The sequence below is a fragment of the Actinomadura keratinilytica genome (assembly GCF_039539665.1).
Lineage (GTDB): Bacteria > Actinomycetota > Actinomycetes > Streptosporangiales > Streptosporangiaceae > Spirillospora > Spirillospora keratinilytica.
In genome coordinates, this window is the sequence record NZ_BAABDO010000001.1 from 114,562 (window position 1) to 172,232 (window position 57,671).

36 protein-coding genes, 1 pseudogene and 1 riboswitch (2 of these 38 only partly in view) are annotated in these 57,671 nt (G+C 71.7%); of the genes and pseudogenes, 19 read left to right on the forward strand and 18 right to left on the reverse strand.

Annotated elements, in window-relative coordinates; translation table 11 throughout:
• The 5 genes in view from ABD879_RS00495 to ABD879_RS00515 are tightly spaced (each overlapping or abutting the next) and all read left to right on the forward strand, a layout consistent with a single transcriptional unit that may run on beyond the window.
• A protein-coding gene (locus ABD879_RS00495) for a FecCD family ABC transporter permease (RefSeq protein WP_345016239.1) crosses the window boundary here: on the forward strand, positions 1–231 show its end. 774 nt of this gene lie to the left of the window's left edge; the window shows 231 of its 1,005 coding nt (coding positions 775–1,005); the start codon falls outside the window, past its left edge; it ends in the stop codon at positions 229–231.
• On the forward strand, positions 228–1,247 hold the full coding sequence (locus tag ABD879_RS00500; protein WP_345016241.1) for a FecCD family ABC transporter permease: 1,020 nt from the start codon (positions 228–230) through the stop codon (positions 1,245–1,247). Before ABD879_RS00495 ends, ABD879_RS00500 begins: the two co-directional genes overlap by 4 nt.
• Positions 1,244–2,077: an ABC transporter ATP-binding protein gene (locus tag ABD879_RS00505; protein ID WP_345016242.1), complete on the forward strand. Its 834-nt coding sequence runs from the start codon at positions 1,244–1,246 to the stop codon at positions 2,075–2,077. Before ABD879_RS00500 ends, ABD879_RS00505 begins: the two co-directional genes overlap by 4 nt.
• On the forward strand, positions 2,074–12,618 hold the full coding sequence (locus tag ABD879_RS00510) for an amino acid adenylation domain-containing protein (protein ID WP_345016243.1): 10,545 nt from the start codon (positions 2,074–2,076) through the stop codon (positions 12,616–12,618). Before ABD879_RS00505 ends, ABD879_RS00510 begins: the two co-directional genes overlap by 4 nt.
• Positions 12,615–14,030 (forward strand): DHA2 family efflux MFS transporter permease subunit, encoded by a 1,416-nt coding sequence (locus tag ABD879_RS00515; protein ID WP_345016245.1) that lies wholly within the window; start codon positions 12,615–12,617, stop codon positions 14,028–14,030. Before ABD879_RS00510 ends, ABD879_RS00515 begins: the two co-directional genes overlap by 4 nt.
• Positions 14,031–14,468: 438 nt before the next feature.
• Here ABD879_RS00515 and ABD879_RS00520 read toward each other — a convergent pair whose 3' ends face one another.
• The 5 genes from ABD879_RS00520 to ABD879_RS00540 form a co-directional block, all read right to left on the reverse strand.
• Positions 14,469–16,436 carry an AAA family ATPase gene (locus ABD879_RS00520; RefSeq protein ID WP_345016247.1) on the reverse strand — a complete coding sequence of 656 codons (1,968 nt, stop codon included), beginning with the start codon at positions 16,434–16,436 and terminating at the stop codon, positions 14,469–14,471.
• On the reverse strand, positions 16,433–17,011 hold the full coding sequence (locus tag ABD879_RS00525; protein WP_345016249.1) for a hypothetical protein: 579 nt from the start codon (positions 17,009–17,011) through the stop codon (positions 16,433–16,435). The genes ABD879_RS00520 and ABD879_RS00525 overlap by 4 nt, the downstream gene beginning before the upstream one ends.
• On the reverse strand, positions 17,008–18,399 hold the full coding sequence (locus tag ABD879_RS00530) for a hypothetical protein (RefSeq protein WP_345016251.1): 1,392 nt from the start codon (positions 18,397–18,399) through the stop codon (positions 17,008–17,010). The genes ABD879_RS00525 and ABD879_RS00530 overlap by 4 nt, the downstream gene beginning before the upstream one ends.
• An 887-nt stretch (positions 18,400–19,286) precedes the next feature.
• Positions 19,287–19,529, reverse strand: a complete 243-nt coding sequence (locus ABD879_RS00535) for a hypothetical protein (RefSeq protein ID WP_345016252.1) — start codon at positions 19,527–19,529, stop codon at positions 19,287–19,289.
• A gap of 3 nt (positions 19,530–19,532) precedes the next feature.
• The gene (locus ABD879_RS00540) at positions 19,533–19,889 is read right to left on the reverse strand and encodes a hypothetical protein (RefSeq protein ID WP_345016253.1); all 357 of its coding nucleotides are present in this window, start codon (positions 19,887–19,889) and stop codon (positions 19,533–19,535) included.
• 197 nt (positions 19,890–20,086) lie between these two features.
• Here ABD879_RS00540 and ABD879_RS00545 point away from each other — a divergent pair, with 197 nt between their 5' ends.
• A complete protein-coding gene (locus ABD879_RS00545) occupies positions 20,087–20,896 on the forward strand; it encodes a GntR family transcriptional regulator (protein WP_345016255.1) in 810 nt (269 codons plus the stop codon).
• Positions 20,893–21,066: a hypothetical protein gene (locus ABD879_RS00550; protein WP_345016257.1), complete on the forward strand. Its 174-nt coding sequence runs from the start codon at positions 20,893–20,895 to the stop codon at positions 21,064–21,066. The genes ABD879_RS00545 and ABD879_RS00550 overlap by 4 nt, the downstream gene beginning before the upstream one ends.
• Here the strand turns inward: ABD879_RS00550 and ABD879_RS00555 are convergent, their stop codons facing one another.
• The 3 genes from ABD879_RS00555 to ABD879_RS00565 all read right to left on the reverse strand — a co-directional run bounded on the left by ABD879_RS00555 (position 21,067) and on the right by ABD879_RS00565 (position 23,227).
• Positions 21,067–21,867, reverse strand: coding sequence for a GntR family transcriptional regulator (locus ABD879_RS00555; RefSeq protein WP_345016259.1), 801 nt, complete (start codon positions 21,865–21,867; stop codon positions 21,067–21,069).
• Positions 21,868–22,146: 279 nt separating this feature from the next.
• Positions 22,147–22,380 carry a DUF397 domain-containing protein gene (locus ABD879_RS00560; protein WP_345016260.1) on the reverse strand — a complete coding sequence of 78 codons (234 nt, stop codon included), beginning with the start codon at positions 22,378–22,380 and terminating at the stop codon, positions 22,147–22,149.
• The gene (locus tag ABD879_RS00565; RefSeq protein WP_345016262.1) at positions 22,337–23,227 is read right to left on the reverse strand and encodes a helix-turn-helix domain-containing protein; all 891 of its coding nucleotides are present in this window, start codon (positions 23,225–23,227) and stop codon (positions 22,337–22,339) included. Before ABD879_RS00565 ends, ABD879_RS00560 begins: the two co-directional genes overlap by 44 nt.
• 302 nt (positions 23,228–23,529) lie before the next feature.
• Here ABD879_RS00565 and ABD879_RS00570 point away from each other — a divergent pair, with 302 nt between their 5' ends.
• The 3 genes from ABD879_RS00570 (at position 23,530) to ABD879_RS00580 (ending at position 24,303) form a co-directional block, all read left to right on the forward strand.
• Positions 23,530–23,781, forward strand: a complete 252-nt coding sequence (locus tag ABD879_RS00570) for a hypothetical protein (RefSeq protein WP_345016264.1) — start codon at positions 23,530–23,532, stop codon at positions 23,779–23,781.
• Positions 23,782–23,848: 67 nt separating this feature from the next.
• Positions 23,849–24,073, forward strand: coding sequence for a hypothetical protein (locus ABD879_RS00575; protein ID WP_345016266.1), 225 nt, complete (start codon positions 23,849–23,851; stop codon positions 24,071–24,073).
• Between the two features lie 77 nt (positions 24,074–24,150).
• A complete protein-coding gene (locus tag ABD879_RS00580; protein WP_345016268.1) occupies positions 24,151–24,303 on the forward strand; it encodes a hypothetical protein in 153 nt (50 codons plus the stop codon).
• A 75-nt stretch (positions 24,304–24,378) separates the two neighbouring features.
• Here ABD879_RS00580 and ABD879_RS00585 read toward each other — a convergent pair.
• From ABD879_RS00585 to ABD879_RS00595, 3 genes and pseudogenes are all read right to left on the reverse strand, one after another.
• Positions 24,379–25,338, reverse strand: a pseudogene (locus ABD879_RS00585) (ATP-binding protein).
• Between the two features lie 341 nt (positions 25,339–25,679).
• Positions 25,680–27,926, reverse strand: coding sequence for a 5-methyltetrahydropteroyltriglutamate--homocysteine S-methyltransferase (metE, locus tag ABD879_RS00590; RefSeq protein WP_345016269.1), 2,247 nt, complete (start codon positions 27,924–27,926; stop codon positions 25,680–25,682).
• Between the two features lie 110 nt (positions 27,927–28,036).
• A riboswitch (cobalamin riboswitch) is annotated at positions 28,037–28,260 on the reverse strand.
• A 364-nt stretch (positions 28,261–28,624) separates the two neighbouring features.
• Positions 28,625–29,566, reverse strand: a complete 942-nt coding sequence (locus ABD879_RS00595; protein ID WP_345016271.1) for an MBL fold metallo-hydrolase — start codon at positions 29,564–29,566, stop codon at positions 28,625–28,627.
• A gap of 101 nt (positions 29,567–29,667) precedes the next feature.
• Here ABD879_RS00595 and ABD879_RS00600 point away from each other — a divergent pair, with 101 nt between their 5' ends.
• A complete protein-coding gene (locus ABD879_RS00600) occupies positions 29,668–30,636 on the forward strand; it encodes an AraC family transcriptional regulator (RefSeq protein WP_345016273.1) in 969 nt (322 codons plus the stop codon).
• Between the two features lie 1,130 nt (positions 30,637–31,766).
• Here ABD879_RS00600 and ABD879_RS00605 read toward each other — a convergent pair.
• Positions 31,767–34,772 carry a glycosyl hydrolase gene (locus ABD879_RS00605; RefSeq protein WP_345016275.1) on the reverse strand — a complete coding sequence of 1,002 codons (3,006 nt, stop codon included), beginning with the start codon at positions 34,770–34,772 and terminating at the stop codon, positions 31,767–31,769.
• A 272-nt stretch (positions 34,773–35,044) separates the two neighbouring features.
• Here ABD879_RS00605 and ABD879_RS00610 point away from each other — a divergent pair, with 272 nt between their 5' ends.
• Complete coding sequence (locus ABD879_RS00610) at positions 35,045–35,647, forward strand: TetR/AcrR family transcriptional regulator (RefSeq protein ID WP_345016277.1); 603 nt, start codon at positions 35,045–35,047, stop codon at positions 35,645–35,647.
• 40 nt (positions 35,648–35,687) lie between these two features.
• Here the strand turns inward: ABD879_RS00610 and ABD879_RS00615 are convergent, their stop codons facing one another.
• Positions 35,688–36,473, reverse strand: coding sequence for a TSUP family transporter (locus tag ABD879_RS00615; protein WP_345016279.1), 786 nt, complete (start codon positions 36,471–36,473; stop codon positions 35,688–35,690).
• Between the two features lie 167 nt (positions 36,474–36,640).
• Complete coding sequence (locus ABD879_RS00620; RefSeq protein ID WP_345016281.1) at positions 36,641–38,692, reverse strand: ABC transporter substrate-binding protein; 2,052 nt, start codon at positions 38,690–38,692, stop codon at positions 36,641–36,643.
• 494 nt (positions 38,693–39,186) lie between these two features.
• Between ABD879_RS00620 and ABD879_RS00625 the strand changes: the two genes are divergently transcribed.
• The 3 genes from ABD879_RS00625 to ABD879_RS00635 all read left to right on the forward strand — a co-directional run bounded on the left by ABD879_RS00625 (position 39,187) and on the right by ABD879_RS00635 (position 41,335).
• Entirely contained in the window at positions 39,187–40,314 is a 1,128-nt protein-coding gene (locus ABD879_RS00625; protein ID WP_345016283.1) for an FAD-dependent oxidoreductase, read from the forward strand.
• A gap of 761 nt (positions 40,315–41,075) precedes the next feature.
• Complete coding sequence (locus ABD879_RS00630; RefSeq protein WP_345016285.1) at positions 41,076–41,201, forward strand: hypothetical protein; 126 nt, start codon at positions 41,076–41,078, stop codon at positions 41,199–41,201.
• Positions 41,177–41,335 (forward strand): hypothetical protein, encoded by a 159-nt coding sequence (locus ABD879_RS00635; RefSeq protein ID WP_345016287.1) that lies wholly within the window; start codon positions 41,177–41,179, stop codon positions 41,333–41,335. The genes ABD879_RS00630 and ABD879_RS00635 overlap by 25 nt, the downstream gene beginning before the upstream one ends.
• A gap of 403 nt (positions 41,336–41,738) precedes the next feature.
• Here the strand turns inward: ABD879_RS00635 and ABD879_RS00640 are convergent, their stop codons facing one another.
• From ABD879_RS00640 to ABD879_RS00655, 4 genes are all read right to left on the reverse strand, one after another.
• Positions 41,739–42,911: an alpha/beta hydrolase family protein gene (locus ABD879_RS00640; RefSeq protein WP_345016289.1), complete on the reverse strand. Its 1,173-nt coding sequence runs from the start codon at positions 42,909–42,911 to the stop codon at positions 41,739–41,741.
• A 121-nt stretch (positions 42,912–43,032) separates the two neighbouring features.
• Positions 43,033–44,001 (reverse strand): fumarylacetoacetate hydrolase family protein, encoded by a 969-nt coding sequence (locus ABD879_RS00645; protein WP_345016291.1) that lies wholly within the window; start codon positions 43,999–44,001, stop codon positions 43,033–43,035.
• Positions 44,002–44,005: 4 nt separating this feature from the next.
• Positions 44,006–44,944 carry a VOC family protein gene (locus ABD879_RS00650; protein ID WP_345016293.1) on the reverse strand — a complete coding sequence of 313 codons (939 nt, stop codon included), beginning with the start codon at positions 44,942–44,944 and terminating at the stop codon, positions 44,006–44,008.
• A 100-nt stretch (positions 44,945–45,044) separates the two neighbouring features.
• Positions 45,045–46,022, reverse strand: a complete 978-nt coding sequence (locus tag ABD879_RS00655; protein WP_345016295.1) for a cyclase family protein — start codon at positions 46,020–46,022, stop codon at positions 45,045–45,047.
• Positions 46,023–46,137: 115 nt separating this feature from the next.
• Between ABD879_RS00655 and ABD879_RS00660 the strand changes: the two genes are divergently transcribed.
• From ABD879_RS00660 to ABD879_RS00675, 4 genes are all read left to right on the forward strand, one after another.
• On the forward strand, positions 46,138–47,076 hold the full coding sequence (locus tag ABD879_RS00660; protein WP_345016297.1) for a LysR family transcriptional regulator: 939 nt from the start codon (positions 46,138–46,140) through the stop codon (positions 47,074–47,076).
• 568 nt (positions 47,077–47,644) lie between these two features.
• Positions 47,645–47,848, forward strand: coding sequence for a hypothetical protein (locus tag ABD879_RS00665; protein WP_345016299.1), 204 nt, complete (start codon positions 47,645–47,647; stop codon positions 47,846–47,848).
• Positions 47,849–48,153: 305 nt separating this feature from the next.
• On the forward strand, positions 48,154–52,080 hold the full coding sequence (locus ABD879_RS00670) for an RICIN domain-containing protein (RefSeq protein WP_345016302.1): 3,927 nt from the start codon (positions 48,154–48,156) through the stop codon (positions 52,078–52,080).
• Positions 52,081–52,173: 93 nt separating this feature from the next.
• On the forward strand, positions 52,174–57,671 hold the 5' portion of the coding sequence (locus tag ABD879_RS00675) for a polymorphic toxin-type HINT domain-containing protein (protein WP_345016304.1). Its footprint extends 1,624 nt past the window's final position; only the first 5,498 of its 7,122 coding nucleotides appear in the window; it begins with the start codon at positions 52,174–52,176; its stop codon lies beyond the right edge, outside the window.

Here is a 57,671-nt window from a genome sequence, read left to right on the forward strand (position 1 = left end):
ATGTTCGTCGGGCTGATCGTGCCGCACGCGGTGCGCCCGCTGGCGCGCGGCTCGGTGCCGTGGCTGACCGTGCACGCCGCGGTCTTCGGCGCGGTCCTGCTGCTGCTCGCCGACATGGGCTCCCGGGTGCTGCTGCCGACGGGCGAGGTGCCCGTCGCCATCGTGACCGCGTTCATCGGCGGGCCCGTGCTGATCTGGGCGGTCCGCCGGTACGGGGCGGGGGCGCCGTGAGCGTACTCGTGCTGCGCGCGGGCGGCCGCGCCGTCCACCTCGAACGCCGGACGCTGGTGCTGTCGGCGGCGCTGGTGGCCGCGATGCTCGGCCTGGGCCTGCTCGGCCTGTGCTACGGCGCGGAGTGGGCCGCTCCGGGCGAGGTCGTCACCGCGCTGGCCGGGACGGGCGACGCCGAGGTGGTGATCCGGGACTGGCGGCTGCCGCGGGTGCTGGCCGCGCTGGTGTTCGGCGCCGCCCTCGGGACGTCCGGGGCGATCTTCCAGAACCTCACCCGCAACCCCATGGGCAGCCCCGACGTCATCGGCCTGGACGCCGGCGCCTACACCGGCGCGCTGGTGGCGCTGACCGTGCTGTCGGGGACGTCGACGCAGCTGGCGGTGTGCTCGGTGGCGGGCGGGCTGCTCGCCGCCGCGGTCATCTACCTGCTGTCGATGGACGGCGGGCTGTCCGGGCTGCGCCTGGTCGTCGTCGGCATCGCCGTCAACGCGGTGGTGACGGCGCTGAATTCCTGGATCGTGCTGCGCGCCGAACTGGAGGTCGCCATCGCCGCGGTGGGGTGGAGCGCCGGATCGCTCAACGGCGTCGACTGGGCCGACCTGGCGATCCCGCTGTGGACCATCGCGGTGCTCCTGGCGCTGATGGCGGCCGGGTCCCACGCCATGCACCAGGCCGCGCTGGGCGACGCCGTCGCCGCCGCCACCGGGGTCGGGCTGCGGCGGCTGCGGCTGCTGATGGCGGCGGCCGGGGTCGGCCTGACCGCGACCGTCACCGCCGTGGCCGGGCCGATCGCGTTCATCGCGCTGGCCGCGCCGCAGATCGGCCGCCGGCTGGCCCGGGCCCCCGGGGTGCCGCTGCTGCCCGCCGCGCTGACCGGCGCGGTGCTGCTGCAGGCCGCCGACCTGGCCGCCCAGGCGCTGCTGGCGCCCGTGTCGCTGCCGGTCGGCGTGGTCACCACCGCGATCGGCGGCTGCTATCTCCTCTGGCTGCTCACCCGGGAAGTGAGGCGACCATGACCGAGCCGAGCGGACGCGCCGCCCGGCTGCGCGCCCAGGATCTCACGCTGCGCTACGGGGACCGCGTGGTCTCCACGCGGCTGAGCATGGACGTCCCCGACGGCGCCTTCACCGCCGTCGTCGGCCCCAACGCCTGCGGGAAGTCGACGCTGCTGCGCGCGTTCGTGCGGCTGCTGCGCCCGGCCGAGGGCAGCGTGCGGTTCGACGGTCGGGACGTCGCCTCCTACCGGAGCAAGGCCCTGGCCCGCACGCTCGGGTTCCTGCCGCAGGACCCGCTGGCCCCCGACGACGTCAAGGTCCGCCAGCTCGTCGCCCGCGGACGCTTCCCGCACCAGGGCCCGCTGGCGATGTGGTCGCAGCGGGACGAGGACGCGGTCGCCGAGGCGATGCGCACCGCGGGCGTCGCCGACCTCGCCGACCGGCCCGTGGCCGAACTGTCCGGCGGGCAGCGGCAGCGGGCCTGGGTCGCGATGGCGCTCGCCCAGGACACCGAGTACCTGCTGCTGGACGAGCCGACCTCGTTCCTCGACATCACCCACCAGTACCGCCTGCTCGCGCTGCTCGCGCGGCTGCGGGACGAGGGCCGCACCGTCATCGCGGTGCTGCACGACATCAACCAGGCCTGCCGGTACGCCGACCACCTGGTCGCCATGCGCGACGGCCGGATCGTCGCCGAGGGCGCCCCGGCCGACATCGTCGACGCCGCGCTGCTGCGCGAGGTCTTCGACCTGCCGTGCGTCGTCGTGCCGGACCCGGTCAGCGGCACCCCGATGGCCGTCCCGGACCTCACCCACGAGCACCTTCCCACAGTCTCCAGGAGTGTGAGTTGAGCACCGTCCGCCACCAGACCCGCCCGCCCGCCGACCCGTCGGCGACCGGCCCGACCCTGGAGCTGACCAGCGCCCAGCTCGGCATCTGGAACGCCCAGCGGCTGGAGCCGGACTCGCCCTACTACCTGGTCGGCGACGTGGTGGAGATCGCCGGCGACCGGCCCGTCGACGCCCGGCTGCTGGCCGCGGCGATCCGGGCCACCGCGGCCGAGGCCGAGAGCCCGCGGCTGCGGGTGTTCGACACTCCCGACGGGCCGCGCCAGGTGATCGGCGACCCGCCCGGGCCGCCGGAGATCGTCGACGTGTCCGCCGAACCGGACCCCGCCGCGGCCGCGGCCGCGCTGGTCGCCGCCGAGCGCCGCCGCGCCGCAGGCGCCGCCCGCGAGATGGTGGACCGCAGGCTGTTCTTCCAGACGGTCATCCGCCTGTCCGAGCGCGAGGTCTGGTACACCCAGCTCGGCCACCACCTGGTCTTCGACGGCTACACCGCGGCGATGCTGGCCCGCCGGACGGCCGCGCACTACACCGCGCTGGCCACCGGCGCCCCCGCACCGCCGTCGCCGTTCGGCCCGTTCGCGAACCTGGTCGAGACCGACCGCGCCTACCTGGCGGGCGAGCAGTTCGAGCGGGACCGCGCGTACTGGCTCGACCGGCTCACCCCGCTGCCCGACCTCGGGTCCGGCGCCGAACCGGCGCCCGGCCCCGCCGACCGCACGCTGAGCGCCCGCGCGGTCGTGTCGGCGGAGGAGTTCGCCCGGCTCCGCGCGTTCGCCGACGCGGAAGGCGTCACCTGGGGCGAGGCGCTCATCGCCTGCTACGCCGCGTTCCTGCACCGCCGGCTGGGGCAGACCGACGTGGTGTTCGCGCTGCCGCTGATGTGCCGGACGGGCTCGGAGCTGCGCACGCCCGGCATGGCGGTGAACGTGCTGCCGCTGCGGGTCGCCGTCCGCGGCGGCGACCGGCTGGGGGAACTGGCCAGGCGGGTCGCGGCGGCGATGCGGGAGATGCGCGCGCACCAGCGGTACCGGGGCGAGAACCTGCCCCAGGACCTGGGCGTGCCCGGCGCCGGCGCGCTGCTGCACGGACGCGGCGTCAACCTCAAGGTGTTCGACCTCGCGCTGGACTTCGCCGGCGCCCGCGGGGTGATGCGCAACGTCGCGGGCGGGCCGCCGGAGGACATGGGCCTGAGCGTCCTGCCGACCCCGGACGGCGGCCTGCTGCTGGGGTTCGAGGTGGACGCCCGCACCCACGACCAGGCGGGCGTCGACCGCAAGCCGGCCGAGCTGCACCGCCTGGTGACCGCGCTGACCGCGCCGGACGCTCCCCCCGTCGGCCGGGTCGAGCTGATCGGACCCGGCGAGCGCAAGCGGCTGCTCGACGAATGGGCCCGCCCCGCCCCGCCCGGCGCACCCCGCGACGTGCCCGCCGTGCTGGACGAGCTGGCCGCGGCGCACCCCGACCGGACCGCTCTGGTGCACGGCGCGGACCGGCTGTCCGCCCGCGACCTGGCCGAGCGCGTGCACCGCCTGGCCCGGGCGCTGCGGGCCCGGGGCATCGGCCCGGACGACGTCGTCGCGCTCGCCCTGCCCCGCTCCGCCGACCTGGTGGTCGCGCTGCTGGCGGTGCTGGACGCCGGCGCCGCGTTCCTCCCGCTGGACCTGGCGCATCCGCCCGAACGCACACGCGAGCTGCTCGCCGACGCCCGGCCCGCCCTCGTCCTCACCACCGAGGCCGCCGCGCACCTGGCCGGAGGGCTCCGCCTGGACGCGCCCGACACCCGCGCGGAACTGGCCGAGCTGCCGGGCGGCCCGCTGGCGGCAGACGAGCTCGCCGCCCCCCGGCACCCCGACCACCTCGCCTACGTGATCTACACGTCGGGGTCCACCGGCCGGCCCAAGGGCGTGCTCGGCCGGACCGGCGCGCTGGCGCGGCTGCTGCACCACCACCGCGCGACGGTGGTCGCCGAGGCGGAGCGGGCCGCGGGACGGCGGCTGCGCGCCGCGCACACCTACTCGTTCGCGTTCGACTCCGCCCTGGACCAGCTGCTGTGGCTGCTGTGCGGGCACGAGCTGCACCTGTACGACGCGGCCCTGGCCCGCGACGCCGAAGCGCTGCTCGCCGCCTACACCAGGGATCGGATCGACGTGGTCGACACCACCCCGTCGATGGCCGCCCCGCTGATCGACGCGGGCCTGCTCGACGGCGGCCTGCTCGACCGTGGCCACCGGCCGTCGCTGCTGGTGCTCGGCGGGGAGGCCACGTCGCCGGCGCTGTGGCGCAGGGTCGCCGCGTCCGGGATCGCGGCGCGCAACATGTACGGCCCCACCGAGGCCACGGTGGACAGCACCACCGCCCGCATCGGCGGCGACGACCCCACGATCGGCCTGCCGCTGGGAGGCACCCGCGTCTACCTGCTCGACAACGGCCTGCGGCCGGTGCCGCCCGGCGAGCGCGGCGAACTGTACCTGGCCGGGCCGCACCTGGCCCGCGGATACCTCGACCGGCCCGGCGCGACCGCCGAGCGGTTCGTGGCCGACCCGTTCGCGGGCCCGGGGCGGCGGATGTACCGCACCGGCGACCTCGCCCGCTGGGTGCCCGGCCGCGGGCTGGAGTACCTCGGCCGGGACGACGGCCAGGTCAAGATCCGCGGCCACCGGGTGGAGGTCGGCGAGGTCGAGGCCGCGCTCGGCGCGCTGCCCGGGGTGAGCGCGGCCGCCGCGGCCGTCCGGACCGACGGCGGCCCGGCCCGGCTGGTCGGCTACGTCGTCCCGGCGGCCGTGGTCGTGCTGGACGAGCTGCCCCTGACCCCCAACGGCAAGGTGGACCGTGCGGCGCTGCCCGCCGCCCGGGGTGCGGGCGGCGGCCGCGGCGCGCGCACCGGACGCGAGCGCGCACTGTGCACGGCCGTCGCCGACGTGCTCGGCCTGGCACGCGCCGGCGCCGACGACGACTTCTTCTCCCTCGGCGGCGACAGCATCACCGCGATCGGCGTCAGCAGCCGCCTGCGGGCGCACGGCCTGGACGTCCGGCCGCGCGACCTGCTCTCCCGGCGCCCCCTGGCCGCCATCGCGGCGGACGCCGAGGAGCGCACCGCCTCGGCCGCGGCCCCCGACGACCCGGTCGGCCCGGTCCCCGCGCCGCCGATCGTGCGCGCGCTGCTCGACCCGCACCCCGACGTCCGCGACATCGCCGGGTACGCGCAGTGGACCGCGCTCGCCGTCGACGAGCCGCTCGCCCTGGCCGACCTCGTCGCCGGCGTGCAGGCCGTGCTGGACCGGCACGACGCGCTGCGGCTGCGCGTGGACGCCGCCGCGGACCGCCCCTACCGGCTGGAGGTCCGCCCGCGCGGCGCGGTGCAGGCCGCGCGGATCGTCACCGAGGCGGGGGAGGGGGAGACCGCCGCGCTGGCCGCGCGGCTGGCGTCCGCCCTCGACCCGCAGACCGGCGACATGCTGCGGGTGGCGCTGCTGCGCACCGGCGAGCAGGCGCCGGACCGGCTCGTGATCGCGGCCCACCACCTCGTCATCGACGGGGTGTCCTGGCGCGTCCTGCTGCCCGACCTGCACGCCGCCTGCACCGCCGCCCGCGACGGACGCCCCGCCGACCCGCCGCCCGCCGGCACGTCGTGGCGGCGGCATGCCACGCTGCTCGCCGACCAGGGCGAGACGGGCGCCCGCCGGGCCGAGCTGGACCACTGGCGCCGCCCCGTCGACCCCGCCTGCCGCCCGCTGGGCCGCCGCCCCCTGGACCCGGCGCGGGACACCGCCGCCACGGCCGCGCGGTCCACCACGACAGCCGCCCCCGAGGTCACCGCCGCGCTGCTCACCACGCTGCCCGCCGCCTACCGCGCCGGGGTCGACGAGGTGCTGCTGGCCGCGCTGGTGCTGGCGCTGCGGTACTGGCGCAGGCGCCGCGGCCTGCCCGTGCAGGATGAGTTCACCGTCATGATGGAAGGCCACGGCCGCGAACAGCTCGCCGCCGGCACCGACCTGTCCCGCACGGTCGGCTGGTTCACCAGCGAATACCCGGTGCGCGTGCCCGCCGACACGGTGCGCGCCGAACACGACCTCGTCGACGCCCTGGCCGGAGGCGTGGCCGCCGGGCGGCTGCTGCGCGCCGTCAAGGAGGCCAAGCGCGCCGTCCCCGGCGGCGGCGTGGGCTACGGGGTGCTGCGCCACCTCGACCCGGTGACGCGGACGGAACTCGCGGCCGCGCCGCCACCGGAGGTGCTGCTCAACTACCTCGGCCGGTTCGCCCCGCTGCCCGGCACCGGGTGGCGGCTCCCCGAACGCGACGCGTTCGCGGTGATCGAACCGCCCGGCAAGGCGCTGGAACAGGTGCTCGCGCTCAACTGCTTCGTGCACGAGCCCGGCGACGGCGGGGACGCCCCGCGGCTGGCGGTCGAGTGGACCGCCGCCGCACGGGTGCTGGACGCGGACGCGGTGGCCGGCCTGCAGAGCGCCTGGGAGGCCGCACTGGCGGGCCTCGCCGCGCACGCGGCCGGGATCGGGCCGGACGGCGGCGGCCTCACCCCCTCGGACCTGCCCCTGGTCGCCCTGGACCAGGCCGACATCGACGCCCTCGAACGCCGCCGCCGCATCGCCGACGTGCTGCCCGCCACGCCGCTGCAGGTGGGGCTGTCCTTCCACACGATGGCGCGCGGCGACGACGACACCGACGTCTACGTCGTCCAAGCGGTCATGTCCCTGGTCGGCGAACTGGACCCCGAACGCATGGCCGCGGCGGCGCGGGAGCTCCTGCACCGCAACCCGGCACTGCGCATCCACCTGGCCGCCACGGCGGCGGGCGACGTCGTCCAGGTGGTGCCCGCGGACGTCGACCCGGCCTGGCGGCACGTCGACCTGTCCTCCTGCGACCCCGGCGAACGCGCCGACCGGCTCGACGCGCACCTGCGGGTGGAGCTGGACCGCCCGTTCGACCCGGCCGAGCCGCCGCTGATCCGCTTCCTGCTGTGCACGCTCGGCCCCGGCGAGCACCGGCTGGTCATCACCAACCACCACGCCCTGCTCGACGGCTGGTCCATGCCGCTGGTCGGCCGCTCCCTGCTGGCGATCTACGCCGAGCTCGGCGGCGGCCCCGCGGCCCCGCAGGGGCGCCCGCCCGCCGACTACTTCCGGTGGCTGGCGGGCCGGGACCGGCAGGCCGCGCTGCAGGCGTGGCAGGACGCGCTGGCAGGCGTCGAAGAAGGCACCCGGCTGGCCCGCGCGACCGCGGACACCCGGATCGAGCGGCCCGGGCGGGTGACCGTCCCCCTGGGCGCCGAGCTCAGCGAACGGCTGCGCGCACTGGCCCGCGCCCGCGGCGTGACCCTGACCACGGTGCTGCAGACGGCCTGGGGCCTGCTGCTCGGCCGGCTCACCGGACGCCGCGACGTCCTCTTCGGCTGCCCGGTCTCCGGCCGTCCCCCCGAGATCGACGGCGTCGAGACGATGATCGGCCAGTTCGGCGGCACCATCCCGGTCCGCGTCCGGCACGCCCCGGGCGACACCGTGGCGGACGTCCTGGCCGAGGTGCACGCGCAGAACGTCGCGCTCGCCGAGCACCACCACGTCGGGCTCCCCGACATCCAGCGCGCCGCCGGCGTCGGCGACCTGTTCGACACGATGCTGGTGATGGAGAACTTCCCGCTGTCGAGCAGGCGGCGGACCACCCTGGCGCCGGGGCTGGACCTGGCGGCCGTGGACATCACCGACGCCACGCACTACCCGCTCACCGTCATCGTCATCCCCGAGGACGAGATCACCGTCGGCCTCGGCTACCAGCCGCACGCCTTCGACGAGGACACCGTGCGGCGCTACGGGCGCTGGCTGCGCAACCTGCTGCGGGAGATGGCCGCCGACCCGGCGCGCCCGGTGGCGCGGGTGCCGATGCTCGACCCCGGCGAACGCGACCGCCTGCTGCGCCTCGGCGACGGGGGCGCGCCCGCCCGGCCCCGGCGCGGCTGCCTGGAGGAGTTCGCCGCGTGGGTGCGCCGCAAGCCCGACGCCGAGGCGGTGGTGTGCCGCGACCGCGGCCTGACCTACGCGGAGCTGGACCGCCGGGCCAACCGGCTCGCGCACGCGCTCATCGCCCGCGGCGTCCGGCCCCAGGACCCGGTCGCGGTGCTGCTCGGCCGCGACGTGGAGATGGTGGTGGCGCTGTTCGGCGTGCTCAAGGCGGGCGCGGTGTACGTGCCGATGGACCCCGGCTACCCGCCCGGCCGCCTGGCGTACATGATCGACGACATCGCGCCCGCCGCCGCGGTGACCACCGGCGACGCGCTGGACCGGCTCGGCGGCCGGCTGCCCGCCGAACGCCGCGTCCCCCTGCTGCGGCTGGACGACCCGGCCGCCCTCGACGGCCCCGAGACCTGGGACGCCGACCCCGCCGGGGCGCGCCGCGGCCTCACCGAGGACGCGCTGGCCTACGTCATCTACACCTCCGGCACGACCGGCCGCCCCAAGGGCGTCGCGGTCTCGCACCGCGGCGTGCCCTACCTGGTCGCGCTGCAGGAGGAGGTCGTCGGCGTCACCGAGCACGACCGGTACCTGCACTTCGCCTCGACGAGCTTCGACGTGGCCTTCTGGCAGACCATGGTGCCGCTGCTGTCGGGCGGCACGTCCGTCATCGCGCCGGAGGAGGTGCGGGTGCCCGGCGACGAGCTGCTCGACTACATCACCGAGCACCGCGTCACGGGCGTGAACCTGCTGCCGTCGTTCCTGGCCGCGATGCCCGACGACCTGACCGTCGACCCCGAGGTGCTCTTCGTCGTCGGCGCGGAGCGGCTCGACCCCGCACTGGCCCGGCGGTGGGGCGACCGGCGGGCGCTGTTCAACGCCTACGGGCCCACCGAGGTCACGGTCAACTCGGTGACCTGGCGGTACGAGCCCGACGACGCGGGGCCGCTGCCGATCGGGCGGCCCGACCCGGGCGTGCGCGCCTACGTCCTGGACGGCGGACTGCAGCCGGTCGGCGCCGGCGTGACCGGCGAGCTGTACCTGGCCGGCCCCAAGCTCGCCCGCGGCTACGTCGGCCAGCCCGGCCTGACCGCCCAGGCGTTCGTCGCCGACCCGTTCGGCGGCCCCGGGGAGCGCATGTACCGCACCGGCGACCTGGTGCGGTGGCGGCCCGACGGGCAGCTGGTGTTCCTCGGCCGCGCCGACCACCAGGTCAAGATCCGCGGGTTCCGCATCGAGCTCGCGGAGATCGAGACCGTGCTCGGCCGGCACCCGCACGTCCGGGCCTGCGCGGTGATCGTCAGGGAGGACCGGCCGGGGGACCGCCGCCTGGTCGGCTACGTCATCCCGGTCGACGGCGCCGACCTCGACCCCGACCGGGTCCGCGACGACCTGGCCCGCGAACTGCCCGACCACATGGTGCCGGCCGCGCTGGTGGTCATCGACCGGCTGCCGCTGGGCCCCTCCGGCAAGCTGGACCGGGACGCGCTGCCCGCCCCCGAGCAGCGCGCCGCCACCCCGGCGCGCGAACCGGCCACCCCCGCCGAGACCGTCCTGCTCGGCGTCGTCCGCGACGTGCTGGGCACCGCCGAGGTCAACCTGGACGACGACTTCCTCGACGTCGGCGGGGACAGCATCGCGTCGCTGCGCCTGGTCTCCCGGGCCAGGCGCCACGGGCTGCGGCTGAGCCCCCGCGACGTCTTCGAGGGACGCACCGTCGCCGGCATCGCGGCGCGCGCACAAGGCCCGGACGGCGGCGCCGCCCCGGACGCCTCGGCCGGTCCGGCCGTCGGCGACGCGCCGCTCACCCCCGTCATGCGCGACCTGCTGCGCCGCTGCGCCGCGGCCGGCGCGGCCGCCGACGGCTTCTGCCAGTGGACCGAGATCTGCGTCCCGGCGGGCGGCGACCCGGCCGTGTGGCGGGCGGTGCTCGACGCGGTACTGGAGCGGCACGACGTGCTGCGGGCCCGCCTCGCCCACCCGGGCGGGGCGGCCGAGCCGGTGCTGCGCATCCCGCCGGCGGGCGCGGTCACCGCCGCGCAGGTGCTGACGCACGTACGCGCCGAGGACGGCGACGACCTGCGTGCACTGGTCGACTCCCGCATCGCCGCCGCGCGCGCCCGGATGGACCTGCGCACGGGACCGCTGCTGCAGGCCGTGTGGGTCGATGCGGGCCCGACCCGGCCCGGCCGGCTGGCCCTCGTCGCGCACCATCTGATCGTCGACGGCGTGTCCTGGCGCATCCTGCTCGACGACATCGCGCACGCCTACGACGCCGCCACCGCCGACGGGCGGGGGAGCGCCGCCGTTCCCGCGCTGCCGCGGCACGGGGAGTCCTTCCTTTCCTGGGCGCGGTCGCTGCGCGCCGCCGTGGAGCAGCGGCGCGCGGAGCTCCCGCACTGGCGGCGGATCGCCGAAGCGGCGGCCGAACCGCTCACCGACAAGCCGCGCGACCCCGCCCGGGACACCGCCGCCACCGCGGTCCACCACGAGATGCGGCTGGAACCCGACGTGACGCGGACGCTGCTGACCGCCCTGCCCGCCGCCTACCGCACGACCCCCGACACCGTGCTGCTCACCGCGCTGGCCACCGCGGTCGGCGACTGGCGCGGCGGCCGGCCGCGGCTGCTGGTCACCCTCGAAAGCCACGGCCGCCCGCCGCACACCCCCGACCGGGCGCGCCCGGTGGACCTGTCCCAGACCGTCGGCTGGTTCACCGCGGCCTACCCGGCCCTGGTGGAACCGCCCGGCGACGCCGGACTCCCGGAGGCGCTCAAGGCGGTCAAGGAGCAGCTCGGCGCCCACGGCGACGGCCTCGGCCACGGCGTCCTCGCCGCGGCGGGCGAGCTCGGCGACGCACCGGAACCGGAGATCAGCTGGAACTACCTCGGCCGGTTCCCCGCGGCCCCCGGTGCGGAGACCGCCTGGCAGCCGCCGCCGGACGCCCAGCCGCTCGGCTCGGTCGCGGGCGACGACCTGCCGCTGCCGCACAGCCTGATGATCAACGCGCTGGCCCGCGACGACGGCTCCGGCGGCGACGGCGGCGTCCTGGGGATCCGGTTCACCTGGCCCGCGGCGCTGTTCACCGAGGCGCAGATCGCGGCGCTCGCCGACCGGCTCCGGCGCGCCCTGGCCCGGCTGGCGGACCCCGCCGTGCTCGCCGCGGCCGGGCTCACCCCCTCCGACCTGCCGCTGGTCAGCCTGGACCAGGCCGCGATCGACGCCCTCGAACGCGGCCACCGGATCGCCGACGTGCTGCCGCTGTCCCCGCTGCAGCAGCTGATGCTGCGGCACTCCCGGGCGGCGCGGGCCCTGCACGCACCCGACCCCTACACCGTGCAGTCGACGTTCTCCCTCGCCGGGGCCCTGGACGTCGAGGCGCTGCACGCGGCCGGCGCCGACCTGCTCGAACGCCACCCGAACCTGGCGGCGGTGTTCCCCGTCGCCCCCGGGCTGGACAACGTGCAGGTGCTGCCCGCCGAGCCCCGCCCGGACCGCCGGGCGATCGACGTGTCCCACCTGTCCGATCCCGGCGAACAACAGCGGCGGGTCGACCGGATCCTCGCCGACGACCTCGCCGAACCGTTCGACCTGGCCGCCGGGCCGCCGCTGCGGCTGACGGTGATCCGGCGCGGCCCCGACCGGGCCGAACTCGTCCTCACCAGCCACCACGTGCTGTCCGACGGCTGGTCGGCGCCGCGCATGCTCGCCGAACTCTTCGCGTGCTACACCGCCCGGGTGCGCGGCCGCGCACCCGGCGACGCCCTGCCCGCCCCGGTCCCGTTCGCCGACTACCTGCGCTGGCGCGCCGCCCGCGACCAGCAGGCCGACCTGGCCGCCTGGCGCGCCGAGCTCGACGGCCTGCCCGAGGGCGACCACCTGACCGGCGACGAGCGGGCCGTGCCGGTGGCGCGGCGGCACCCGGAACCGGTGCTGCTGGAGTTCGACGCGGACCTGGTCGCCGCGGTCACCCGGACGGCGGCCCGGCACGGGCTGACCCCCAACACGATGCTGCAGGGCGCGTGGGCGGCGGTGCTCGCGGCGCGCTCCCGCCGCCGCGACGTGTGCTTCGGCGCCATGGTCTCCGGCCGCACCCCCGAGGTGGACGGCGTCGAAGAGATCATCGGACTGCTGGCCAACACCGTGCCGGTGCGCGCCCGCTTCACCGGAACGCTCGCCGAGACCCTGGCCGACCTGCAGGCCCGGCAGCAGGCCATGATCGAGCACCAGCACGTCGCGCTGGCCGACCTGGAGCGGATGACCGGGCGGCGCCGGCTCTTCGACAGCCTCGTGGTGTTCGAGAACTACCCGGTGGATCCCGACGCCCTCCGCGAACCCGCCCCCGGGCTGACCGTCACCGGGACCCGGTTCCGGGAGACGACGCACCACCCCCTGACCGTGACCGTCATGCCGGAAGGCGGCGGCTGGACGGGCGTCCTCGGCTACCAGGCGGAACTGTTCACCGCCGCCGAGGTGCGCGGGCTCGCCGACGACCTGCTGCGCGCCGTCCGGGAGCTGGCCCGCGCCGGAACCCTCGGCGAGGACGCCGCCGCCGTCCTCGCCCGCCTGCAGGGCACGCGGTGAGCGGCGGGTACGACGGCGCGACGAAGATCGACGCGTCCCTGCTGCGCACCGCGTTCATCCTGGTGCTCGGCACGTTCATGGCGACCCTGGACGGCACGATCGTCACCGTCGGCGTCGACACGCTCGCCGAGGAGTTCGACGCACCGGTCACCGAGATCCACTGGGTCACCACGGCCTACCTGCTCGCCGTGGTCGCCGCGGTGCCCGCGTCCGGCTGGCTGCCGGACCGGTTCGGCGGCCGCCGGACCTGGCTGGCCGCGGTGGCGGTGTTCCTGGCCGGATCGGCGCTGTGCGCGCTGGCCTGGTCGGTGCCGAGCCTGGTGGCGGCCCGGGTGCTGCAGGGCCTCGGCGGCGGGCTGCTCCCGCCGACCGGACAGGCCCTGCTCGCCCGGGTCGCCGGCCCCCACCGGACGGGCCGGCTCATCAGCGTCGTGGGCGTGGTGCCGCTGCTGTCCCCGGTGCTGGGCCCCCTCGCCGGCGGATCGGTCCTCGCCGTGGCCGACTGGCGGTGGCTGTTCCTGGTCAACCTGCCGGTCGGCCTGGCCGCGCTGCTGCTGGCGCGCCGCCATGTGCCCGCACCGCCGCCGTCCGCGCGGGGCGTCCCGTTCGACGTGCGCGGCGCGGTGCTGATGTCGCCCGGCCTGGCCCTGCTGATGTTCGGCCTCACCATGTACGGCGACCGGGCGTCCGCGTCGGCCCCGGCCGCCGTGCTCGCCGGCCTCGCGATGCTGGCCGGGTTCGCGGTGCACGGCCTGCGCACGTCCGGCGTGCCGCTGATCGACCCGCGGATGTTCGCCCGCCCGCCGCTCGGCGCGGCGGCGCTGGCGCTGCTCATGCTCGGCGCCGCGGTGTTCGGGACGATGTTCCTGCTGCCGCTGTACCTGCAGAGCGGCGACGGCCTGTCGGCGTTCCAGACGGGCCTGCTGCTCACGCCGCAGGGCATCGGCGCCGTCGCAGGGTCATTGCTGGTGCAGCGCATCATCGACGCCACGCCCCCGCGCAGGCTGGTGCTGACGGGGCTGGCGCTGGTCGTGCTGGGCACCGCGCCCTTCACCCAGCTCGCGGACGACCCGCCGTACGCCGTCATCGCGGGCGCACTGCTGGTGCGGGGGCTGGGCGCCGCCATGATCGGCGCGCCGGTGATGAACCTCGTCTACAGCCGGATCGACTCGGCGCACCTGGCACGCGCGTCCGGAGCGCTCAACCTGCTCAACACCGTGGGCGGAACGGTGGGCACAGCGGTGGTCGCGGTGATCCTGAACAGCCGCCTGGACGCCCGGGGAACAGACGTCCCCTCGGCCTACGCCGACACCTTCTGGTGGGTCCTGGCCTTCGGCCTCCTGGCAACCACCGCCGCCGCCCGCCTCCCCGGCACCCCACCCGCCGCCCACCCTCCGCAAGGCAAACGCTGAAGTGAACAGCACCCAAAACCACCAAGGCCCGATACAAGGTCGCCGCCCCCTGCTCCCGCCCGCCGCCAGCGACCACGACACCCCTGCCAAGCCGTGTCCGGCGAATCATGGTGAATCCGCAGCCGAGGCGCTCGGGCCCGGGGTGACGCGCGAGGGCGGCGATGCTGCGCCTCACTTCGGGCCGCTCGGTGCAGTTCTCGACCGCGTTGCGGTGCCGGCGAGTCGGCCGCATCGGAGGCGCGCACGCAGCCGAGATCCACCGGACACAACCAGTAGGACGTATTCCGAAGTGAGGTGAGCGTCGCCGCGGCATCACCACCACAATCCCGGCACCGGCGGCGTGCCAGCCGCATGGCTCACCCCCGCCATCGCCAGGCAGACCACCGAAGCCGCCCTGCCGCTGGTGGCCCCCTCTTCACCGTGCTCACGGCGTAAAGCTCAGTCCTCGTCCGTGGGTGTGATGATCCGCACGGCATCGGGCCCCGGGTGCGCGATGGTGGAGACGGTGGGGTGGTCGTAGCTGAAGTCGAGTTGGGCGTAGTGGCCGCGGTAGGTGTCGGGGAGTTTCTTGTCAGCGATGATCAGCTGGACCGGGGCTTGTGTCGCGGCGCGTTCCCGGCTGGCATCCGCCTGCCTGACCAGGCGGCGGTAAACGGCGGCGGCGAGTCTTTCGTCGCTGATCGCCAGAAGCGGGTTGTCGATCATAAGCAATGTGGGGTAGCGGGTCTGGCGGTCTCGCAGTGCTACCGTCAGCAGAGACAGCCAGTAGGCGACCTGGGTGGCGGTGGTGATGCCTCCTCCAGGGCCGCTGAATTCGGTGTATCGCCGTCCATCGAGGATCGGCAGGTAATTGTCCGGGTCGATCCTCGCAGTTCGCACTGAGGGAATGCCCAGGGCGGCGACGGTCTCCTGGAACTCCGCATCGATCGCTTCGAGAATCTCGGTGCGCCTGGATCGCGCCGCTTGCTTCGCCTGCTCGATTTCGTCGAGCAGCCTTTTTCTTTCCTTGTGGAGTTCTTCGACGCTGCTGCGAAGGTCTTCGACGCGATCCCACTGCCGCAGTGCTTGCTCCAGGTGCTGCTGCCGGGTCTGGGCGGCGGCCATCCGGACGGCTGCGTCGCTGAATACCTGCAGTCGTGGGGGGATGCGCTCGGCTGTGCGTGCGTCGATCTTGGCGGTCAGTTCCCGGACCAGTTGTTCGCGTTCGGTCGCGGCTCGCATGATGGCGCTGAGTTGCTGGGCGATGGCGTTGAGATGGTCGTCCATTTCGACCAGTTGCTCGGTGAGCTGCTTGAACTCGTACTGGTCGGTGAGATGGGCGACTTCGGATGTCGTCACAGGGTCGGGCTGCAGGCAGACCCGGCAGTGGCCCGCGGGAACGTCCCTGCCGGTCAGAGGCTGCATGCAGCGGGGGCAGGTGGTGAATTCGATTTGAGTCAGCCGTTGGCCTGCGTCCTGCATGCGCTGCAGGCGGTCGATGTCGGTCTGGACCCTACGTCGTTCGGCGCGGTATTCGTCCTGCTGCCGGACGAGTTCGGTGATCGTGCTGCGGGCTTCTGCCAGGTCCGCCTCGGCCCGGTCCAGCAGATCGCGCAGGGCGCGGGTTTCATGGTCGGCGATCGGTTCGAGGTTTTGGCGGAGCGCGGCCTGTTCGGTCCGCGCTGCCTCCTGCTCGGCAACAGCCTGTGCGTAGGCCTGCTCTGTCTCCTCGCGGCCGGCGGTGCCGGTGGTGCGTAGGAAGTCGAGCACGGTCTGGTGTTCTTTCTCGGCTTCTACGATTTTCGCATTCAGTTCGTTGACTTTTGACTGCAGTGCCAGGGTGTCCGGATCGGTAATGTCGAACAGCAATTCGAAAACGGTCTTGCGCTTGGGTTCGCGGTAGGATTCTTCGCTGTGGGCGATCTGCTGGTTGATGGCCGATTGGGGTACGTACAAGAACAGGAAGACATCGGCGAACGTGATGCGATTGCCGGCCCGGGTGTTGCCCTTGGTGCGTGCGGCCGCACGCATGTCGTCGGGCAGGCCGAGCGAGGCCATCAGCAAGCTGTTGAGGCTGGGGGCGCCAGAGGCGGACGAGGCGCGGCCGATGCGGTGGTCGGGCAGACGCTCCTGGTTGATCAGGTCGGTGACACGGGCGATACGGCGTTCGGTCTTGGCCAGGCTCCGGGACAGCTTCAGGTGGGCATCGCCGATCAGCACATCCAAAGTCACGCTGTTGACGTGGTTCACGGCCACATCCGCCAGGACGGCGTCGCCGCCGAAGCCGAACTTGATCAGTTCGAGCAGTGTGGTCTTACCGACACCGGTGTCGCCCGCCAGCACCGTGAGTTCGGAGGGAAACTCGTATCGAACTTCTCCTTCCGTGGTGTCCAGGGCGACCGAGTTGATCCTGAATCGTGTGGTCACGAGATCACCTGCCGGTGGGGGCGGTCCATGAGAGTGGCCAGTCGTCGGTAGATCAGTTCCTTCAAGGCGTTTCCGCTCAGCCCGGACGATGCCTCGGCGATCGCGGTGCAGCGTTCGCTGAGGTGCTCCCATTGCGGGCTGGAGGCCATGGCGGTGGCCAAACGCTTGCCTGTGGGGGTGGGAGCAAGGGCGATACTGCCGCGGCGGCCCGTCGCATAGCGCAGCAGTCCGCGGCCGACGAGCGCGCCGATGACGGGATAGTACCGGTCGTCCCAAGGACCGTATTTGTAGCGGGTCATGGGCGCTTCCACCTCGGTGGGCGCATCAATGTCATCCGCGGACAGATGCAGGCGCGGGTCAGAGGGATCGAGGCGATCGAGGACCGTTGGAGCGAGCGCCGGATAACGCAGCAAGAAATCCAGCTTGGCCAGCTTGGTGAGTCCGTCGAGCTTGCCGGCATGCCCTTTGGTCTGAGCGATCACGGCGACCAGAATCAGCACTCGGGCCTGGTGGTAGGCGAGATCCTCGCGCAGTAGCGCGAGGAGACGGGGATCGGTGCTTTCCAGGGGCCTCATGAGGTGGCTTCCTGCCGCGCGCGTAGGGCGTCGATCGCCGCTTGTACGTCGAAGGCCGCGCTGAACCATATCTTGCACTGGTCGGCCAGGTCGCAGAGACCTCCGAGGAGGAGGTCGGCGTCCAGCCCCGGCTGCGGTGCCACCTCGGACAGCTCATCGACCAAGCGCTGGAGCTCCACCCACAGTTGATCACCCCAAGGCTGGTCGGGAGCGGTGACCGCCCTTGTCGCCTCATCGGCGATCCGAAGCAACCGGCGGACCAGGCGTTCCCTGTCTGCGCGTGCGGTGGGATCTCCGCCGACCCGCCTGCTCCAGATTCTGCGATAGTCCCGTTTGAGATGCTCGGCACGTTCGATGGCATTGTCGGAGCAGCCGCCCTCTTGCATTTTGACGGCCAGCCGAGTGGTACGGCGTAATGTGGGTAGCCGCCGGTAGGCACCAGGATGCGTCAGGGCTGTACGCACGGCCAGATCGATTTCGGCCAGGGTGACGGTCCGGGGAGCGAGACGGCGCTCTGCCTCGACCCTATCCGTTGTCGTCACCCCGAGCGGATACGCCAACACCTGGGGAAGGTCACCGCGCGGCCGTGGACCGGCGGCTCTCATCCTGATGCGGAACAACGTGAGGACCGCCTCCCACACCGCTTCAGCAGAGGTAACCGGTGCGTCGAGCCGCTGCTCCAGGAGCGGCTTGACGAACATGCCCGGTGCTGCATGGCTGATGAACGCCCGGGAAGGGCGACTGTGCTCGATGGTCAACATGGACAGGAATCGGGTCACCTGATCGCGCTGTTCGGCCGTGGGGATGTACCCGCGCCCCTGTTGGCCGTTGCGCCACAGTGGGAGGTCAGCGGCGTAGGCTGCCAAAGCCGCGGCGAAGTCGGTGACCACCTTCTCCGGGCCACCCGTGATCGTCGGGGCCGCGCCTGCCTGACCTCGATCCCGCAGGTACCGCGCCGCTTTCTCCAGATCCTGGGGTGCTCCGGGTCTCAGCCCCGGAGAGGTGACCAGGCGGCATTTCGGCCGCTCACCGAGCATGGCCCACCGCTGGAACAGATGCGCCAAGCCGCCGTCCTCCAGGAGACTGCGAACAGTCGTGTAGGCGCCGAACGATGTCTCCTTGTGCTTGGCCGATACCAGCTCGGCCGCATCGCCGCGCACCGCGACCCAGTCTTCGTGATATTCGCACACGATGCGGCAGTTCTCGGGTTCGGTGAACCTTCCTTGATCGTCAAGGGTGTCCCAGTACATGCCCAACCCGTCGGCCGCTGCCATGGCGGCCTGCCATTCGAACAGATCGGCGGTTCTGGCGCCTGCATCATCGGTGGGCTCGACGGACAGCAGATACTGGGTCGCCGTCGCGGCGTCTTCCTCCCGGCTCACCACCACTCTGTCAACATAGCGTCTGTAAGGCGCATTGTCTGAGAAAGTGCAGTCTTCGCACTCCGCCCTCTGCGAGCGTGACATCAAGATCATCTTTAATGATCTCAGTTCGAGTAGAAAAGCGCAGCAGGCCGACTGCTGGACCGGGCTCGGCAGGTGTTGCTTGTGAGCCGTCCGCTTTGGACGATGCGGCCACGAGTGCCGACGCGGATGGCACTCGGCTCGGTATGGTCGTCACTCGCGTCCGGTTCTGGTGACCGAGGTGACTGGCATGCCGGACCACGGCACCGCTTCTGCACGACCGTCGAACCGGGCTACACCGTCGTCCTGTGCCACACGGCCTGGGGGAACGGGCGCCCGCCGCACGAACCGCAGCGCACCCCGTCCAGCCTGCTGATCAGCACGCTCGGAAGTGCTCGCGGCGATCCCTCGTGCCTGCAGCGACCGGCGGATCGCCGCTGAACTACAGGCCTTGTCGGCGATCACCCGATCAGGTCGAGGACGATCCGAACCGCCCCGGGGCGCGGGGACCGCCGCAGCGGCCAAGCGAGCCGCACGGGTCGGCCGGCCCCGCGGCGGCCAGCCCGTACAGCCCCGAGAAACCCGCCACAGCGGCGGACGCGGCCGCGATCGTCATACCGGAGATGACCCACCGGTCCCGAGAGGGCGGCTCGGTCGCCGTGTTCGGTACCGCGTCAGGTATCGGCTCCGTACGGCGGAGAGGGCGGCGTCAGTCGTGGGCATCGGTCGGTCCCTTCAGATTCCGTCGTTGATGGACTTGCGGCGGCGCCAGCGGGACCGGTACCGGCACTTGCGGCAGCGCCGCATGCCGGCCTCGGTACGGGCACCGCAGGGGCAGGCACGTCCTCGGATGTCGGTCGGGATGCGCAAGGTCACCTCGTCAGGCTGTGCGGAGTGGTCGTCTCGTCGTGCGTGGTCGTCCCGTGGCGGGAGCGGGTCCGGACCGTCACGCCGAGGAGGCGGCGCGTGGACGCGGTGGTCCGGGACTGCGGGGATCCGGTCAGGCTCATGCGCCGTTCCTCGGCGTGAATGCCGGCCAGAAGCGTCACGAAGACACCGAGCACACCGCCGGAGATGAACACGGTTAGGAGGAGCACGAGGAATCCGGAGAGCATCGGTCACATTCCCTTCGAGGTGTCCGAGCCGGGGGTCACGGAGCCGGCGTAGGAGCGCCACGCGTCGTGCTGGGCGCGCGCGCCGGAAAGGATCGCGGCCACCTCGTACCGGACGGGCCCGAAGTCGCGGCCCGCGCAGTAGTGGCCGTGGTCGAGCGACCTCGTCTCGATCTTCATTCCGAGGAGGGCCGCGATGCGGTCGACCTCGGCGCGCATGGCGTCGTCCGTGCCGCGCGGCGGGAACACGGTCAGCGTCGTGAAGGCCGGCGTCGGCACCTCGGGCCGCGTCTCCAGCAGCGTCACCAGGGAGCGGAGGCCGGCGATCAGACGTCGGCGCTGGTCGTGGTCGGCGTAGGCCATGAAGATCACCCCTTCCGGTTGTCGGCGCTCCGGCGGGAGCGCGAGTGGAACCATGGTGTGCGCGCACAGCTGTACGCGTCAAGTATTGAGCGCGAAGCTGTGTACTAAAATCTTGGTGCGCACAGCATGACGCGCTGACTCGTGCGCGTTAGGGTGGGCGGAGCACGCCGGCGAGACCGAGGAAGGGCAGATGCGCCATGACGGGCCCCGCGAAGGAAGCCCCAGGAAGCGGCAAGCTCTATGAGATCGTTCGAGATGAACTGATCGACGAGATCAAGTCGGGCGCCTACCCGCCCGGGGCCCTCCTGCCCTCCATGCGAGAGATCACGGTCCGATGGACTGTGAGCACCACGACCGCACGAAAGGTGCTGTCGGAACTGGCCGCCGCAGGCTGGGCGCGCTCACAGGGCACGAAGGGCTACGTTGCCGCAATCCCCTCGGCGGACAGCCAAACGCCCGTTACCAAGGACAGTGGCGCCGCGTCGTCAGGGCCGAGCGTGGGGCTGGCAGCCGTCCGCAGCCCCCAACTCGTCCCCGTGAACGGCTCCCTAGATGCGGTGACGACCGCACTGGACGTACGGCAGGAGCCTGCGCCTGCCGAGGTCGCGCTTGCTCTGCGTCTGGCCGAACCGCGCGCGTCTGTGGTCGTCCGGCGCAGGCTGGCCGTAGACGCCAATGGCAGCCCCGTGCAACTGCGCGTGAGCTACACGCTTCGGGAAGTTGCGGAGGGCACACCGCTTGCGTCTTCAGACACCATCGACGAGCCGTGGCTTGATGCGCTGGCCGGGCACACGCATAAGCGGTTGGTGCTGGCCGAGAGCGTCATATCAGCCCGTCACCCGAACGACACTGAAGCCGCCATGCTGGCACTCGCGCCGACCGCATGCGTGCTGGTACGAGTCGACGTCGTGCACGACGAGGCCGGCCGGCCGGTCGATTGCACGATGACGATCTGGCCGGGCGATACCACCCGGATCAACGCTCTCCCCCCGGCGGGCGCCGAATGAGCCGAGATGAAGACACGTCACCCGAGCGTCACCAGTCCTCGGCTTGCCCGTTCTGCGGTTCGGAGCGCGTCGAAGAGGCCACCACGGTCGACCTGGCGTTCGGTGAAGAGATCCCCTGCAAGGTCTGCAAGGACTGCGGCCGGACGCTCTTCGCGCGGGAACGCGACTGACTAACCGCCCGCGGTATCCGACGCGCTTGCGCTCGCTGCGTCGATGGGCAGCCGGTAATGGAACTCGTACCGATCGGCCCGGTAGATGATCTTGGCGACCTCGACGGCGACGTCTCCGGCCCAGAAGGTCTGCCAAATCTCGATCACCGGAACGCCCGGAGGGATCCGCAGCAGCTCGATCTCGTGCGGCTTGGGGAGACGGGCGATCAGGTGCTCTTCCTCCGTGTCGACGTGATACCCGATCGCGTCGAACCTGGGGACGATTCCCTTGCCGCCGTGCGGTCCCTCGTGCGGATTCTCGATCTCGGTGCCGCCGGTGATGGCGAGCGGCTCCCAAGCGACGCTGACCGAGACCGGCTGGCCGCCCATGCTGATCTTGTACGAGGTCTCGGTGACCGGCGCACCCTCGTCGATCCCCAAGCGCTCGGCCACCTCGGCGGGCGCCTCGACGTGCTCCGTCGAGTGCTCTATGTCCAGCTCCATGCCGCCGCGTTCGGCTTCCTGCTGGTAGGTCGGGCGGTTGTGCGGACGCTGGAACCGATCCGGGGCCACGCGCACCACCCGCGGCGGAGGAGCCGGCGCGACGAACGCACCCTTGCCCTTGTGCGTGTAGATCAGGCCGGCGTTCCGCAGCTCTGTGATCGCGTGCCGAGCCGTGATCGTCGAGCACCCGTACTGCTCGCAGATCTCCCGTTCGCTGGGCAGGCGCGCGTCAGGGCCCAGCTCACCGCTGTCGATCTTGCTTCGGAGGTCGTCGGCGATGACCAGGTACAGAGGCTTGTAGGGATCGCGCTCAGCCATGGGCGGATCCTCTCACACATTGCATGTGAACATAATAGGTTCAACCTCGTATGTTAATATACGAGGTTGTTTTCGCTGTCTTTCGCCAGGTGAGCGCCCTTTCTTGCAAGCGGAACGGAAGGAGAGAACGAAAGGGGCGTGCTCATCCGTTGCCGTTCGGAAGAAAGTCCAGTCAAGCGGAGAGAAGGCGGAACAACAAGTAGGGCCCCGACCGTCGCCGGGACCCTCATGAGCGGCAGGAATGTGCGAATTGTCTAGAGCGGGGCGGAGCGGCCAGGTTCAGCCGAGGTCGAAGTCACCGCGCTTGATCTGCTCGAGCGCGGCTTTCCAAGAATCGGCCTTGAACGCCAGCACGGGGCCCTCGGGATCCTTGGAGTCCCTCACCAGGGACAAGCCGCCGCACTGGCCCACCTGGACGCACTGGCCGCCACCGTTGCCGCTGTAGCTGCTCGTGCGCCACGTGACTCGGCTATGCGGGAAACCCGTCGTCCCCTGGGCGCCCTTCTGGTTCATCCGGCATCTCCTCGATCACTTGGCGGATCAGCGCGATACTGTCGGAGGGGTTGAGCGCTGACCGGCGGAGGCGTTCCAGTACCACGCTACCGTGTGCCGTTTCCTCTGGCTTCTCGTAGTACTGGCATCCCATGAAGTGCTCTACATACAGCACATCCGGGTAATCCGCAAAGTGTAGGAGTGTGAACGGACCGTCGAAGGCGACATGGTTCGTCGACCGGTAGGACGCAATCTGCACTTCGACGTTCGGCAGTTGCGCAAGCTCGATCAGGTGACGCAGTTGCTCGCGCATGGTGCGGTAGGTGCCGATAACGCGCCGCAGGGCGCCCTCTTCGATGATCTGGGACACGCGTAGGGGGCGCTCTGAGGAAGTCAGCCGCTTCTGTCGGGCGAGACGCGCCTCGACCGCCCGATCGATCTCCTCTGGGGTGGTGAGAGCGGTCGACGTTCGGAACACGGCCCGCGCGTACGCCTCCGTCTGAAACAGCCCGGGGATCAGGTGGACGTCGTGCGACCGGTACTGATCGGCTTCCGACTCGAACTCCAGATAGTCACCGAAGCCGCTCTTCAGTACCGATAGGTACGAATGCCACCACCCTTGCTTCTTGGCCTCCCGTGCAAGGGTGATCAGTTCTTCGCGTCGGGACCCGGCGATCTTGTATGCCTCGCAGAGCTCCATCACCTCCCCGACCGTCGCGCGCATCTTGGCGGTCTCGATCCGACTGATCTTGGCCTGGTTCCACCCCAGCCGTTGCGCGGCCAGTTCCCCCGTCAGCCCGAGTCCCTCGCGTGCTTGCCGTAGTTCCCTGGCCAGCCTCCGGCCACGGATCGTCGGCACGTATGCCATCGGTCCGTCCCTCTGAAAAATGTTGCTCAACATGTTGAGCGAACCTCGTATACGAGGTTAGCGTACCTCGTATACGAGGTTGCGCGGGTGTCCGGTCACGACACCCCACGTGCCCGTCACGTCCGCTCCGACCTCGGTCGGGGGTGCGCTCGCGCAGCGCACCCCGTGGGGGAGGTCTGGTGCTCCGTGCCCGCAGCCCCCCAGGGCACGGAGCACCAGACCGCACAGCCAACAAAGAGCCGGTAACGACCCCAGGAGCACCCGATGTTCCTCAACAGAACGCACGAGACGAACACGCCCGGATGGCACCCATCGGAAGCGTCGCGCTGATGTCGCCGGACAAGCGGTTCGTCGAGGAGCTCTACAACCGCGCCATCGTGAACGTGTACGAGCCGTGGACCCGTCGCGGCGTCTCGTGGGTCTCGCGCGCCGAGGCCCGACGCGCCGCGCACGTGGTCAGCATCGCGCGGCAGAACCTCGCGATGCTGACCGAAGCGGAGGAACGCGCAGAACCGCCGCACGCCATCCGCGACGACTGGCAGCAGGCGGCATGACCACCGTCCGACTGCCGGTACCGCTCGCCATCGCGCGGGTCTCCCACCTGGCGACGGAGCGGCAGCCATGACGAATCCGCAAGTCGATGTGCGCGTGGTCAACGCCTGCCCGGACGGCCACACATGCGGCGCGGTGTCATGCATCCTCGACGGCGCCGTCGAGATCATGATGCCGAACGAGAGCCTGCTGCACCGCTGCCGCAGTCACTGGCCGCCACTCCGGGACCTGCTGATCGCACGCGGCCACGTGATGCGCTACACCGACGCCGCGCGACTCCGCCTGCGGCAATGACCGCTCGCGACCGAGTACACGTCGCCACCAGCACCACAGGCAGGCGTTGCGAACGCCGAACGTGCCCGTTCACGGCGATGATCTCGGTTCACATCAACGACAGATCGATCAACCGCACCTACGGCATGTGCTGGCTGCACTGGCGCATCCTCGTCACCCTGTACACACAGGCAGGCGCGTGCGTGCACTACGACGACAACGCCATCGACCTGATCGCCCAGGCGAACTAGCCGCACCGAACAACCGCACACAGACAGTGGCGGGTAGGCCGTCAACGGCCTACCCGCCACTCGTTCTTCGCCCGCTCAGAGCGCCGCGAGCGCGCTCGGCCCCATCACGAAGTCAGGGTCGATCTGCTGCGACAGATCCACACCGACGCTGCGGTTCCCCCAACTCTCAGCCGTCTTGAGGTGGAACTCGACCGCCTGCCGGGTGAACTTCGCCCAGTCCTTCGGACGCGCGTCGGCCTCCCTTTGCAGCCGCCGCAGCACCTCACGCGCGGACACGTCGAGCGCCGCCAGCTCGAACGGGCGCTTTGCTCCATGGCGCGCACGGCCGGCAGGTGCCCGATGCACGCGAGGAGGTCATCGCCCACGTGCGCGCGCAGGAACGCCACATCCTCGGTCGACTGGATCTTGTTGCCCACGACCGCGATGTCGATCCCGTAGTCACCGGCGTAGTCGGTGTACTGCCGGTAGACGGACACGCCTTTCCTTGTCGGCTCGACCACCAGGAACATAACGTCGAACCGCGTGAACAGACCGCAGGCGAACGTGTCCGCCCCTGCGGTCATGTCCACGACGACGTACTCCCCGGGCCCGTCGACGAGGTGGTTGAGGTACAGCTCGACCGCTCCGGTCTTGCCGTGATAGCAGGACACCCCGAGGTCATCCTCGTCGAACTGCCCCGTGGCCATGAACGTCACGCCCCCGACGCTCCGTGACAGCGCACGGATGGGGGCGTCGCCTCCAATGCGCAGGAGCCGGGAGCCACGTCCTGGGGGCGTCGTTTTGATCATCTCGGCCGTGGAGGCGATCCGCGGATTGTCTCCGCGAAGGGTAGTCCTTGATCTACGTGAGGTGCGCCCCCAGCGCCGGCACGCCGGCCGCTTCCTCCTCGCTCATGCCGAGCGCGACGCCGAGATGCTGGTTGATGTCGGCGTCGATCGCGACGACCGGTACCCCCTCGGCGGCCAGGTGCCGGATGAACAGCGAAGACAGCGTGGTCTTGCCGCTCCCGCCCTTGCCCACGAACGCAACCTTCACGAACCCTCCCAAATTGAACATGAAAACCGTTGTCATTCTATGGTTGCGAGAGGTAGAAGATCGAAGCAAGCGAAACGCGCAACCTGGCGAAGATAGGGAAAGGGGCTGATCACTCGTCTGCTGGGCGGGAGTGGTCGTCCAGGGCGGTGTACGGGTAGAGGTGGCCGCTGCCGATGCGGTCAACGCGGCCCGCGCACGCCCCCGTCCCGGGGTGCGGCCGAGTTTGACGTCGATGTGGACCAGGTCGCCGGGACGGGGGAGCCGGTCGGCTGCGGCGTGCCGCGGTGTCGGTGCATGGCCCGCGGACAGGCCCCGGGCCATGCACCGTCCGATCTTCAAGGTCAGCCCGAGAGGCTCTCCCGGACGCGTCGCGCGGCGGCGACCAGGTTGCGCAAGGACGCCTCGACCTCGGGGTAGTCGCGGGTCTTCAACCCGCAGTCGGGGTTGGCCCACAACCTGCCGGGCTCGACGGCCTGCAGCGCACGCCGCAGGTTGTCCTCCATCTCCTGCACCGAGGGGATCCGGGGGGAGTGGATGTCGTAGACGCCGGGGCCGATGCCGTTCCGGTATCCGGCGGCGCGCAGGTCGGCGACCAGCTCCATGCGCGAGCGGGCCGCCTCGACGCTGGTGACGTCGGCGTCGAGGGCGCCGATCGCGTCGATGATCTCGCCGAACTCCGAGTAGCACATGTGGGTGTGGATCTGGGTGGTGTCGGCCACTCCCGAGGTGGCCAGCCGGAACGCGCCGACGGCCCACTGCAGGTAGGCCGCGTGCTCGGCGCGGCGCAGCGGCAGCAGTTCGCGCAGCGCGGGCTCGTCGACCTGGATGATGCGGATCCCCGCCGACTCCAGGTCGCCGATCTCGTCGCGCAGGGCGAGGGCGACCTGGCGGGCGGTGTCGGCCAGGGGCTGGTCGTCGCGGACGAACGACCAGGCCAGCATGGTGACCGGGCCGGTGAGCATGCCCTTGACGGGCTTGTTCGTCAGGCCCTGGGCGTAGGTGGTCCACTCGACGGTCATCGGCCGGGGGCGTGCGACGTCGCTGTGCAGGATCGGCGGCCGCACGCAGCGGGAACCGTAGGACTGCACCCACCCGTGCTCGGTCGTGGCGAATCCGTCCAGTTGCTCGGCGAAGTACTGGACCATGTCGTTGCGTTCGGGCTCACCGTGCACGAGCACGTCGAGCCCGATCTCCTCCTGCAGCCTGATGACGCGGGCGATCTCGTCCTTCATCGCCTGGATGTAGGCGTCCGCGGAGATGCGACCGGCCCGGTGGTCGGCGCGGACCTTGCGGATCTGCGGAGTCTGGGGGAACGAGCCGATCGTCGTCGTGGCCAGGTCGGGCAGGCGCAACGCGGCCCGCTGGGCGGCGAACCGGGCGGCGCGGTCGCCGCGGCGCGCGTCGCCGAGCATGTCCAGGCGGGCGCGGACGCGGTGGTCGATCCCGGCGGGAGGCGCCGGGATCTCGGCGGTGGCCGGGGCGTCCTCGCGCAGCGCTTTGCCGAGCGCGACGACCTCGGCGACCTTCTGGCGGGCGAACGCCAGCCGTTCCCGCACGGCCGGGTCGAGCGAGGTCTCGGCGTCCAGGTCGATCGGCACGTGCAGCAGCGAGCACGAGGTGCTCACCGCCACCTGGCCGGCCAGCCCCAGCAGCGCGGCGCACGTGGCCTTCGCGCGGCGGGAGTCGACCCGCCAGACGTTGCGGCCGTCGACCACGCCCGCCACGACGGTCCTGCGCGGCAGGCCGCCGATCGAGGCGAGCACCTCGAGGTTGTCCGGTCCGGTGACGAAGTCCAGCCCGACGGCCTCGACCCGGCTGTCGGCCAGCACGCGCAGCGCCTCCGCGCCGACCCTGCCGAAGTAGGTGGCGACCAGCAGGCGCGGCCTGCTGGGCAGCGCGCCGAGCCGCGCGTAGGCGCGGGCGAGCGCGGCGATCTCCGCTTCGGTCCGGTCGGCCGCCAGCGCGGGTTCGTCCAGCTGCACCCATGCGGTGCCCGCCCCGGCCAGCCGTTCCAGCAGCTCGGCGTACACCTCGACCAGCCCGTCGAGCAGCTCGAGCGGGCGGAACCCCGCGGGCGCGTCCGCCGCGGGCTTGGCCAGCAGCAGATAGGTGAGCGGCCCGACCAGCACCGGACGCGTCTCGATGCCGAGGGCCTTGGCCTCCCGGTACTCGAGCAGCGGTTTGGCCGCCGCTCCGTCCGCCAGCCGGAACCTGGTTCCCGGGGAGAGTTCGGGGACGATGTAGTGGTAATTGGTGTCGAACCACTTGGTCATCTCCAGCGGCGGGACGTCCTGGACGCCCCGCGCCATGGCGAAGTACCGGTCGAGGCCGGTCAGGTGGCGGTAGCGGTTCGGAACGGCGTCGACCAGGACGCTGGTGTCCAGCAGCTGGTCGTAGAAGGAGAAGGTGTTCGACGGGATCGCGTCCAGGCCCGCGTCGCGCAGCTCGGTCCAGACGGCGGCGCGCAGGTCGGCGCCCGCCTTCTCCAACGCGGCGGCGTCGATGCGCCCGGCCCAGTAGTCCTCGGTGGCGAACTTCAGCTCGCGGCGCGCCCCGATGCGGGGGTATCCGAGGATGGTGGTGTTCATGGCGGCTTCCCTCGCTAGCCACAGGCGGCCGCGCGAAAGGGAGCAGCGCAGGGTACGACGCGCGTACCGGCCGCAGGCCCTCCCGCGAGGCCGCAGACCACCGCACGCCGGTCGGCGCACGGGCGGAGGCAGGTCTTCGGACTCGCGGGCGTCGCTCCTACCGGTGTAGGAGCGTCCTACTGGCCGTCGCTTCCCAGGCCGTACGGCCCAGTGCGTGATGACGGCGGTCGTTCCCGCTCACCGCTGCGGGGCAGTCCCGGACTCTCACCGGGTTCCCTCTTACGACATCCGGCCCCGCCCGGGGCCGGATGAACCATCCGCGCAAGCGAGTGTAGCGACACACGGCCACCGCGCGGCCGCCCGTCTTCCGACCGCAACCACGTCGGTGCGGCTGCGCCACGAGTGCCGGAGGCGGCCGCACCGGCGTCGCTCCTGGGTTGTGTGCGGTGCAACTTGGCGGCCGCGTGCCCGCCTCCGGTGCAGACACCGCGTTACAGTGGTCGAAGGCTGCACCGACCGGCAGCGAGGCGCGACGCCGCCACCCCTGGCGCCAGGCTCGGCCCGTCACCACCGGGCAGGAGCAGCCCGGCGACCGCGCTGCTGCGAAATCCACCGGACGCGCTCCACCGGCAACGGCTCACCGTCATCGGCGCAGTCCTGCCCTGGCGGAACCGCAGCGACGACGCCAGGGTGAAGGGTCACTCGGAGAGTGGCGCCGTCTCCTTCGGTGCGGCCGCCGCCCAGGGGCCGAGGGCGAAAGCGGCGCTGTTCCGGCGGACTTCCAGGGCGCCCGCACCGCCGAAGTGCGCGGGGACGAGCAGCTCCCGTTCATCCGCCGCCCTCCCCAGGATCAGCCGACGGCTGTTCACAGCCTGTTCCGGATCCATGCAGGCGTTGCTGTTGCAGCAGGGGTGGAGGATCTGCACCGGGCTGTGCAGCAGATCTCCGACGAAGACCGCCCGGTCGCTCCCGGATACGAGCCGCAGCACCGACGAGCCGGGAGTGTGGCCGGGCGCGGACTCCAAGGTGAGGTGCTCGTCGATGCGGTGGAAGCCGTCCCACAGCACGGCCTGCCCGGCCTGGTGGATGGGCGCGATGCTGTCCTCGTAGATCAGGCGATCGACCTCCCGCGCACCGTTGCCGTACGCGTTGTCCGGACCGAAATGGAAGTCGTCGGCGGCCGGGATGAGGTACCGGGCGTTGGGGAACGTCGGTACCCACCGCCCGTCGGCGTCGACGGTGTTCCAGCCGACGTGGTCGACGTGGAGGTGGGTGTTGACGACGACGTCCACATCCTGCGGGCGGACACCGGCCTTCGCCAGCAGACCGGGAAGATCGCTCTGGGCCCGGTGGAACGGCCCCATGCCGGGGCGCTCGCGCCCGGCACCCGCTCCGGTGTCCACCAGCACGGTCCGCCCACTGCTGCGCAGCACCCAACTCTGCAGGGCGGCCACCACCCTGTCGGTGTCCGGCTCCCAGTGGTCCGGTGCCAGCCAGTCCTCGTTGTCCTTCCACACCTCGGCGGCGACGGCGGGGAACATGGCGGAGGTGGGCATGAACGGTACGTGCCACTCGACGACCCGGATGACCTCGACGTCCCCCAGCGACATGCTCTGCACGCTCACATTCACGTTCGTCATGCGCCCGACCCTAAAAACCCCGAACGATCCGCTCAATGCGCACTTGGCTCGAGTGAATAAGAAGGCGTCTCATACATGATGCGTGGGCATAATCTTGGTGCATGGACGTGGTGAGTGACGCCATCTCCGCCGTGCGTCTTGGGCACCCCCGGTTTCGCCGAGTGCGTACGAGCGGAAGCTGGTGCGTGCGGCTGGCCCCCTACGACGGCGCGGGCTTCCACGTCGTGGTGAAAGGCGGCTGCTGGCTGCTGACCGATGGCGGCGCCCGGATGTCCCTCGGCGTGGGCGACGCGGTGCTGCTGCCTCACGGCGCCGGCCATGTGATCGCCGATTCCCCCGTCGACGCGTCGGTCGCGGGGGGGAAGGCGGAGCCGTTCGAGCAGTGGCTTACGGAGACGGGGGCGCGAGGCCGACCTGGTCGCGAGGAAGTGGAGATGCTCTGCGGCAAGTACCGGCTCGACTGCAGCCGCATGCACCCGCTGATGACGGAGTTGCCCGAGGTCGTCCACATTCCGAACCGGGTCGGCAGCCACCCCGAACTCCGTGCCGCGATCGACCTGCTCGCCGGTGAGCTGGACGAGGTGCGCCCCGGCTCCTGCGTGGCCCTCCCGAACCTGCTCGACCTCCTCCTCATCTACATGATCCGGGCCTGGATGGCCGAGGCCACCGGCGGAGCATGGCCCACCGCGCTGGACGACCCGGTGACCGCCGCGGCCCTGCGGGCGATGCACACGAAACCGGCCGCGCCGTGGAGCGTCGAAAGCCTGGCCGCGGAGGCGGGCGTCTCCCGCGCCACCCTGGCACGCCGGTTCACCGCACTGGTCGGCCGCCCTCCGATGGCCTACCTGACCTGGTGGCGTTTGGTCCTCGCCGCCACCATGCTCCGCGACACCAAGGAAACCCTGGCCACCATCGCCGGCCGGGTCGGCTACGGCAGCCCGTACGCGCTCTCCCACGCCTTCGAGAGGGAGTTCGGCATTACACCGGGGCGCTATCGAGCGCAGGCCGCAGAGCGCTCCGGCCCCACCGCGAACCCTCGACCGACGTCACAGGATCTGGTCAGGCAGTGACTCCGCAGCCATTGTGAAACAGCACCACCGCAGGCGGTGGACGGCGCGGTCGGTCTGGTGGCATTCCCCTGAACCAGGGTCGAACGCACCGCCTGCGAGCGTGGGACGCAGTTGAGCTTCAGCCGCGCGCTGTCCGCGCTCGGCGCGGTCATCATGCCGGTCCTGCGCGCCGCGATGGCGGATCACGGCCTCGCGTCACGGCACGCCGAGCCTCCGCGTGCCGCCGCCGATTTCTCCAGCGTGTCATCGCCGCCTACGTCGTGTTCCGGAGTAGGTGGAGCCATTCGTCGGCTGCGGTGATCTCGGGAGATTGGCCTGGTCGTGGACGAAGAGCGTGTCGTGGCGGGGGCCGCGGGACGGTGGTGCTTGAGGCGGTTGACGCCGCACTCTGCGGCATGGCGGGCCTTGCAGCCGACCGAGTCGCAGGCGGGTGGACGACCGCTGCGGCCGCCCCGCCGCTGCCGGTGCCGGATTTAGTCGCCCAGGATCGAGATCGCGGCGGCGACGCCACGACGCGCTCACCTCCCGTCGAAACCTGCTCTAGGTGTCCTGTTCGGCGGATCTTGGCGGTTGGGGCGTTCGCCGCCTGTGCGGTTCCTTGACGCTGCCGCCATGTGCGATCGGGGCGGGGCGGCCGCGCCCGTCTTCGATGCGACCACCCCGCTGACACCGCAGAGGCGTCAACCGGCTCGAGTGACGACGCGGTAGCGCCACCCGCCATGCCGAGCGCGCACTACCGGGCCGTGATCACCGCACTGCTGCGGATCCACCACCGGACACCCCTATGGGAGTTCGTCTCATCGCGCCGTCCGCCGGATGTGCGACGGCCTGCGGGCACGGCACTCGGCGACCGGGACGACGATGGCCGGCACTGCACCGACTCCGGCGGTGTCGAAACATCTGCCTCGAACTCGTCAGATGCGAACCCTGAGTACGTCGAAGGCCACAGCGGCGTCACTGCGCGCTCGGATGCAAACGTTTCGAGCGGCGCCTGCATCTCAAAGCCTGCGGTCTTCCCTCAAGGAAAGCGAGATGTCGTACGGATGCAGATGAGCGCCTTCCGTTCGCGGCCGTTCCGGTCACAGGACGGGTGAGAGCCCGGCGGGAGGCGCTCATCTGCATCATGCGGGTCAGCGGGAGACGGTGGCCTCGACGTAGGGCTTGAAGACCACCGGGCCCAGGAGCCCGTAGCCGAGTTCGGGCCTGGCGGACCATGCCTTGTAGTCGGGGTCCCCGGTGAGGGCCTGGGTGCGCAGGGCGTTGTTCAGTGTGGTCGACAGTTCGATCTTCACTTGGTTGGCGCCCGGACGCAGGGCCGCGGTGACGTCGACGGGTTCGGCGTTCGGCACCTGGGAGACGGGGATCTCCGTGCCGTTGATCCAGGCCCGGACGGCGCCCGCGAAATCGCCCAGAGACAGGCGCACACCGCTTCTCCCGGTCAGGTAGGAGGCGGGAATCTGGACGGAGGTGGCGTACACGGCCGTACCCGAAGTGCCTTTGAGCTGGGGGATGTCCGTCCAGGGCTTCAGGGTGGAGGTCAGGGCGACCGAGCGTTCGCCGGCCGGTGAGGTCGTGGTCGCGCTGATCTTCCATGTCACCGCCGCCGTCACAGGTGCGGGTGCGGCGGGCAGGGCCACGGTGCGGCGGGTGCCGTCGGGCAGTGCCACCCACTTGGGGCCGCCCTTCTGGTCGCGCACGATGAGCCGTCCGTCCGACCGGACGACCTCGTCGGCGTTCGTGTCGGTCGCCGCGGCGGCCGTGTTCCCGGCCGGGCCGAACAGCAGTGCCGCGGTGTCGTCTGCCGGGATGCGGACCCGCACGGTGACCTGCTGGCCGGTGCGGCGGTAGAGGCCGAGGCGGGTGGCCTGGCCGGTCCACAGGTCCAGCAGGGTCGGTGCACCGGTGGTCCGGAAGGTCAGCTCGCCGGTGAAGGGGCGGGTGGAGTTGTTGAACAGGAACCAGGCGTCGCCGGTGGCGGTGCGCCGGTGGACCGGCACGATGTCGGCCACGCCCTGCCCGGACAGGTCGGCGCGCACGCCCAGCCGGGCGAGGGCGGCGGGGATGGACGCGGCGTCTTTCACGAAGCGCACGTTCGCGAGCTTGCGCAGTGTGCCGATCGCCCGGTCGACGCGTCGGTCTGCGTCTGCGCCGCCGGTGTATCCGGACGCACGGCTGGGGACCGCACCCTGCACCACGACGGGAAGGCCGGCCCGGGCCAGGTGCACCAGTCTCTCGGCGGTGTCAGGGGGCAGCGCCTCCTGGTCCTGCACGATGACGGCCTTGTAGGCGGGACCGTCCGGCAGAAGCCGGCCCTTGGTCACCTTCGCCTGCGACGGCAGGCTCGCCGGTGTCACGGAGTCCCAGGTGTAGCCCGCGCCCGACAGCGCCTTGCGGAAGGCGTCCTGCGGGGTTCCGGCCGGGTCGGGCGCCTGGGCGCCGTTGACATCGGAGGTGGAGTTGAGAACGGTGAGGTCCACCCGGGGACGTCCGGTGCTGACCACCGCGTCCGCGCGGGCCAGGTAGTCCGTCAGGCGGGGCAGCGCCTTGAACTGCGGCCAGTCCTGGTTCCAGGAGTCGGCGAAGGAGAAGGCCGCCCCGCACCACGGGCACCAGCCCATCCAGGTGGTCTGCCCGCTCTCCTGGTAGTCCTTGTAGGCGAAGCCGTGCAGGACCATCCGGTCCACGCCGACGGCCAGGGAGTGGTCGGCCAGGGCCTTGAGGTCCCGCGGGTCCTGCCGGTGGTCGCCGAAGACCGCGGCACCCAGTTCGTTGGACACCTCGGTGCCGCCGCTGAGGTGGGCGCCGGAGACGACCTGCCGGTACCGGTCCAGCACGGCGCGGCTCTTGGCCGATCCGGGCTCGTTCGGTCCGGCCTCCGTGCCCGGCATGTAGGCGTCGTCGTCGGGGTCGCCGAAGGACAGCGATTCCACATCGGCCTTGGGCAGGGCGCTCGCGAGGCGCACCGCGTCGGTGGGCAGGTCGCCGCCGATACCGCCCTGGTACGCCTGGGCGCGGAAGGTCATGCCCTTCCTGCGCGCCCACTCGGAGATCGGGTTCAGGTGGTCGGTGACCAGACGCCTGTTGACGACCTGGGTGTAGTCGTTCCGGATGCGCTGCTCGGCGCCGTCGCGGAAGCCGATCTCCTCGAACAGGCCGGGCAGCAGCGCGGCCGCGTCGCGGCGCCGCCCTCCGGCCAGGTCCTTCAGCAGGTCGCGGGTCCAGAACACCGCGGACTGTCCGGCGGCGGTCGGCCCGTGCTCCAGTTCGTAGGAGTCCTCGAAGACGTCCCCGCCGTTCTGGCGCAGCAGCGGTGCGGCGGCGTCGAACACCTGCCGGTCGTAACCCTTGAGCGCGGCCTTGATCGCTTCACTGTTCAGGTGGTCGACGACCAGCGCCTCGTCCGCTCCGCTCACCCGGTTCTTCTGCATGGTGGGCCGCATCCAGAACCCGAAGATCTTCCATTTGCCCGTGGCGGGCGCCGTCCACCGCACCGTGCCGCGGGCGTCGACCTTGGAGGTGAGGTCGACCGCGCTGTCCGGATCCAGGACCAGGGGCTTGCCCTCGGCGCTGGTGACCCGCGCCGCGGTGACGGCGATGAGCCGCTTGTGCGCGTCGGCCCCCGGTGGCGGGTTGTCCGGCACCGGCCCCCGGTAGGTCGAGCCTCCCGCCACGTCCGCGGTGCCGTAGTGCAGGTTCTGGGACGACAGCTCCTTGCTCGTGTCGGCGACCTGCGGGGAGGACACCGGCCAGCCGGGACCCAGCGTCACGTCGAAGGTCAGCCCGAGGGAGGTCGCCTTGCGCAGCGCGTGGATCAGGTCGGCGCGGAACTCGGCGGAGCCCCACTTGTCGCCGTTGCGCAGCATGCCCAGCTCGACGCCGCCGAACCCGGCGTTCTTGATCGCCGTCAGTTCGCGGTCGATCTCCGCGCGGTCGAGGGTGTCGGTGGGCCACCACCAGCGGAACTTGGGCCGGGACTGCGCGGGGACCTGCCGGAGCGCGCTCGGATCCGCGGCCAGGTCGGCCAGGCCGGTGGCCGCGCCCGCGGGGGGAAGGGCCGCGGCCGCGGGCGGCAGCGAGGACAGCAGCGCCGCGGCCGCGGCCAGTGCCGTCGCGCCCGCGACGGCCTTGCGGTGCACTGACCGTGAGCGGCGAGGGGGTGGAGAGTACCTCATGTCCCGTCCTGATTAAAACGTTTTAATGATGGGTCGTACTGCGCGCCTGGTGCGCAGGGGGTCGATGTGGCGTGGGCGTCCGCCCGGGGAGAGGGCGGGCAGGGCGGGCGAGACGCCGGGGACAAGTGAGAGAAGAAGCTATGAGACTGATCACAGTCTGTCAATAGTGAACGGTCCGTTCAGTTAGCGCGGGGCGGTCGTACCGCCCACCGCGCCGGGGCTGCCATAGTGGAGGCGTGACCCTGCAGGACAGGCCCGTCACCGGCCGACGGCGCGGCAAGGCCCTCGAAGCGCAGATCCTCCAGGCGGCTTGGACCGAGCTGCGGGAGAAGGACTGGATGAGGTTCGGCATCGAAGGCGTCGCGCGACGGGCACGCGCGAGCAAGGCCACCGTCTACGCGCGCTGGCCCGACCGGCACGCCCTCATCGCCGCCACCCTCGAACACGCCATGACCGCGCAGCCCGAGCCGAGCTACGCCACAGGCGACCTCGAGGCCGACCTGACGGCCTTCCTCCGCGATACGGGCGCGTTCCTCGCCGGCCCCTTCGGACAGGCCGTCCGCGCCGTTCTCTCCCGGCCCGACGGCACCGGCCTCCGACAGGTCCCCCTCCAGATCGAGGAGATCGTGTCGGAGGCTCGGCGAACGGGTCGGCTGGGCGCGGGGGACATTCCTCCCCGCATCCTGTCCCTCGGCTACACGCTGGTGCTGCATCACTACATCGCCACCAACGCCGCGCCCGGCGATCAGGATCTCCACGAGATCGTCCACGACATCTGGATCCCCCTCCTGGAGGACGCCTCCGCCCGCCCTCCGCAGGAGCACGGCGGACACTCCTGACCAACGAGCGCGACCCGTCCGGTACGGCTGCCCGTTTCCGTCAGCCGATGCCGTGGGCCAGGTAGAGGATGCCGAGGGCGGATGCCAGTACGCCGAGCAGTCGGCGCAGGACCCTCTCGGGAAGGCGCGGCTGCAGCCGGGCGCCCAGGTACCCGCCGACCAGGCCGCCGAGGCCGCACAGCAGACCCAGCGACCACACGGGTGCGATGTCGCCTTCGGCGGTGAAGGACAGCGCCGCGTACGTCAGGGCGCCGACCAGCGAGGTCAGGAACGTCGAGGCCAGCGCGGCGGGGGCGACGGCCGAGATCGGCAGGCCGCGGCCGACCAGGATGGGGCCGACGATGGAGCCGCCGCCGATGCCGTAGACGCCTCCGACGACCCCCACACCCGCGGCGAGGGCGGTCGTGAAGCGCGGTGAGGGCCCGCCATCGCCCGGCCCGGTGGGGCGCCGGACGCTGCGGACGCACAGCCACAGCCCCAAGGGCAGCAGGAGCAGGCCGACCAGAATGCGGAAGACGTCCGGCCCGGGGACGACATGCACCCGGACGACCGCCCCGGCGATGACCCCCGGCAGGGTCCCGGCGATGAGCAGCCGGGTGAGCGGCCCGTCGAGCCGGTCCCGGTAGCGGGCGAGCGCACCGGGCCCGGCGACGACGTTGAACAGCAGGTTCGTCGGGGTGACCGCCGGATTCGGAACGCCCAGCACACTGAGCTGCACGGGCAGCAGGAACACCGCCCCCGACACTCCCACCGGCGCGGTGACCACCGCGATCAGCAGCCCGGCCGCGAAGCCCGCGAGCCCCGTTCCCCACGCTTCCCACACCACGCGCTCAAGCCTGCCTCACAGACGCTGAACGGTGGGCAACCGGCCCGTTGCCCGCCGCCGTACCATGCGCCGAGGCTGTGCAGGGACGCCTCCGACACGCGGATCGGACGCGTCCCCGCACGCCTGTGCGAAGGCGCCGTACACCCCGAGCGTCGCCGTCCATGACGTCACGTGGCCGACGAAGGCCGCCCTGTCGACGGCGTCGCGTATTCCTCAGCGGTCTCGGCGCCGCCGGATTCCGGTCGTCCGGCGGGGGCCGTCTTCCGGGGGCGGTTCTCGGACGGCGACCGCGTGCCGCTCGCCAGCAGGGCCCGGAAACCGGAGTCCATCAGGTAGCCGAGCAGGCCGATCCAGAGGATGACCGCCATGAGCCGGTCGAAGGCGAGCTGGTCGCGGGCGTTGAGGATCGCATAGCCCAGCCCGGAGTCGACGCCGAGCATCTCCGCCGGGACGATGACGATCCACGCGGTTCCCAGCGCCAGGCGCAGTCCCGTCAGCAGCGGCGTCCGCACCCCCGGCAGGACGATCGTGCGGAGCCGTTCGGCCGACGTGGCCCCCAGCGAGCGCGCCACCAGCAGGAAACCGGGGTCGATCGCCTGCACCCCGGCGGCGGCGTTCAGCATGATCGGCCACACCGCGGCGACGGCGACCAGGAAGTGCACCGGGCGGTGGCCGATCCCGAACAGGGCGATCGCGACCGGCGCCCACGACAGCGGCGAGATCATCCGCAGGAAGTGGAACAGCGGCCGGGTGGCCCGCTCGACGGCCGGGACCAGCCCGACCAGCAGCCCCAGCGGAACCCCGCACGCCGCCGCGATCGCCAGGCCGAGGAACAGCCGCCACAGGCTGGCGGCGGTGCCGGGGAACAGCCGGCCGTGCACGGCCGCCTCGTACAGCGCGGGCACGGCCCGCTGCGGGGCGAACCCCGACAGCACGACGTGGCCGGACGCCGGCACGGAGGTCAGCAGCCACCACAGCGCGACCAGCACCAGGATCGGCACCACCACCGTCAGCGCCCGGCGCGGGGGCCGCTCGGTTCCGGCGGTCATGAACACGTTCACCTCTTCGACGCGGGTGAGTGACGCGGGCAGCCCGAACGCCGCGGGAGACCCGGACGTCGCGATGGCCCGCCGTGCGAAGGAGTCGTCGACCAGGTCCCCGTGCACCCGGGCCGGGTCCAGCCCGTCGAGGAAGCGCGTGTCGACGTCGACCAGGGTCCGGCCCATCGCCTCGACCAGCGCCGAGGTGTAGCTGGGGAAGGGGAAGGGGGAGAAGCCGATGCGCTGCCTCTCCCCGTCGCGGCGGCGGATCGCGCCGGTGCGCTCGTAGCCCTCCCTGCGGTAGCCGAGGGCCTTGCCGATGGCCGGCCGGGGTTGCGGCAGGTAGCCGTCGGCGAGGGCGGCCGCCGCGGCGGGCCGGTTCGCGGCGATGCCGAGCTGGGCGGCGGCGAGCGCGTCGGTGAAGCGCTGGACCCGGTCGGGGTCGGCGTCGATCGTCGCCTGGTTCACCACGACCACGCAGCACGCGTGGTCGCGCCACAGGCCGCCGAGGAAGCGGTGGATCCTGCCGACACCGCGCACCTCGGCCATGGCGTTGAACGGATCGGCCACCACGTATCCGCTGATGACGCCGTTCGACATGGCGGGCAGCATGTCGCTGGGGCTCATCACCACCAGCCGCACCTCGCCCCTGCTCCGGCACGGGTTCCGGCGCAGCACCGGCCGCAGCCCGCCGGCGCGGAACAGCCGCTGCGCGATGATGTTGTGGATCGACCACCAGTAGGGGATGGCGAACGTCCGCCCGGCCAGGCCGCCGAGGTCGGTGATGCCGTTCGCCAGGGTGATGGACGACCCGTTGGTGTGGTTCCAGGCGAGCATCCGCACCGGGGCGCCCAATCCGTACCGCAGCTGCACCGCGAAGGGGGCGAGCAGGTGGACGACGTCCACCTTCCGCGCCACGAACGCCTGGGCGAGCTCGGCCCAGCTGCGGAACCGCACCGGCCGGGCCACCCGGACCCCGAACCGGTCGTAGAGCCCGCGGCGGTGGGCGACCAGCAGCGGGGAGGCGTCGGTGATCGGCAGGTAGCCGATGCGCAGCGCCCCGCCCGACGTGCCCGCACCGGCCGGACGCCCGGCGGCGACGGCGGCTCCCAGCCCGGCGGCCAGGCCCAGTCCCAGTCCGCCGCCGAGCAGCGCGCGCCGGTCCACGGCGGCGCTCATGTTCCCGCCCGGACGGGCAGCAGGCTCTCGTACCGGCCGAGGATCCGCGCGGAGCCGGATGTGCGTGGCGTCGTGGGGTGCGGGCGGAGATGCCGCCACAGGCTTCCTGCGGCGGAACGGCCTCGTAAGGCGCTTCCATGACGCGTACCGCAGTGAGGCGCGCAGCCGGTCGGCGGGCAGTTCCCGGACGAGGGCCTCTGGTGACGAGGAACGGCAGTGATCGGGGCCTGCCCCCGTGCGGGGTCACGCTGCGGAAATCAATCGCGTGGATAATCCGGATCCGAACAATCGATTTCCCTCATCCAGTGCGGTGGGACCAGCATTAATACCGCCGTGACATGGGGGACAGCCGCATGAGACCTACAGCCGGAGCAGGGGAGTTCTCCTGTCCGCTCGCGCCCGGGACCTGCCCCCGCGGCGGTGGACTCCGGGACCGGCTCACCACCGCGCCGTCACGCCGCCATGACCGCTCGTCGACCAAGAAGGAGCCGACAATGCCCAGCGTCCGCAATGTCCTCGTGGTGGGGGGAGGAACGGCCGGCAACGCGATCGCCGTCCTGCTCCGCCGCGCCGGTGTCGATGTCGACCTGGTCGAGATCGAGCCGGGCTGGAACGTCCGCGGATCCGGCATCACCCTCCAGGGCAACGCCCTGCGCTGCCTGCGGGAGATCGGCGTGTGGGACCAGGTCCGCGAGCACGGCTTCGGCTTTGACACCCTGGGGCTGACCGCTCCCGACGGGACCGTGCTGCACGTCTCCGAAGAGATCCGCACCGGCGGTCCCGACCTGCCCGCCACCGTGGGCATGCGACGCCCCACGCTGCAGCGGATCCTCGTCGCCGCGGTCCGCGACCGCGGCGCGCGCGTCCGCCTCGGCGTCACCGTCAAGAGCCTGGACCAGGACGCCGCGGGCGTCGACGTCGTCTTCACCGACGGCACCACCGGCCGCTACGACCTCGTCGTCGCCGCCGACGGCCGCGGCTCGGCGACCCGCTCCCTGATCGGCATCCCCGACCGGCCCGAACCCACCGGCATGGCGATCTGGCGCGTCCCCGCCCCGCGTCCGGAGAGCGTCGAGCGGACCGACCTGACCTACGGCGGCCCCTGCTACATCGCCGGATACTGCCCGACCGGGCAGGACACCATCTACGCCTACCTGGTGGAGCCCAAGCGCTCGCGGGACAGCCTCGACCCCGCGACCTACGCCGACGAGATGCGCCGCCTGGCCGAGGGCTACGGCGGCGTCTGGCCGCGGATCCGCGAGTCCATCACCGATCCGGACCAGGTGAACTACACCTGGTTCGACCGCATGCTGGTGGAGGGCTCCTGGCATCGCGGCCGTGTCGTCCTGGTCGGGGACGCCGCGCACTGCTGCCCGCCCACCCTGGCTCAGGGCGCCGCCATGTCACTGGAGGACGCCCTCGTCCTCGCCGAACTCCTCACCGCGCGCGACACGCTCGACGACGCCCTGCTCACCGAGTACTACGAACGGCGGATCCCCCGCGTCCGGACGGTCGTCGACGCCTCCATGCAGCTGGTCCGGTGGCTGCTGGACGGCGTGACGGACGCCGACGTGCCCGGTCTGGTGAGCCGCACGACGGCCGTGCTGAAAGAGCGCCCGTGACGCACGCACCGGCCATACCACGCACGTGCGGGTCATCCGCAATCTCAACGTGCGTCGCCGGACCGGAGGCGCACGCCGTCAACGAGATGACAGTGCCCCGAACGAATCCCCGGGCCGACGGACGTGCAGGCCCGAGGTCGCGGTGGACGGCGCAGGCGGGTCGATTGCCTGCCCGCGCGCGGCGTGGCCGCAGGCGTCACCGTGGCTGCCAGGCCGATGAGCGACAGGGTGACCGAGCGGTGCGCCGCGCGGTCGCTGTGGTCTCGTTGTCAGCGGGATGACGGCGCCTGAGCGGATCCCTGGGCTGGGCGGAGGACGGCGCACGGTGGGCTGATCGCCCGTGGGCGTGTGTCGATGCTGCCGTGCGGGGCGCGATCCGGGAGGTAGTCGCGGTCGCCTGGGGCCCGGGCCACGGTAACTGTCAAGCGGTGCACTGCTGTGACAGCGGCGTGCGGCTGGTCCGGTTCGCCGTGCCATCACGGTCGCTTCCTGGGCAACGCAAGGAGGCCAACATCCGCTCGTACCAGGTCGGCGAGGCCGAGGGTGCCCGAGCCGGATCCTCTTGACAGCGTCGGCTCACCGGCGCGTTGGGTGAACGGTTGCAGTCGCACCGGTGGCTGTTGAAGTGCAGGGGGCGGCCGAGCGTCCCGGAGGCAGCCTGCTCACGGATCGTCCGGACGCGATGCGAAGAGTCGGAACCCCGGTGGTGGGCGCAGGGACCGGTTCCGGCGCCCACCACCGGACCGACAGGAGGGAATGAGATGTACATCCGTGTAGACACCGGTGAGGTGCCGCCGTCGGTGACGTTGTGCGAGCCGGACGACTTCACCCGCTTCCGCGTCGTCGTCACCGCCCCCCGCATGTGTGGATCGATCCGGCCCTGCTGACCGAGCTGGCGGGGGAGAGGGACGAGGCGTGGGCGCAGAAGTTCGCGGACATCGCCTTCGCGGCCGGCAAAGGCTGGGTCGATGACCGGGGGAGGCTGCGGGCGCACATCGAGGTCGACACAGGCGAGGGCTGAGCGCGCGAGAGCGGCCACTCGCTCCGGGGAGACGGTCGGCGTGGGAATTCTCCCCAGATGCGCCAAGGCACCGGTGCAGCTTCCTTGGCGCGGCGGCGTCGCGCATTCGGGTAACCGCAGCTCAACACCCAGTTCCCTGGACATCGTCGTCCGGCCCGAAGACCTCCCACGTAGGCGGCTCGCTACTCGCTCCTCGCGGGGGGCCGGGAGAAGGGCGGATGCGAGCGCTCTACGCGTGTCTCATGGGAGACCGCGTGCACAGCGTCTCTGCCTCCACCGGGTTGACCATGGGGGAGCGACAGCAGCGTCGCCCCCGTCGAGCCCCTCAAGCGTCAGTACCGGGCGGAGGACATGACCGGCCGAGCGGCCCGGGCGCGCTGGGCGCGGCGCCCCGGCCGCCGGCTCAGGGGCGCGACTTCGGCAGCTCGGCGAAGGTGTCGGCCACCCAGTCGCTGATGTAGGCGCTGACGTGGGAGAGGTGGTCGAGTCCGATGTGCTCGGCGCCGCCCTCCGCCACGCTGAAGATCCGCAGGTCGCGCTTGGGGCTGTTGACGGCCTGCTCGTAGGAGCGGTGGGCGTAGGACAGCGGGATCTGCCGGTCGTTCTCGCCGTGGGCGATCAGGAACGGCACGGTGATGTTCTCGACGACGCCTTCGAGCGTGACTCCGGCGGCGAATTCGATGAACTCGTCCAGGTCGGTGTGGCCCCAGACCCACAGGACGTGCTCCCAGTAGTGCGGGACGGGCCGCTCGCCCTCGCGTTGGAGGCGCCGCCGCTGGACCGTGCCCCAGTCGTGGTTGGCGCCCCAGGCCACCACCAGCGCCAGCCGCTTCTCGAAGGCGGCGGCCCGCGGGGCGTAGTAGCCGCCGAGCGACCATCCGACGAGCCCGATGCGCTCGGGGGCGACGTCGTCGCGGGTGAGCAGCCAGTCCACGCATGCCGAGGCCCAGGCCTCGGTGTCGATGCGCGCGGTCAGCCCCTGCAGGCGCAGCGCCTCACCGGAGCCGGGGCAGTCGACCATCAGGCACGAGATGCCGCGGGCGGCCAGCTCCTCCCAGTGCCCGGACGAGTACATGTGCTCCTTGGTGGAGTCCAACCCGTTCCAGTGGATCATCACCGGCACCGGGCCGTCGTCGGCGGCCGGGGCCTGGCTGAAGTAGGCGGGAAGCGTGGTGCCCTCGTAGGGGATCTCGACCCTGGTGACGCGGCCGCGGTCCTTGAGGTCCATGGCCTTTCGCTGCAACTCCAGGACCCGGCGGTAGGTCGGCAGGCGGGCGGGGTCGGAGTTGGACAGCATCCGCTCGGCCTGGCACAGGTAGTTCGTGGCCCGCGCGTACAGCTGCCCGGCGGTACGGGTGTGCCCGGCCCTCTCCTCGGCCTCGGCCTGGCCGACGAGCCGGTCGGTCAGGGCGGTCCACGCGCGCAGGAAGTCGGGCGTGCCGGCGTCCTCGCCCTGGGCGGCCGCCTCCCTGATCGGCCGGCAGGCCCGGTCGACCTCGTCGATCAGCCCGCCGGAGTTGAGCGTGGCGACGACGGCGAGGTTCCAGACATAGTTGCCGGGAAAGTACTCGAACACCTCTGTTCCTTCCTGGTCACACGGGTTTTGAGGGAGGCGCGGACGGCGCCCGGCGTCCGGTCCGCCGGGACGGCCCCACCGGCCGCACAGCGACGGCGCGGCCGGCGGGACCTGTCGGCCGTCAGGACGGACGGGTGCGGGCCCGCGACCGCGGGCGGGCCGGCCGGACCGGCGGCAGGTCGAGGCCCGGCACGACGCGGTTGCGGATCGTGCCGATGCCTTCCACGCTCATCTCCACCACGTCGCCGGGCCGCAGCGGGGCGGGGTCGAGCCCGCCGCGCCGCCCCCACAGCTCGGCGAGGCACCCGCCGTTGCCGCAGGTGCCCGAGCCCAGCACGTCCCCCGGCCGGAGCGTGGTGCCGCGGGAGGCGTAGGACACCAGCTCCTCGAACGGCCAGCCCATGTTGGACAGCAGGTCGCGGCCGATCTCGACGCCGTTGACCGACACGCGCATCTCCAGCGCGAGAAAGCCGTCGTCGTCGCGGAACCGCTCCAGCTCGTCCGCGGTCACCAGCCACGGGCCCAGCGTGGTCGCCGCGTCCTTCCCCTTCGCGGGACCGAGCAGCACCTTCATCTCGCGGCGCTGCAGATCCCGGGCCGACCAGTCGTTGAGGATCGTGTACCCGAAGACCGCGTCGCGCAGCCGCTCCGGTGGCTCCGACGCCACCTTGCGGCCGACCACCGCGGCGACCTCCAGCTCGAAGTCGAACAGCGCCGAGCCCGGCGGCACCGGCACGTCGTCGTGCGCGCCGTAGAGCGGGTAGGGGTTGGTGAAGTAGAAGGTCGGCGCCTCGTACCACTCGGGCACCACGCCGCTGCCGTCGCCGACGCTCATCACGACCCCCTCGACGTGCTCCTCGAAGGCCACGAAGTCGCGGATGGCCGTGGGCTGCAGCGGCGGCAGCAGCCGCACGTCGGCGAGCGGGACGGGAGGCCTCGACAGGGCCTGCGTCCCGGCCTCGATCGCGGCGGGCAGGCCCGCGCCGACCAGGTCGAGCACGGCGGTGTCCGGCGGCAGGGGGTGCAGCCCCTCGTCGCCGACGACTCCGGCGGTGACGGCATTGCCGTCGTCCCATGTGGCGAAACGCATCGGATCACACCGGGGGAGCGATGAACAGACCCTCGTCAGGGTCGTTGAACGAACGGGAAGCGACGAACTCGTTCATCGCATTGGCCGTTCCCCACTGGTCGCTCACCTCGGGCTTGGAGAAGTCGTAGACGTGCGGGTGCCAGGTGTCCTCGTCCAGGATCTCCAGCTCGGTGGTGTACTCGACGGTGTTGCCGTGCGGGTCGAGGAAGTAGCTGAAGGTGTTGTTGCCGGCGAGGTGCCGGCCCGGTCCCCAGATCTTCTCGACGCCGGCGCGCAGCAGCCGCCCGGTTCCGCGCATGTACTCGTCCAGGCCGCGCATCTCGAAGGAGGCGTGGTGCAGCGAAGCATGCGGCCCGCGTGCGATGGCCAGGCTGTGGTGCCAGCCGTTGACCCGCATGAACCACATCATTTCCCCCATGCGGGGGTGCATGAGGGTGTCGGACAGGGCGAAGGAGAGGTGCTTTTCGTAGAAGGCCCGGGTCCCCTCCGGGTCGGCCGAGTTGACGACGACATGGGAGAGCCGGACCGGGATGTCCTCGCCCTCCTCGATGGCGCGGTGGCGCCGCACGTCGACGTCGGAGCTGATCTCGACGGTGCGGCCCTCGTTGTCGAAGAACCGGAAGCCGTAGCCGCCGCCGGGCGTCTGCAGGTCGCCGGGCTCGTTGACCAGCCGCACGCCGTCCCGGGCGAGCTGCTCGGCGAGGGTGTCGACGTCGGCGGCGTTCGCCGCGCCGAACGAGATGAGGTCGATCCGCTTGCCGGGGGCCTGGCGCAGCCGGACGACGTACTGCTCCGGGCTGCCCGCGGCGGCCAGGAAGACCAGGCCGGTGTCGGTGTGCTCGGTGACCAGTCCCCACGTGTCGGTGAAGAAGGCCAGCTGCTTGCGCAGGTCGGGCACGGCGAGGGCGACGTGCCTGAGATGGGTGATCAGGCGTGTGGACATGAGGCCTCCAACCGGTGGTCGTTTCGGGTGGGTGCGGCCGGCGCCGGGCGACGCGGCGCGCGAGGGCCGGGACACGGGCCTGCCGGAGCGGCGCCGACCGTCACTTCACGGCGATCGGGTTGACCGGGGCGCCGACGGCACCGGTGACGGGCAGCGGCGCGGCGCAGAGGAAGAAGTCCCACACCCCGTCCGCGGCGCAGTCGGCCGCCAGAGCGTCGAAGTCCCACATCTCGCCGATGAACAGGCCCATGTGGGGAATGCACACCTGGTGCAGCGGCTGGAACGCGTCGTCGAACTCGTTCGGCCGGACCTCGAAGCCCCAGGTGTCGGTGGCGATCCCGGCGATCTCGGTGTCGTGCAGCCAGTCGGCGGTGGTGAACGACAGGCCGGGGGAGTCCCCGCCGGCGTAGTCGCCCCAGCCCTCCCGGCGGGCGCGGGACAGCCGGCCGGTGCGCACGCACACCAGGTCGCCGCGGCCCACACGCGCCGACTCGCCCTGGGCGGCGATGGTCGCCTCCAGGTGCTCGACGGTGATCGCGAAGCCGTCCGACAGCTCGCCGTCGGTGCCCATGGCCCTGCCGACGTCCAGCAGGACCCCGCGGCCGACGATCGAGGCGGCGGCGGTCTCGATGCCGGTCACCCGGTCGCCGGCGGCGGTGACGACGGCGCCCGCGCGCCGGCCGTTCCAGGCCATCCCGTGGTCGAAGACATGGCCCAGGCCGTCCCACTGCGTCGATGCCTGCAGCGGCATGAAGACCACGTCGTCGGCACCGCCGAACCCGTGCGGAAAGCCCTGGCCGCCGCGTTCGGCGTCGGTCCCCGTGTCCAGCATGGTGTGCACCGGGTTCGTCCGGCGGCGCCAGCCCTTCTGGGGGCCGTCCATGTCGAACGGCTGCGCGAGCGAGAAGCTCACGCCGCGGCGGACCAGCGCGGCGCCCTCCCGCCTCTTGGCCTCGTCCAGGAAGTTCAGCGTGCCGAGGACATCGTCCGCCCCCCACCGCCCCCAGTTGGAGCAGCGCTGCGCGGCCGCGGCGATCGCGCCCGCGGGGTCGGTGCGGTCGAGCTTGTCAGGGCGCATACGGGGCCTTTCTCCAACCCTCCGGATGACGCCCCCTACGTTCACAGACGCGGGGGGTATCAGGGAAGAGGAGATGTCTTATGGTGCACATCAGTCTCATCGATACACTTCGCGGGTGGCCGGTCTCTCGAACCTGGATCTGAACCTGCTGGTCTCGCTGAACGCCCTGCTCGAGCAGCGCAGCGTCACCCGGGCCGCCCAGCAGGTGGGCCTCAGCCAGCCGGCGCTGTCGGCGGCCCTGGCCCGGCTGCGCCGCCACTTCGGCGACGAGCTCCTCAGCCGCGTGGGCAACGAGTACCGGCTCACGCCGCTGGCCATGCAGCTCAAACCGTGGGCGCGGCTGGCCCTGCAGAACGTGGACCGGGTCTTCAGCGCCCAGCTGGAGTTCGACCCGGCGCAGTCCACCCGCGAGTTCAGCGTGGGGATGAGCGACTACGGCTGCGCCGTCCTCGGAAACGCCCTCAGCGAACTGCTCGCCGAGGAGGCCCCGCTCGCCCGGCTGCGGATCGTGCACAACACGCCCAACGTGGTGGACCAGGCCGAGCAGACACTGCTGACCACCGACCTGCTCGTCCTCCCGCACGGCTTCGTCACCGACCTGCCGCACCGCGACGTGCTCTGGGACGACTGGGTGCTGGTGGTGTCCGCCGACAACGACGAGGTCGGCACGTCCCTGACCGTGGAGCAGATCTCGGCGATGCCCTGGGTCGTCACCTACCACGGCCCCACCGCGTCGACCCCGGCCGCCCGCCAGATGCGCATGCTCGGCATCGAACCGCGCGTGCAGGTGGTGTGCGACAGCTTCCTGACCGTCCCCGGCCTGGTCGCCGGCACCAAACGCATCGCCCTGCTCCAGGAACGCCTGGTCCGCAAGCTCCCGACCGACGTCGGCATCCGCGCCCTGCCCTGCCCCTTCGACGTCGGCCCCCTGGTCGACGCCATGTGGTGGCACCCCTTGTACGACCGCGACGCCGAGCACACCTTCTTCCGCGACCTCCTCGCCAGGGCCGCAGCACAAGTGACCGGCACCGAGACTCCACCGAACCGCGGCTGACCCACCGCCCGCCGCGACCCGCCGTTCCCCCACGGCACCGCGCATCAGTGCAGCCATGGGCTCCCGACTTGCGGCATGTGCGGGCCCGACACGCATGTGCTCCGCCGCTTCCCTGACGGCCGGGACGAGCCGGTAGCGGCCGTCGCGGAGCGCGGCGTCGGCGCCGGTCCGCGGCACCGTCCGGTACCGGTAGCGATCAATGCCGGACACGGACCGGACAGACCGGACGCTCTGCTGCGTGCGGCGGTGGTGTGGCCGACGCCTAAACGATCGGCAGCCCGCCGCAGCGACCGGCTGCCCTCGACGACACGCCGGGCGAGGCGGTCGGGGCAACGGGGCGTCGCGGTGGGACACGAGGGCCTCCTGGACGTCGGTGCACATCGCGCAATCCATACCGGAACCAGAAGGCCCTCTCGTTGTTCGAGAACCGCCCATGGCGTGTTGCCTGTCACCGATGGTCCCTGACGACACACCCCCCGGGGGGGCGGTTCCGTTGTGGGCTGTCCGCTGGTGTCCGGTGTCCTCCTTGCTGCGGCCATCGAGCGATACACCGGCCCATGGACGACCGGTGGTGATCGATGCGCCGATCGTGCTGCCAGGGGGCTCGCTCGTCATCATGTGCCGCCATTTCAGCGGTCGGCGGCTGAGTTGTGCCGAAAAGGTGCACGCGAGAGACGGCGCGCCGATCATCTGGAGTGAACCATCGAATACCTATTGTCACCTGTTCTTGTCTGACCGCGATAGAAACAAGGGCGTGTCCGTAACCCGGTGAGGTGGTCCACAGGGAAGATGCCGCGCTTGGTGACCAGCAGGGCGCGTTCGATCGCGGGCGGCGACGTGCAGAGAGAGGGTTGGGTTGTCAAACCCACTATGTGGCGAATGTCATATGAGTAATTGGAAACTTGCATCTTTTCTCATGATCACCAGCTCGTTAGGTTGAGCCGACTTTGTTTCGCTTTCACATCTTGCGGGGTGTCCGTGGCTGCCTGGCCTCACGTGGGGTGCTCGTGGTCTTCCGTGAGATTCAGGGGTGTCTGCCGAGCAGGCTCCCGGGGTATCGCGGTCGCGACTTCGACGGTGCTCGTGGCCGTGATGCTGTCGGTGCCGACGGTCCACGCGGCAGCGGCCCCCGCCGACGGGCAGACCACGTCGCCGTCACCGGAAGACGCCGCCGTGGCGCAGGCCAGGAACACCGGGCAACCGGTGGAGGTCAAGGAGCGGACGTCGGAGACGGTGAAACTGAGTGCGCTGCCGGACGGCCAGTTGCTGCTGGAGACCTCTCCCGTTCCGGTGCGGGTGAAGCGCGACGGCGTCTTCCGCGACGCGGACCTGACACTGGAGCGGCGCCCGACCGGTGACATCGCATCGCGGATGACCGTCAACGGGGTGTCCTTCGGAGCCGGCGGTGACGACGTGCTGGCCACGATGACCAAGGGCGACAAGTCGTTGACCTTGACGTGGCCGGGCGCGCGGCTGCCCGCCCCGGTGCTCGACGGCCCCAGCGCCACCTACGTCGACGCGGGCGGGCCCGGGATCGACCTGGTGGTGCGGTCGACACCGACGGGGTGGAGCCACTCGGTGGTGGTGCGGACGCCGGAGGCGGCGCGCAACCCCGAACTGGCCAGGATCGAATTCGGCGTGCGCGCGTCGGGGCTTCGCCTGCAGGAGCTGCCGGGCAATCGCATGGCGGCGGTGGACGAGTCCGGCGAGGAGGTCTTCACCGCCCCGGCCCCGTTGATGTGGGAGGGCACCACGCCCGCCGGGCAGTCGGCGTCGCTGCGGACGGCGCCGGAGGAGGTCGCGGCGGGCCCGGCGCCGCGTTCCGCCGTCGAGCCGATGGACGTCGAGGTGGGCGAGGGCGTCCTGGTGCTGGTCCCCGACCGCGATCTGCTGACCGCGGACGACGCCCGGTTCCCGATCGTGCTCGACCCGTCCTGGCAGACCTGGAACGGCCACCGCGAGAGCGACGGCGACGGGTACGGCAACTGGAACTCCGGCTGGGCGTACGTGGACCGCACCTTCCCCAACGCCTCGTACTGGAAGCCGGACCGGCTGCCGACCGGACGCGAGGTGGAGGACCACACCGACAAGCGGTCCTACATCCGGATGGACGCCTCGCCGCTGCACGTGTGGTCCGGCAACGTCAAGGTGAAGATCAACGACGTGTCCATCACCTTCGACACGCTGCACGCCTGGTCGTGCACCGCGCGGGACGTCCGGCTGTTCAACGTCGGGCACATCTCCTCGTCGACGACGTGGAACTCGGCGCCCGCGGCGTTCATCCCGGAGGGGTCGGGCTGGGACACCAACTGGTTGACCACCGCCTCGGTCAAGGTGGGGCGCCCGGAGTGCGGGGACGCCGGCACCGCCAACGACGTGAAGTTCACCGGCGGTCACCTGGTCCGGCTGCTGCAGTGGGCGACCGACCACAAGTGGGACATCTTCACGCTCGGCATCTTCCCGGACAAGGACTACGACGACACCCACACCTGGAAGGTGTTCGACGTCGATCCGCGGATGGTCGTGAAGTACTCGCGGGTGCCCAACGCCCCCAAGGACGTGCACATGACCAACGGCGGCACCGACCGCAAGGAGTGCGTGCGCGGCTCGGGGCGCCCGTGGATGGGCGGGTCGAAGGACCGCACCGCGCGGGCCAAGCTGAGCGACTACGACGGTGACAACGTGGGCGGCGCCCAGGGCCAGCTGCTGCGCGCCGAGTACGAGATCGCGCCCCTGGGCAAGCCCGAGGAGAGCTGGCTGAAGTACTCCCCGGCGGGAGGGGCGTACCAGAAGGCCGAGCCGGACGGCTATCTGCACGCGGCGACCACGATCCTCAAGGGCGACGATTCCCCGGCGACGCCGGACGGCGGCACGAGCTGGATGTGGCGGGTGCGCGCCCAGGACGACACCGGCCTGTCAGGGCCGTGGTCGGCGTGGTGCGAGTACACGGTGGACGCCAGGCGGCCCGCCGTGCCGGGAGTGACATCGGCGGAGTACCCGGAAGGGAGGACCTCGGGGTACGACTCGGAGGCCCGCAAGTACCTCCCGGGGACGTTCACGCTGACCCCGAACGGGTCGGGGGACGTGGTGCGGTTCCACTACAAGTTCTCCGACGGCACGCAGGGCGCCAAGGACGTCGCCGCGGGAGCGTCGGCGAGCGTGGCGTGGACGCCGAAGAAGTTCGGATGGCAGTGGCTCGAAGTGACGTCCTTCGACCGTGCCGGCAACCCGAGCGCGGTCAAGAAATACGAGTTCGGGGTGGAGCAGCCGCCGCGTGACGCCGCCTGGCCGATGGACGAGACCGGCGGCAACGTGGCCCGCGCCGTGGGCGGCAGCGGTGCCGCCAATCCCAACGCCGACCTGGTGTTCACCGGGGGAGCCGTCCTCGGCGAGCCGGGCAACCTGGGCGCGTCGGTTCCCTCGGACAGGGCGGTGCGGCTGTCGGGCTCGGGCCAGTACGGGGAGGTCAGGCCGGGCACGGCGCCGGACGGCAGCCCCGTGCCGCTGGTGGACACCAGCAAGCGGTTCATGTTCTCCACGTGGGTGAAGCTCGCCTCCACCAGCGGCGACCAGGTCGCCGTCAGCCAGGGCGCGGCGGACGGCAGCGTGTTCGAGCTCGGCTGGATCGGCGGCCGCTGGACGCTGCGGCACCGTGCGGCCGACGGGACCGTGCTGGCGTCGGTGTCGCGCGACATGGCCCAGGCCGGCGACGGCACGCCGTGGACCGACCACTGGGTCTCCCTGATGGGCGGCTACGACCCGATCTCCAAGGAGATCTTCCTGCGGACCCAGGCCGAGGGCGGGACCGAGGTGTGTCCCCCCGACGAGCCTTGGTCGTGCACGACGAAATGGGTGATGCAGCCGGAGACGAAGACGGCCTCGAGCCAGTGGACGCCGGCCGCCGGATCCGGGCCGCTGCTGTTCGGCGCGACCGCCGCGGGCGCGGGCCGGGGCTTGTTCTGGAACGGCTGGATGGACGACTCGCAGCTGTGGCCGCTGGCGCGTCCCGACGAGTCGGTCCTCAAAGTCATCTACGCCGAGTCCGTGCAGGAGCGTGAGCTGGCGGGCAGGACGCTGCGGCTGGTCAACGTCAACTCGGACCTGTGCCTGGACGTGGCGGGCGCGTCCACCGACAGCGGCGGCAACGTCATCCAATGGTTCTGCAACCACGGTCCGGCGCAGGACTGGCAGTTCACCGAGGTGGGCGACGGCTACTACACGCTGACCAACCCGCGCAGCGGCAAGTGCCTGGACGTCGACGCGACCGACGGATCGGGGACGGCGGACGGCCGCAACGTGCGGCAGTACGACTGCAACGGCGGCGACGGCCAGAAGTGGCGGGTCGAGATGAAGGCCGGCGGGTACTGGCTGGTGTCCAAGCACAGCGGCAAGTGCCTGGCGGTGGACGGGGCGAGCCAGACGGAGGGCGGCAACGTCGTCCAGTGGTCCTGCGCCGACCCCCAGCAGGACGAGCAGCTGTGGAACATCACCGAGCAGAAGCGCCACGAACTGGACGGCATCACCTACCGGCTGGTGGGCGCGGACAGCGGGAAGTGCCTGGCGGTCGAGGGCGCCTCCACGGCCGACGGCGCCGACGTCGTCCAGCGGGCCTGCGACGGCGGCGCCTGGCAGGACTGGAAGTTCGTGCACCAGGGCAACGGCTACTACACCCTCGTCAACGTCAACACCCTCGGCGACCCCAAGACCGCCGAGTGCCTGGAGGTGGCCGACGCGGCGACGGCGGCAGGGGCGAACGTGCGGCAGGGGCAGTGCGACCCGGGCGCCGCCCACCAGAGCTGGAAGGTCGTCTCGATCGCCCCCGACGGCAAGTTCGGATACCGGCTGATCGCCCAGCACAGCGGCATGGTCGCCGAGCCCGAGGGCGGCTCCGCCGCCGACGGCGCCACCGTGGTCCAGGGCTCGCCGCAGGACCCGCCACCGCAGCACCAGATCTGGAAGCTGGGCTGCCTTCCCGACGATGCGTGGTGGCGATGCGGCGAGTGACCGCGGCCATCGCTCCGGACGACGGGGCGCTCCTCTGCCCCCGGTCCCTGGACTTTTGGCTTCCGAACGACAGCACGGACAGGTGAGGCCTCGGTGGGTGGAGTGCTGAGGGTGCTCGGCAGGGCACGCGTGATGATGGTGCCGGTCGCGCTGACCTGCTCGCTGGCGCTGCTGGCCGGGACGGTGGGAGAGGCGGCCGCCGCCGTCCGCCCCACGCTGTCGGAGTGGGGCGAGAAGCGCCGCCCCGAGACCCAGAAGATCCCCAAGGTCGAGGGGCACGTCATCAAGGCCCGTCCGGAGAAGCTGCCCGGACGGGCCGGCACGCCGGCCGACCGCAAGCCGCCCGAACCGTCGTGGCCGGCCGAGACGCAGGAGACGGCCGACCTGGCCAAGGCGTCCAAGACCGCGGCCAAGACCCAAGGCCGGATGCCGTGGGTGCAGGCGGGCGAACTGCCGGTCTGGCTGACCGAGCCCACCCCGCGCAAGGACGCCCGCGCCGAAGGCGAGACCGTTCCGCCCCGGGTCGAAGTGCGGATGGCCGACCGCAAGACGGCCGAGGCCGTGCGCAGCGACGGCGTGGTGATGGCCGTGTCCGCCGGGAAGGCCGGCCGGGTCAAGGTCGGCGTGAACTACGCGCGTTTCGCCTCCGCGCACGGCGGCGACTGGGCGTCGCGGCTGCGGCTCGTCCGGCTGCCCGCGTGCGCGCTGACCACCCCGGCGAAGACGGAATGCCAGAAGCGCACACCTCTGCCCACGGTGAACGACGCCAAATCGGCGTCGCTGTCGGCGGACGTGGACGTCCCCGCCGCCGCGACCGGGCAGGCCGAGACCGCGGTGGTGCTGGCGGCCGAGGCCGGACCGTCCGGTCCGGGCGGCGACTGGACGGCGACCAAGCTGACCCCGGCCTCCAACTGGTCCGCCGGGACCAACACCGGCGAGTTCTCCTGGTCCTACCCGGTGCGGCTGCCGCCCGTCCCCGGCGACCTCCTGCCGGAGATCACCATCGCCTACAACTCCGGAGCGGTGGACGGCAGGACCGCCGCGGACAACTCCCAGGCGTCCTGGATCGGCGACGGGTTCGACTACTGGCCGGGCTTCATCGAACGCAAGTACAAGCCCTGCGTCGACGACGGCCACACCTCCGGCGACCTGTGCTGGGGCCGCGACAACGCGGTGCTGTCCCTCAACGGGCGCGCCACCGAACTGCTGTACGACAGCGCGGCCAAGACGTGGCGCCCCAAGAACGACGACGGTTCGAAGATCGAACGCCTGACCGGGGCGGACAACGGCGACGACAACGGCGAGTGGTGGCGCGTCACCACCTTGGACGGCGTCCAGTACATCTTCGGCGTCAACCATCCCGACGACTGGTCGTCCGGCGAGCAGGGGACCGACTCGACCTGGACCGTGCCGGTCTTCGGCGACGACTCCGGCGAACCGTGCCACGACGCCACGTTCAAGGACGCCTGGTGCCGGCAGGCGTGGCGGTGGAACCTCGACCACGTCGTCGACCCGCACAAGAACACCATCACCTACTACTACAAGAAGGAGACCAACAACTACACGCGGGTCGAGCAGTTCTCCGGCGGCACCAGGTACGACTCCGGCGGCTACCTCAAGCGCATCGACTACGGCCAGCGGCAGGGCGCCACCTACGCCACGCGGGCGACCGCCCGCGTCCGCTTCGACGTCGCCGACCGCACCGACCTGCCGGACGACCAGATCTGCGACGACGGCGAGGACTGCGGCCTGCGCAAGGCGTCGCCCACCTTCTTCGACCGCAAACGGCTCACCAAGATCACCACGTTGCTGCGCAACGACCAGATCACGGGCGGCGACAACCCCGGCTACGAGCCCGTCGACATCTACGAGCTGGGGCAGACCTACCAGAACGGCGTGCTCTGGCTGAACACCATCGACCAGACCGGCGCGTACGGCGAGGACGTCAAGGCGCCCCGGATCACGCTCACCGGCCAGCTCATGCCCAACCGCGTGGTGACCGGCCGCAGCGGAACCGGCGTGGACGCCCTGCCCGGCTACGACCGCCCCCGCCTGGTCGGCGTCAGCAACGGCACCGGGTCGACGACAACGGTCGACTACTCCGACCCGTACGTCACGCCCACCCCGGCGGGGGACTGCGTGTACCAAGAGGGCGCGATGCCCGACCCCAAGGCGAACACCAAACGGTGCTTCCCGGTCCGGTGGCGCGACCCCAACGGCAAGATCGTCAACGACTGGTACCACAAGTACGTCGCCACCCGCATCATCGAGTCGGACGCGACGGGGCAGTCCCGCTCCAAGGTCACCGCCTACACCTACGTCGGCGGCGCGGCCTGGCGGTACGCCGAGGACGACGGGCTCACCAAGGACAAGTGGCGCACCTGGTCGCAGTGGCGCGGCTACGGCAAGGTCCGCACCGTCGTCGGCGACGGGCAGAACGGCGAACAGCAGTCCCGCACCGAGACCACCTACGCCCGCGGCATGGACGGCAACTACCAGGGCAAGGGCGCCACGCCGTCCAGCGTCACGGTCACCGACTCCAAGAACCTGCTCGGCGGGATCACCGACGTGGACGCGCTGGCCGGGGCGGTGCTGGAGGAACGCACCTTCAACGGCGCGTTCACCGACGAGGCGGAGATAACCGCCACCGTCTCGCGGCCCAGGTGGAACAAGACGATCACGCGGACGTTCCGCGACACCAACAGCGACGACGACATCACCGTGCACGGCGGCTGGGTCAAGCCCGCCTGGACCAAGACCCGCCAGCGCCGGTCGGACGGCACCGACCGCTACGTCGAGACCGTCTACGACTACGACTCGCTCGGCCGCACCGTCGCGGTCGACGACGAAGGCGACCCGGCCACCGCCGCCGACGACACCTGCACCCGCACCGTCTACCCCGGCGGCACCGCGCCCGCGCCCGGCATCTACACGCTGCCCATCCGGGTCCTGAAGGTCGCCGTCGACTGCGACAACGCCGCCAGCAGCGAGCCGAACCTCGTGCCCGCAGACATGATCTCCGACGTCAAGACCATCTACGACGACGGGCAGTACGGCGACTTCCCCACCCGCGGCGACGACCGCAGGATCGAGACCGTCACCGCGGTGACCGGCGGCCGCTCCACGACCACGGCCGCGGTGACCAACGTCCACGACCGGTACGGCCGCGTCACCTCCACCACGGAGGTGGGGGACCCGTCCACCACGGCCGACGACCGGACCACCACCTCCACCTACACCGACGCGCCCGAAGGCTGGCTGAAGTCCTCCACCGTCACCACCCCGCCGGTCAGCGTCGCGGGAGCGGCACCGGCCGGCTTCACCACCACCACCGAGTACAACCCCGCGCGCGGCACTCCGACGAAGGTCACCGACCCCAACAACCGCACCGCCGAGGCGGTCTACGACGGGCTGGGGCGCATCATCCGGGCGTGGCTGCCCAACAACAGCCGCAAGAACAACCCCGACCGGCCGTCCACCATCTACACCTACACCTTCCCCGCCGACGGCAACCCGGTCTCGGTCACGACCAAGACGCTCCGCGCCATCGACCCGGACACCTACGAAACGTCGGTCGAGCTGCTGGACGGGCTGCTGCGGCCACGCCAGACCCAGACCGAAGCGCCCGGCGGCGGCCGGATGGTGTCCGACACCAAGTACGACAGCCGCGGCCTGGTGTTCAAGGCCAACGCCCCCTACATCATGGCGGGGGACCCGTCCGGGGTGCTCACCAGCGCCGACGACAACCAGGTCCCGTCCCAGACCCTGAGCACCTACGACGGCGCCGAACGCCTGCTCACCTCGACGCTCTACAGCAAGTCCACCAAGAAGTGGACCACCACCAACCGGTACGACGGCGAGCGCACCACCGTCATCCCGCCGGCCGGGGCGATGCCGACGATGAGCATCACCGACGCCCGCGGCCGCGTGGTGGAGGTCCGCAGGTACAAGACCACCGACCTGTCCGGCGCCTACATCGCCAGCACCATCTCCTACGACGCCGCGGGCCGCCCGCACGAACGACGCGACGCCGCCGGCAACGTCTGGAAGACCACCTACGACGTCCAGGGACGCCCGGTCACCTCGACCGACCCGGACAAGGGCACCACGACCGTCACCTACGACGCCTTCGACCAGATCGCCACGTCCAGGGACGCCCGCGGCACCACGCTGACCTACGGCTACGACAAGCTGGGCCGCCTCCTGGAGGTGAAGAACGGCACGTCCCCGCTGACGTCCTTCACCTACGACACCGTCCCCTACGCCCTGGGCCTGCCCGCCACCGCCACCCGCCACGTGGGCGCCGACAAGTACACCACCGCCGTCACCGGCTACGACGCGCTCTACCGGCCCAAGGGAACGACCGTCACCATCCCCGCGTCCGAAGGCGCGCTGGCCGGCACCTACACCACCACGCAGGCCTACAACTTCGACGGCTCCCCGATGGCGACGTCCTACCCGGCGGTGGGCGGCAGCACGGGGCTGCCCGCCGAGGACGTCTCCACCTACTACAACGACGACGGACTCCCCGAGTGGACCTACGGCCTGGCCACCTACGTCGCCGACACCGTCTACGACTCCCACGGCGAGGTCACCCAGCTCGCCATGGCGTCGGTCTCCGACAGGTTCATCTGGCAGACCTTCGACCGGGACGAGGCCACCGGACGCCTCACCCGCGCCACGGTCAGGCGGCAGACCTCGGCGGCCACCTATGACGTCGAGACCAGGTACTCCTACACCGACTCCGGATCGATCAACTCGATCCTCACCAACACCGTCGGCGCCGCCCCCGACCGGCAGTGCTTCACCTACGACTACGCCCAGCGCCTCACCCAGGCGTGGTCCACCAGCACCGCCGACTGCTCCACGGCCCCCTCGGCCACCACCATCGGCGGCCCCGCCCCGTACTGGACGACCTACGAGTACGACAGCAACGGCGAGAAGCTGGGCAACCGCACCAAGGAGATCCAGCACGCCTTCACCGGCGGCCCCACCGCCGACAAGGTCCGCACCTACACCTACCCCGCGGAACTCGGCTCCGGCGGCCCCCTCGGCCCGCACGCCCTCAAGAGCGTCACCGAAACCCAGGGCGCTGGCACCCGCACCGACCTCTACACCTACGACGAGGCCGGCAACACCACCGCCCGCCCCGGGCAGAAGCTGATCTGGGACGCCGAAGGCAACCTGTCCAAGGTCACCGACACCGGCGGCAACGAACTGGCCGGCTTCATCTACGACGCCGCCGGCAACCGCCTCATCCGCAAGGACACGACCGGGAAGACCCTCTACCTGCCCAGCCAGGAGGTGAAGGTCTCCTCCACCGGCGCGGTCAGCGCGATCCGCTACTACAGCCACGGCGGTGCGACCGTCGCCTACCGGACCGGCACCAGCAGCTCGAGCGTCCGGTTCCTGGTCCCCGACTACCAGGACAGCACCGACATCACCATCAACGCCGTCGACCAGGACAGCTGGAGCCTGCGCCGCTTCGGCCCGTTCGGCACCGAACGCACCAACCCGATCGGCATCTGGCCCACCGTCATGGACAAGGGCTACGTCGGCGGCACCAAAGACTCCACCATCGGCCTGACCCA

Coding starts and splice junctions, on each gene's coding strand:
- ABD879_RS00505 (WP_345016242.1), top strand. CDS start 1,244: ATGACCGAGCCGAGCGGACGCGCCGCCCGGCTGCGCGCCCAGGATCTC.
- ABD879_RS00525 (WP_345016249.1), bottom strand. CDS start 17,011: ATGAGGCCCCTGGAAAGCACCGATCCCCGTCTCCTCGCGCTACTGCGC.
- ABD879_RS00535 (WP_345016252.1), bottom strand. CDS start 19,529: ATGCTCTCCGGATTCCTCGTGCTCCTCCTAACCGTGTTCATCTCCGGC.
- ABD879_RS00540 (WP_345016253.1), bottom strand. CDS start 19,889: ATGGCCTACGCCGACCACGACCAGCGCCGACGTCTGATCGCCGGCCTC.
- ABD879_RS00545 (WP_345016255.1), top strand. CDS start 20,087: ATGACGGGCCCCGCGAAGGAAGCCCCAGGAAGCGGCAAGCTCTATGAG.
- ABD879_RS00550 (WP_345016257.1), top strand. CDS start 20,893: ATGAGCCGAGATGAAGACACGTCACCCGAGCGTCACCAGTCCTCGGCT.
- ABD879_RS00555 (WP_345016259.1), bottom strand. CDS start 21,867: ATGGCTGAGCGCGATCCCTACAAGCCTCTGTACCTGGTCATCGCCGAC.
- ABD879_RS00560 (WP_345016260.1), bottom strand. CDS start 22,380: ATGAACCAGAAGGGCGCCCAGGGGACGACGGGTTTCCCGCATAGCCGA.
- ABD879_RS00565 (WP_345016262.1), bottom strand. CDS start 23,227: ATGGCATACGTGCCGACGATCCGTGGCCGGAGGCTGGCCAGGGAACTA.
- ABD879_RS00570 (WP_345016264.1), top strand. CDS start 23,530: ATGGCACCCATCGGAAGCGTCGCGCTGATGTCGCCGGACAAGCGGTTC.
- ABD879_RS00575 (WP_345016266.1), top strand. CDS start 23,849: ATGACGAATCCGCAAGTCGATGTGCGCGTGGTCAACGCCTGCCCGGAC.
- ABD879_RS00580 (WP_345016268.1), top strand. CDS start 24,151: ATGATCTCGGTTCACATCAACGACAGATCGATCAACCGCACCTACGGC.
- metE (WP_345016269.1), bottom strand. CDS start 27,926: ATGAACACCACCATCCTCGGATACCCCCGCATCGGGGCGCGCCGCGAG.
- ABD879_RS00595 (WP_345016271.1), bottom strand. CDS start 29,566: ATGACGAACGTGAATGTGAGCGTGCAGAGCATGTCGCTGGGGGACGTC.
- ABD879_RS00600 (WP_345016273.1), top strand. CDS start 29,668: ATGGACGTGGTGAGTGACGCCATCTCCGCCGTGCGTCTTGGGCACCCC.
- ABD879_RS00620 (WP_345016281.1), bottom strand. CDS start 38,692: ATGAGCGCCGCCGTGGACCGGCGCGCGCTGCTCGGCGGCGGACTGGGA.
- ABD879_RS00625 (WP_345016283.1), top strand. CDS start 39,187: ATGCCCAGCGTCCGCAATGTCCTCGTGGTGGGGGGAGGAACGGCCGGC.
- ABD879_RS00630 (WP_345016285.1), top strand. CDS start 41,076: ATGTACATCCGTGTAGACACCGGTGAGGTGCCGCCGTCGGTGACGTTG.
- ABD879_RS00645 (WP_345016291.1), bottom strand. CDS start 44,001: ATGCGTTTCGCCACATGGGACGACGGCAATGCCGTCACCGCCGGAGTC.
- ABD879_RS00650 (WP_345016293.1), bottom strand. CDS start 44,944: ATGTCCACACGCCTGATCACCCATCTCAGGCACGTCGCCCTCGCCGTG.
- ABD879_RS00655 (WP_345016295.1), bottom strand. CDS start 46,022: ATGCGCCCTGACAAGCTCGACCGCACCGACCCCGCGGGCGCGATCGCC.